The following is a 56,044-nucleotide window of genomic DNA, read 5'->3' as shown; positions in this document are numbered from 1 at the left end:
GGGACGCGGGTCCGGACGGCCCCGATGCCGTCCCGGAGGTCCCCGAGCAGCCCGCGGCCCCGGCGAGCAGCCCGCCGGTCGACAGCAGCAGGTCCCGTCGGCCGAGTGGTCGTGACATGCGATGCCCCCTTCCCGTTCCGGGTCCGGTCGCGCTGCGGGACCCGTACGGATTTCGATGGTCAGGCATGAATGGCTTCATCATCTTCCATTCCCCGGGGCCCGGCTGCCAGCATCGGCGCACCGCCACCCCGTTGAGGGAGAAATCAGATGAAACGTCACCGCTCTCTGCGCTGTCTGGCAGCCCTGGCCGTGGTCGCCCTCGCGGCCACCGCCTGCGGCCGTTCCAACCAGGGCGACGCCCCGACCGGGAGTTCCTCCCGGGCAGCCGACTCCCGGTCGGCGGCCGAGCTGCTCCCCGACACGTACCGGCAGAAGGGGGTGCTGAGGGTGGCCACCGCGGTGGGGTACCCGCCGATGGAGATGTACGAGCCGGGAACCACCAAGCTCACCGGTGTCGATCCCGATCTGGCCAAGGCCGTCGCCGGCCGGCTGAAGCTCAAGGTGGAGCTCACCAACGCCGCGTTCGACGGGCTGATCCCGGGGCTGGAGTCCGGCCGCTTCGACCTGGTCATGTCGTCCATGACGGACAGCGCCCAGCGGCGGCAGGCGGTCGACTTCGTCGACTACTTCCGCACCGGCGGCGTCATCATGACGAAGAAGGGGAACCCGCAGGGCATCACGTCGCTCGCGGACCTGTGCGGAAAGAGCGTCGTCCTCGCCAAGGGCAGCTCCAACCTCCGCATCGGCGAGGAGCAGAACGCCAAGTGCGGCGAGAAGATGCGGATCTCGCAGAGCGAGGACGCACCGACGGGGCTGCTGCAGCTGGACAGCGGGCGCGCCGTCGCGACCATCGTCGACTACCCCGTCGCCAGGATGTTCACCGAGAAGAAGAGCGGCGCGTACGAGGTGCTGCCGAAGCAGTACGGCACCGCCCCGTGGGGCATCGCGGTCTCCAAGAGCCAGGCCGGACTGCGCGACGCGGTGCACAAGGCCCTGCAGGAGCTGATCGACAACGGTGAGTACCGCAAGATCCTCGACACCTGGGACGTCGGCGACAGCGCCGTCACCGAGGCAACGGTCAACGACAGGCAGTGAGAACGGACATGACGTACCAGAAAACGTCCGCGGCGCCCGTGGACGACGCGGCCGCGCCCGACGACGACCTCGCCCTCAGGCTGAGCCGCCGTCCCCGCCCGGCACGCTGGCTGGCGGTGCTGGCCGCCGCGCTGTTCGCGGTGTGGATCGCGTACACCATCATCGTCAATCCCCACCTGCACTGGGACATCGTCGCCGAGTACCAGTTCGACGCGGTGATCCTCCAGGGTCTGTGGGTGACGATCCAGCTCACCCTCGTCTCGATGGCCGTCGGCGTCGCCATCGGCGTGGTCGTCGCGGTGATGCAGCTCTCCGACAGCCCGGTGCTGCGGTTCACGGCCGGTGCGTACACCTGGTTCTTCCGGGGCACCCCGCTGCTGGTCCAGCTGATCTTCTGGTTCAACCTGGCCCTGCTGTTCCCGGTGATCAGTATCGGTGTGCCGTTCGACGGGCCGAAGCTGATCAGCTGGCAGTCGAACCAGGTCATCACCGGTTTCGTGGCGGCCCTGCTCGGACTCTCCATCAACGAGGGCGCCTACATGGCCGAGATCGTCCGGGCGGGCATCGGGAGCGTGGATCCCGGCCAGCGCGAGGCGGGTGCGTCCCTCGGGATGTCGAACCGTCAGATCCTGTTCCGGGTCGTCCTCCCGCAGGCGATGCGGGTCATCGTCCCGCCCTTCGGCAACCAGTTCATCTCCATGCTCAAGACGACCTCGCTGGTGTCGGTCATCGCCGGCTCCGACCTGATGACCGTCTCCCAGCACCTCTACCTCGCCAACTTCGAGGTGGTGGCGCTGCTGCTGGTGGCGTCCTTCTGGTACCTGGCCCTCACCACGCTCGCCAGCATCGGACAGCACGCGGTCGAACGCCGCTACAGCCCGGGGGCCGCCCCGCCACTGCGGCGCAGGATCCTGGCCGATCTGAGGCCCGGACGGAACGCCCGGAAGGGAGCGACGGCATGAGCGACGTGGTCCTCAAGGCTCGCAAGGTCCGCAAGCGGTTCGGTGACACCGAGGTGCTGAAGGGCATCGATCTCGACGTCCGCAGCGGTGAGGTGCTGTGCGTCATCGGCCCCTCCGGCTCCGGCAAGTCGACGCTGCTGCGCTGCTTCAACCATCTCGAAGGGATCGACGCGGGCCGGGTGTGGATGAACGGCGAGCTGATCGGTTACGAGCAGCACGGCGCGTCCGGCCGGGTCCTGCGCGAGATGCGGCCGCGCGACGTGCGGCGCCAGCGTGAGCGGATCGGGATGGTGTTCCAGCGGTTCCACCTGTTCCCGCACCGCACGGCGGTGCAGAACGTGATGGAGGGTCCGGTCGCCGTGAAGGGCCGTTCCCGCGCCGAGGCCGCGAAGCGGGCCCTGGAGCTGCTGGCCGAGGTCGGTCTCGCGGACCGCGCGGACCACTACCCGGCGCAGCTGTCGGGCGGTCAGCAGCAGCGCGTGGCGATCGCCCGCGCGCTGGCCATGGAGCCCGACCTGATGCTCTTCGACGAGCCGACCTCCGCCCTCGACCCCGAACTCGTCGGCGAGGTGCTGGGCGTCATGCGCGACCTGGCCCGCCGGGGCATGACCATGATCGTGGTCACGCACGAGATGGGCTTCGCCCGCGAGGTCGCCGACCGGGTCGTGTTCATGGACCAGGGCGCCGTCGTCGAGTCCGGGAGCCCGGACCTCCTGTTCACCGCCCCGCGCCACGCGCGCACGCGGGCCTTCCTGTCGACGGTGCTGTGATGGGCCGCCCCCTGGATCTGCTGCTGCGCGGCGGACTGCTCGTCGACGGCACCGGCGCGCCCGCCCGGGAGGCGGACATCGCGGTGGCGGACGGACGGATCACCGTGCTCCCGGCGGGCACGCCGGCCGCGGCGGCCGAGGTCCTGGACGTGTCCGGCCGGGCCGTCGCCCCCGGCTTCATCGACGTGCACACCCATTCCGACGCCCTGGCCGCGCCCCTCGGCGACGGTGTGCCGCCGCCGGCCGACGACCTGCGACTCGCGCCGCTGCTCCAGGGCGTCACCACGGAGATCTGCGGCAACTGCGGGACCAGCCTGTTCCCGTCGCTGCCGGAGCGGCTGCCCGAGCTGGCCGAACACCTCCGGGTGACGTTCGGGATCGGTCCGGTCCGGCCCGCGGTGGACTTCGACGCGTTCGCCGCCGGCCAGGACCCCGCGCTGCGGCACAACCACATCGCCTCGCTGGTGGGTCACGGCACGCTGCGCGCCGGGGTGATGGGCTTCGAGGACCGTCCGCCCCGGCCCGACGAGCTGGACGCCATGTGCGCACTGCTCGACCGGGCGCTGGGGCAGGGCGCGGCGGGCCTGTCCACCGGGCTGATCTACCCGCCCGGCACCTACGCCGCCACCGAGGAGATCGTCGCCCTGGCCCGGGTCGCCGCCCGCCACGGCAAGCCCTACGTCACCCATCTGCGCGACGAGATGTCGCAGGTGGAATCGGCGCTGGAGGAGGCGCTGGAGATCGCGGAGCGTTCCGGCGCCGCGCTCCAGGTCTCCCACCACAAGACCGCGGGCCGGCACGCCTGGGGTGCCACGCTGCGCACCCTGCCCCGGCTGGAGCGGGCCCGCGCCGAAGGGGTGGACGTGCTGTGCGACGTGTACCCGTACACCGCGGGCAGCACCGTGCTGCACGCGATGCTGCCGCCGTGGGCGAGCGAGGGCGGTGTCGGCGCACTGCTGGAACGGCTGCGCCGACAGGACGTCCGCGACCGGATCCGGGCGGACATCGCCACGGGCGTCGCGGGGTGGGAGAACACCGTGGGCAACGGCGGCTGGGACCTCATCGCGGTGGCCGCCGCGCGGTCCCGTCCGGACGCCGAGGGGCGCCGGGTCGCCGATCTCGCCGCCGAGCAGGGTGTCGACCCGGTCGACTACGTGTGCGACCTGCTGCTGGCGGAGCGGGGCGAGGTGACCATCATCAGCCACTCCATGCGCGAGGACGACGTCCGGCGGGTGCTGGCAGGTCCGCTGTCGATGATCGGCTCGGACGGCGTCCCCAAGCCCGGCCGCCCGCACCCCCGTTGGGCGGGGAGTTTCGCCCGTGTGCTCGGCCACTACGCCCGCGATCAGCGACTGCTGCCGCTGGAGCGGGCGGTGCACAAGATGTCGGGGCTGCCGGCCCGTCGGTTCGGGCTCACCGGTCGTGGTGTGGTCCGCGACGGCGCCGTGGCGGACCTGGTGGTGTTCGATCCGGGGACGGTGTGCGACCGTGCCACGTTCGAGCGTCCGCTGCTGGCGCCCGAGGGCATCGGTACCGTGGTGGTCGCCGGACGGGTCGCGGTCAGGGACGGCCGTCCGACCGCCGCGCGGGCGGGGGAAGTGGTGAGGGTCCGATGAGTCTGTCCCAGGTGACCGCGGCGGCACGGCGGTCGGCCGCGCTGCCGCTCACCCTGGCCGTCCGCGCCGTCGACGTCGACGGCGAGGGCGCGGTGGGGGTGGACGACGACGTGGTGCTGCCCGTCGCGTCCGCCTCGAAGCTGCTGCTGCTCGCCGAGGTGTCCCGCCGTCTGGACAGCGGGGAGCTGCCGCCCGGCCGGATCGTCGAGATCCTCGACGAGGACCGTGCGGACGGCACCGGACTGCTGCGACGGATGAGCAGGGACGGCTGGAGCGTGGAGGACCTGGCCTGGCTGACCGCGTCGGTCAGCGACAACACCGCGACCAACGCACTGCTGCGCGTGGTGGGACGGGATTCCACGGCCCGGTTGGCTCAGCGGCTCGGGCTGGGCCGTCTCGCGCTCCACGACAAGGTCCGCGACGTCCGGGGCCCGGGCGTGCCGCCCGTCTTCGCCACCGGTACCGCGAGGGATCTGGCGCGGCTGGTGACCCACGCGGCGCGCGGCACGATGGTCTCGCCCGCGGCCTCCGCGCGGCTGCTGGGGTGGATGCGCGCCAACACCGACCACGGGCTGGTCCCGGCCCTCGTGGACCACGACCCGTACGCGCCCGGTTTTCCGGAGCCGCTGCCCGGAGGGCTGCTGGTCGCGAACAAGACCGGCACCGACACCGGGGTCCGCGCGGACGCCGGTGTCGTCGTCGGGGCCCGGCGGCTCGCGTACGCGGTGGTGGCGCACTGGGACACGGCGCTGGGGCCGGGAGCCGAGCGGGCCGCGGTGCACGCCGTGCGGGACGTCGGCCGCACCCTCGCGGCCTGCGCCGGCCGCCCGGCCCCCTGACGGGGTGAGGGTGAGGGCGGTTCCGCCCCCGCCCTCGCCCCGCCAGGGCCTCACCGCCCGTCAGGACCACTGCATCTCCAGCAGCGACCTGACCTCCTCGGCCGCCGACCGCAGTTCCGCGAGGAAGATCCGCAGCAGCGGGTTGCGGTTGGTGGTCCGGGTGGCGACCCCGATCCGGCGGTGGAGCCGGGGGTGGTCCAGCCGGCAGACGTGGACGCCCGTGCTGTCCGCGAGGCCGAGGGCCGGGACGAGCGCGATGCCCATCCCGGCCCGGGTCAGGTTGACCGTGACCTGGTAGTGGTCGGTGCGGCAGCGGATCCGGGGGCGGAAGCCCTCGGTGGCGCACGCGCGTTCCAGCACCGGCTCGCCGGTACGGCCGCCGTGCGTCCCGATCCAGGTCTCCCCCTCCAGGGCGGCGAGCCGGACGGTGGTGCGGCGGCCGAAGCGGTGGCCCAGCGGGAGGACCACCAGCTGGGGTTCGTCGAAGAACATCTCGACGTCGACGCCCGCGTGGCGGCACCAGGGGTCCAGCGGGTGCTCGAAGACGACCGCCGCGTCGAGCCGGCCGGCCTCCAGATCGGGCACCGTCTCGTGCGGCTGTCCGAGGATCAGCTCCAGTTCCACCTGCGGCCGCTCGGCGGCGAAGGCGGACAGCGCCCTCGGCAGCAGTTCCAGGCCCGAGGAGGCGAAGAAGCCGACGCGCAGGACGCCGGCCTCGCCCTCGGAGTGCGCGCGCAGATCGTCCTGCGCGACGGCCATCAGATCGGCCACGGCCTGGGCGTGCTCGGCCAGTCGCGCTCCGGCGGCCGTCAGCCGCAGGCTCTGCGGCTGACGTTCCACCAAGGCGGTCCCGACCTCCTGTTCCAGCCGGGCGAGCTGGTGCGAGACCGCGGACGGGCTCAGGTGCAGGGCCCGGCCCGCGGCCACGATGGTGCCCGTGCGGGCTATCTCCAGCAGGACGAGCAGTCGGGCACTGTTCAGCATCGGGTCAGACTAGGCGATATCGGCGCGGAACGCTCCAGGGGGCCCGCGGGTTCGTCGACGTCCAGACGCAGCAGGTCCTCCTCGGTCTCGCGGCGCACCACGGTGCGGACCGCGCCGTCGCGGACGAAGACGACCGCCGGGCGCGGCAGCTTGTTGTAGTTGGACGCCATCGCGTATCCGTAGGCGCCGGTGACCGGTGTGGCCAGGATGTCCCCGACGGCCGTCCCGGCGGGCAGGGCGGCGTCGTCGACGATCACGTCGCCGCTCTCGCAGTGCTTGCCGACCAGGCGCGCGCGCCACGGCCGCGGCGCGTGCGGAGCGCGCGGCAGGAAGACCTCGTAACGGCTGCCGTACAGGGCGGGACGCAGGTTGTCGCTCATCCCGCCGTCGACCCCGACGTAGGTCCGTACGCCCTCGATCCGTTTGATGGTCCCGACCCGGTACAGGGTCAGCCCGGCGCGGGCGGCTATGGACCTTCCGGGCTCCACCGTGACCTCGCCGTGCCAGCCCGCCTCCCGGACGGCGCCGCGCACCGCGGCGGCCCAGTCGGCGAACGAGGGCACGGTCTGCCCGGCCTCGTAGGCGACGCCGAGGCCGCCGCCGACGGTCAGCCGGGGGGCGCGCGTCTCGACCGCGAACCGCGCCACGGCGGCGGCGCCGGCCGCGAGTTCGGCGGTGTCCAGCACCTGGGAGCCCACGTGCGCGTGGATGCCCTCCAGGATCATCGCCGGGGACCCGTCGGCACGCCGCACGGCGTGCGCGGCGGCCCCGTCCGCCAGACCGAAGCCGAACTTGGAGTCGTGGCCGCCGGTCCTGATCGCCTCGTGGGCACCGGCGGCGACGCCCGGGGCGACCCTCAGCTGGACGTGCGCGGGCGGCAGTCGTTCCTCGGCGTGCAGCCGCTCGATGCGGTCCATCTCGTCGAGGCTGTCGACCACGACGTGCCGCAGCCCGGCCGTCATCGCCGTGCGCAGTTCCGTCGCGCTCTTGTTGTTGCCGTGCAGCACGATCCGGTCGGCCGGTACGCCCGCGTGCAGGGCCACCCGCAGTTCACCGCCGGAGGCGACGTCGAGCAGCATCCCCTCCTCGTGGGCGAGACGGGCCATGGCCGTGCACAGAAACGCCTTGGAGGCGTAGGCGACGTTGTCCTGGCCGAAGGCGGCGACCGCCTCCCGGCAGCGCTGGCGCAGGTGCTCCTCGTCGTAGACGAACAGCGGGGTTCCGAAGCGCTCCGCGAGGTCGACGAGCGGGACGCCCCCGACGGCGAGTCCGCCGGAGCGGGCCTCGGCCGTGAGGGGCAACAGCCCCGTTTCGATGGCTGACGTCATGGTTCCTCCCCTGTGGGCCGGTTCCCGGCCATCCTCCGGCCTGCAGGAGGGGACACAAAAGCGCATTCTTCCGTGGCTGAGCCTCATGTTCTTCGATGCCGCGACCGCCGGTGGACCCGCGCCGCGGCAGCCGGGTCGCGGGCGCGGCGCTCACCGGCGCGGTGCGCCGTCCGACGGGTCCTGGTCGCCTGCGACGGTTCCGGTCCGCTTGAGAGGGCGGATTACCTGAGGGTGCGGATGATCGGGGCCGTCTCGACCGTGTCGACGCCCGGGAGCGCCCCGATGCGCTCGGCGAGGTGGTCGTAGAGGTGTTCGTCGTCCGGCGCAGGACGGCGGCGAGCGGATTGGTCCGTCCGGTCCGGTGGTCGCGGCCGCGTACGCCCCTTCGGGGTGGCGGGCCGCGCGGGGCGCACCGACAGCCGCAGCGCGGTGCCGTAGGGGCCGCCGGGCGAGCGGCACCGCTCGCGTCGGGGCGTCCGGCCGGCCGGACGCTCAGGCGACCAGGGGGCGGTCGTGCGGCGCCACGGGAGCCGGGAGCATCGTGGAGCCGCTCAGGTAGCGGTCCGTCGCCGCGGCGGCGGACCGGCCCTCCGCGATGGCCCAGACGACGAGGGACTGTCCGCGCCCCGCGTCACCCGCGATGAACACGCCTCGCGCCCGCGCCCGGCCCGCCCGCGCGTCCGGCTCCGACGGTGCGGCCGTCATGGCCTCGAAGGCGTCGGTGCGGGCGTAGTTCCCCCGGTCGTCCAGTACGAGTCCGAGCTGACGCACCAGCCCGCCGCCCCGTTCCGGGCCGTGGAAACCGAGGGCGAGCAGCACCAGGTCGGCGGGGATGACGTGTTCCGTGCCCGGCCTCGGCGTCCTGTCCGCGGGCCCCACCTCCACCAGGCGCAGCGCGCGCACATGGCCGGCCCCGTCGTCGTCGAAGCCCAGGGTGGCCGCGCAGAAGCGTCTCGGATCCGTGCCGTCCCGGTCCCGGGCCTCCTCGTGGGCGTGGGACACCCGGTAGATCCGGGGGCGCACGGGCCAGGGTTCGGTGTCCGGGCGTACGGGTCCGGGTTCGGGGTTGATGTCGAGCTGCACGACGGAAGCGGCGCCCTGGCGCAGAACCGTGCCGAGGCAGTCCGCCCCGGTGTCGCCACCGCCGACGATCACGACGTGTCTGCCCTCGGCGGTGAGGACCGCGAGGTCCCGGTCCCCCTCGGCGACCCGGTTGGCCAGCGTCAGGTACTCCATGGCCTGGTGGATGCCGCACAGCTCACGGCCCGGGACGGGCAGTTCCCTGCGCTCCGTGGCCCCGACGGCGATGACGACCGCGTCGTTGCCGTCCGCGAGGCCGCGGGCGTCGAGGCCGTCACCGACGCGCACGCCGGTACGGAACTCCGTGCCCTCCGCCCGCATCTGCTCGATGCGGCGGTCCAGATGGCACTTCTCCAGCTTGAAGGCGGGGATGCCGTACCGCAGCAGTCCTCCGAGGCGGTCGGCGCGTTCGTAGACGGTGACGGCGTGGCCGGCGCGGGTGAGCTGCTGCGCCGCCGCGAGCCCCGCAGGCCCGGAACCGACCACGGCGACGGACTTGCCGCTGAGGTGCCCCGGTGGGCGGGGCTCCGCGTAGCCGCGCGCCCAGCTCTCGTCGGCGATGGTCTGCTCGACGTTCTTGATCGTCACGGGGTCGGCGTCGATGGACAGCACGCAGGAGTCCTCGCACGGCGCCGGGCAGAGCCGCCCGGTGAACTCCGGGAAGTTGTTCGTTGCGTGCAGCCGCTCGGCCGCGGCCCACCAGTCCCCCTTCCTCGCGTAGGCGTTCCACTCGGGGATGAGGTTTCCCAGGGGGCAGCCGCTGTGGCAGAAGGGGATGCCGCAGTCCATGCAGCGCCCCGCCTGTTCGGACACGAGCGGCAGCCTGGTCCGCCCCGCGTGGACCTCGTCCCAGTCGCCCAGCCGTTCCTGGACGGGGCGGGCGGGAACGGGCCGGCGATCGGTCCTGAGAAAGCCGTGGGGGTCGGTCATGACTCCGCCTCCGTCGCCCACTCGCGGTGCACAGGCATCAGAGCCAGCGTACGCTCGCACGCCCTCGCGGCCATCCGGGTGAAGAGCCGCGGACGGGTTCTCGCCGGGCGCCGGGCCCCGGGGGACCTGTCAGGCCTCCCCGGCCCCTCGGGGTTCGGCGAGGCCGCCCGCGCGGGCGGCCTCGCCGAACCGGTGCGGCTCGGAGGCGACGGGCTGGCGGTGGATCGCGATGACGGCCGCGTCGTCGCCCAGCCGTCCTCCGCCATGGGCCAGCAGATCGCGTCGCAGATGGTGCAGGAGTGCCTCCGGGGAGCTCTCGGTCCACCGGGCGGCCCGCTCCGCGAACGGGTAGAACCGTCCGCCCCCGTCGCGTGCCTCGATGACGCCGTCGGTGTAGAGGAGCAGGGTCTCGCCGTCCTCGAAGGCGAACGAGTCCAGGGCGTAGGAGGACGGCCCCAGGCTGCCGACCCCCAGGGGCGGCGAGGGTCGCAGCCGGGGCACGGTGACGGAGTGCCCCGGGCCCAGCAGCAGGGGCGGGGGGTGCCCGCAGCTCGTCATCCGGCTGACGCCGCCCTCGTCGGGGATCTCCAGCAGCAGGGCGGTGACGAAGGGTTCGCCGATCTCGCCCTCCCGCTCGAAGTCGGCCTCGTAGCGGCAGACGCTCTGTTCGAGGGCCGCGGCGAGCTGGGGCAGGCCGGTGTGCCGGTGGGCGGCCTCGCGGAACGCCCCGAGCAGTACGGCGGCCTCGCCGATCGCGGCCAGGCCCTTGCCCCGCACGTCGCCGATCAGCAACCGGGTTCCGCCCTCGACACGGGTGACCGCGTACAGGTCCCCGCCGATCAGGGCCTCGTCCTCCGCGGGCAGGTACAGGGAGGCGACCCGCAACGGGCCGATGCGTTCCGGGAGCGGCCACATCAGCACCTGCTGCGCGGCCTCCGCCACCGACCGTACCTGGGCGAGCTGTCGGCCCCGGCGTTCGCGCAGCAGGCAGTAGAACACGATCAGCGCGGAGAGCACCGCGAGGGCGATGATCTGCACCAACGAGCTCTCGGTGGTCAGACTGCCGAGGCGCTGGACGATGAACGTCTGGGCGACCACGGCCAGCCCCCCGACCATTCCGGTCAGCACCGGGCCCGCGAAGGACGCGCAGAGCGCGGGCGCTATGACCAACAGCGGCCCGAGCTGTATGTTCCGCCCCGTCAGGATGTCCACGAGGGTGATCACGCCGATCAGGGCCAGGGGCAGCACCACCCACCCGTGGCCCGGCCGCCATGACGTGCGAAGAGCCCTGAAGCGTTCACCGATTCTCACGTCTTCCACAGTGCACCGCGACCGGTCGCCTCACGACTCGGCGGGGGCGCGCGCCGGCCCGGGCGCCGCGGACGGGCCGGCGCCCGGGCCGGCGCGTTAGGCTCGTTCTGCGGGCAGTCCCCCGCACGCGGTCCGACCGTGGAGGCGGCCATGAGCGAGAACGAGGAGTACCCGACTCCGTCGCAGGCCGAGGGCGAGCGGCTGGACGAGGATCTCAACCCGGCCGAGCAGCGGCATCCCGCCACGACACGCACCCAGCCGTCCCAGGCGGAGGGCGAGCGCCTGCCGGAGGACACCGAGAGCTGACCCGGCGCGGCCCCACAACGGCCGCCGCCGCAGGGCACGGGCCCGCGACCACCGCCCGTACGGGTGGCTTCGCCCGTGCGGGACGCTCGTTCCCCGGCCGCGGGCCCGTGCCCGCCGGGACCGGGCCGCCACCGGCGCGGATGCGCGTCGGTGGCGTCCGGCCGACGATCGAGGTCCGGGCAGCGGGTGGTCCGCGCCCCGCCCCAGGAGGTCGAGGTGCAGGCCGAAGCGCACGCCGGGACCCCGCTGCCGTTCGACACGTCCGTCCTCGCCGCCCTCTTCGACGGAGCAGCGGCCGGGATCGCCCTGGACGACACCGATCTGCGGTACGTGTTCGCCAAGGACTACCGGGACCGCCGGCTGCCGATGCGGCACGAGCCGCACGAGACCGCCGTCGACGTGTACCGGCTCCGGCAGGAGCGCGACGGCGGGGACCGCACGGTCGCGGGAGCGCCGACGGACCGATAGCCGCCCGCCTCCGCGCCGCCCGCACGACGGACGGCGCGGCGCGGAGGTGTGCCTCCCGCCCCGGTGGTACCACGGACCCGCGGGCCGCCCCGCACCCCCGAGCCCCGTACACCCGACCCGTCCGCACGCACGAGGAGAGCCCCTTGCCATCAGTCGAGCTGTCCGAGGCCGAACTCCGTCACCTGGAGCGGGCCGTGCATCTGGCCGCGGAGGCGCTGCGGGCCGGGGACGAGCCCTTCGGTTCCGTCCTGGTGAGCGGCGACGGCCGGGTCCTCGCCGAGGACCGCAACCGCGTGCACGGCCTCGGGGACAGCACCCGCCACCCCGAGTTCGAACTGGCCCGCTGGGCGGCCGCGCACCTCACGGCGCCGCAGCGGGCCGCGGCGACCGTCTTCACCTCGGGCGAGCACTGCCCCATGTGCGCCGCCGCCCACGGCTGGGTGGGCCTCGACCGCATCGTATACGCCCACTCCGCGGCCCAGCTGACGCAGTGGCTGGACGAGCTGGGCGTGCCGCCGTCCCCGGTGCGCGCCCTGCCGGTCCAGGAGGTGGTACCGGGCATCGAGGTCCAGGGGCCGGTGCCGGCCCTGGCCGATCGCCTGCGGGAGATGCACCGCGCCTCCTACCGGTCGAAGCACCGGGCGATGTGATCCCTGGCTCCTTCGGCACGAACCCGCCCGGTTCGGGTCCCGCCACGCCGGTGGCGGATCACGCCCCGGGACCCGGCCGGCGCTCCCGCCGGATGTCCGGCCCGCCGACGGGAAGCCGGGCCCGGGCACTCGCGATCAGCGCGCCGGGGTCCGGGCGCGCCTGCAGGGCGTTCAGGACGAGCCGCCACCACTGGTCGAGCCGGGACACGAACTCGTCCTCCCGCGGCGTCCCGTCGCCGCTGAGGCTGTACAGGCCGAAGAAGGCGCACACCAGGGCCGGGGCTGCGCCCGCCGGTTCGACACCCGCGGCGAGTTCGCCCCGTGACCGGGCGTCGGCGAGCAGCCGGGTGGCGGCCGCGGTCCAGGCGGCGAACGGGGTGGGAACGACGGCGTCGATGCTCCGCCGCTCCGCCCACAGCCGGGCACCCGCGCGCGCCACGACGTCCTGGCACAGGACCCTGGCGATCTCGAAGCTCAGGGCGACGAGCCGTTCGAGCGGCGGGACGTCCGGGGCCGTGTAGTACGCGGACAGCTGGGGCCACGCGGCGAACCGGTCGCGCACCACGGCGAGGGCGAGTTTCTCCTTGCTGGAGTAATGGAAGTAGACGGCGCCGCTGGTCCTTCCCGAACGGGCGCATATGTCGTTGACGCTCGTTCCCGCATAACCCCGTTCGACGAAGAGCTGCGCCGCGGATTCCAGCAGAGATCTCCGGGTCGTTCGCGCCCTGTCCTGCATACGTGCTCCACCTTCGATATTTCATTCGATACATAAGGCGCCAGGAGGTAGTGCGCCCGCGCATCGACGACCTCGCCGAACCGTACCGAGCGGAGATTTTATTATTCTTCGACCGCGTATACAGGAAGACGTCAAGGAAACCCGGAGACTTGCCCACGCTTTCGCACACGGCTCCGCCACGACTGTTCCCGGAAACGACCAGGTTTTTTCCACATCACCGGGCTTTCGGGCCGATGGGGTGGGCGATCGGCTCCGTACGGTCACCCTCGGGCCACTCCTCCGCGCACGCCCGGCGCGCGATCACCTCGCACCGAAACACTCGAAGTAGTGATTGCGCGCCGCTCGGACGCGAAATTAACGTAGTCGGCACGATGTTTTCGAGCCCGCCCCGAATCGACGGATGAAATCCGTCGCGGCGAGCTCCGCAGAGGCGAATCGACCGCCTTCTCCAACGGTCACCGAAGATCGCCCGAAATCCAGTTCCCCTCAGTCCAGCGCGCCTTCCCCCGGTCCGGGAGAACAGCGAACCGGAATCGGACCGCGGCCGGCGCACGCTCCGAGAACGGCAGAGAAATGGCAGCTCACCCCATTCCCCACTGGTCCCCCGCCGCGATCGTCTTCGATTGCGACGGCACACTCATGGACACCGAACGCCACTGGCAGGACGCCCGCAACAGAGTGTTCGCGGAGTTCGGCCTCAAGCCCCCGCCCGGCTTCGCCGAACGCGCCCAGGGCATCCACTACACCGAGTGCGGAAGCCTCATGGCCCGGGAGACCGGGAAACCCGAACTCACCCACGAGATGACCCATTCGCTCCTGAGGCACTTCATGACGCTGGTCGACGAGGACCCCGTCACCATGCCGGGCGCGGCCGCCCTGGTGGGGCTCACCGCTCGCCACATGCCGCTCGCGGTCGCCAGCAACTGCCCGCGGGAAATGGTGGAGTCGTGCCTGCGGCGGGCCGGACTGCTCGGCCACTTCGACCACGTCGTCGTGGCGGGCGGCTCCCTGCGGCCCAAACCCCGCCCCGATGTGTACGCCGAGGCGGCGCAACGGTGCGGCGTCCGGCCGCACGAAGCACTGGCGGTCGAGGACTCCCTCACCGGCATCGAGTCCGCCCGGAGGGCCGGACTGCGAGTGGTCGGCGTCGGGCCACGGCCCTCCGGCCAGGGGGCGGAACGGGCCGACCTGTGGGTCGACGCCCTGAACGATCCGGCACTGGTGGCCTGGGCCCACACCTGGATCGCCGACGCCGGGCCGCCCGTCATGTGAGGCACCGGGCCGCCGACGCGGCACCGGGCCCGAGGCGCACCGGCCCACGACGGCGGCACGGCCGCGGTGTGCCGGTGCGCGTTCCGGTCCCGTACCACTCGGCCCCGGGGCCCGGGCCGCGCGACGTCCGGGTCTCACCATGCAGTCATATTTGACATTAGCGTGCCTTATGGAAGATAAAGAAGATCCTTTGAGCTGAAGCTCACGCATCGTGATATCCGAGGCGTGACAGCCATGAACGTCTACGTGAATGAGTACCACCGTGCCGCACGCCGCCCCGTCCCCCGAACCGCCCGCCGACGCCGCCGCGGACTGGGAGGCATGGCGCGCCGAACGGCGCCGCTCCGTCACCTCGGCCACCGGGAACCTCGCCCTCGTCGAGACCCGCTGGGCTCCGGACGGCGAGCGCCCCGATCCGGACACGGCCCGCGCCGGGCAGCCGGACACCGTGACCGTCACCGCGCTCGAACGCACCGACGCCGTCACCGGCGCACCCGAGTACGGGCTGCGTTTCTGGGACGCGCGCTCCCCCGCGATCCGGCGCTTCGACCGCACCGACGTCTTCCCGTACGACCCGTCCTGGGTGCTGGAGGCGTCGTACACGCCGGTGCCGGGCGCCAGGAGGATCCCGTTCGAGCACATCCGGGACAACGGCGGCACCCGCGACCTCGTCGTACCGGGAGACATCGAACTCACCCTGGACGGACGCGACTACACCCTGAGCGCCTTCGACGACGACGGCACCCTGCTGCTCGTCTTCGGTGACCCGACCAACGGCGACACCACCTACGGCGCCGGACGCTTCCTCTTCGTCACCCGCACCGACGAGGGCCGCGTCCTCCTCGACTTCAACCGTGCCTTCGTGCCGCCCTGCGGCTTCTCCGATCAGTACAACTGTCCGATGCCGCCGCGGCAGAACCGTTTCCACCTGCCCGTGACGGCAGGAGAGAAGCGCCCCGTCTTCCGCGACGGCTTCCCCGCACAGCACTGATCGCCCCCGGCAACTCCGCCCCGCAGCACGAAAGCGTGTACTCCTCATGGACATCAAGAAGACCTCCCTGTACGGCGGGGCGACCGCCGCCGCCCTCGCCCTGACCCTCACGGCCTGCGGTGGCGGCGCCGGCGGCGCGTCCGGGGGCGGCAGCGGCAAGGACGCCACCATCGACATCGGTTCGCTCTACGAGCCGCAGAACCTCGACAACACCGGGGGCGGTGGCCAGGGCGTCACCGAGGCGCTCAACGGCAACGTCTACGAGGGGCTGTTCAGGCTCACCGACGACGGCAAGGTCGAAAAGCTCCTCGCCCAGGACCACGAGGTCTCCGCCGACGGCCTCACGTACACCTTCACCCTGCGCGACGGCGTGACGTTCCACAGCGGCAGGAAGCTCACCAGCCAGGACGTCAAGTACAGCCTGGAGAAGGCGATCGCGAAGGACTCGCAGTCCGCGCGCAAGAACAACCTCTCGGTCATCAAGTCCGTCGGCACGTTCGACGCGCGCACGGTCGTGGTCCAGCTGTCGAAGAAGTCGATCTCCTTCGTCTACAACCTCTCCTACGTCTGGATCATCAACTCCGAGGCGAAGGACCTCAGGACGAGCGAGGACGGCACCGGCCCGTACACGCTGGACAAGTGGACCCGCGGCTCCGCCCTCGCCCTGAACCGCTTCGCCGGCTACTGGGGCGACGCGGCGGCCAACAAGCGCGTCGTCTTCCACTATTACAAGGACGCCACGGCGCTGAACAACGCGCTGCTGACCAACGCGGTGGACATCGTCACGAGCGAGCAGTCGCCCGACGCCCTCGACCAGTTCAAGAACAACCCGAACTACAAGGTCAACGACGGGAATTCGACGACCAAGCTGCTGCTCGCCTTCAACGACAGGGCCAAGCCGTTCACCGACGTCAAGGTGCGGCAGGCCGTCTCCGCCGCGATCGACGACGAGAAGCTGCTGAAGTCCGTCTGGGGCGACTACGGCAAGCCGATCGGCTCCATGGTGCCGCCCACCGACCCCTGGTACGAGGACCTCACCGACGTCAACGCGTACGACACCGCGCGGGCCAAGAAGCTGCTCACCGAGGCCGGATACGCGAAGGGCTTCTCCTTCACGCTCGACACCCCCAACTACGACCCGCACCCGACCGCGGCGACGTTCATCAAGTCCGAACTCGCGAAGGTCGGCATCACCGTCGAGATCAACACGATCACGCCGGACGAGTGGTACACGAAGGTCTACAAGAACCACGACTTCACGGCCACGCTCCAGGAACACGTCAACGACCGCGACCTGGTCTGGTACGGCAACCCCGACTTCTACTGGGGCTACGACGACAAGCAGGTCACCCGGTGGGTGGAGGAGGCCGAGCAGGCGTCCAGCACCGCCGAGCAGACCGAACTCCTCAAGAAGGTCAACCGCAGGACCGCCGAGGACGCGGCCGGCGACTGGCTGTACCTGTACCCGCAGATCGTGGTGGCGGGCAGCAAGCTCTCCGGATACCCGGTCAACGGCCTGAACTCCCAGTTCTTCGCCTACGACATCAAGAAGGGCTGATGGGCCGCTACCTGCTGCGCCGTCTCGCCTTCCTGCTGGTCTCGCTGGCCCTGGCGAGCGTGGTCCTCTTCGTGCTGCTGCGGATGCTGCCGGGCGACCCCGCCAACGCGCTCACCGCCGTGGGCGCCGACGCGGAGCAGGTCGCCGCCGCCCGGCACGCCATCGGGTCCGACCGGCCGCTGCCCGAGCAGTTCACGCACTGGATCGGGCAGCTGGCGAGCGGCGACCTCGGCGCGTCGTTCGTCAGCTCGCTGCCCGTCGGTCCCGAGATCGGCTCCCGGCTGAACGTCACGGTCCCGCTGACGCTGGCCGCGTTCGTGCTGGCGGTACTCATCGCGGTGCCGGTCGGCTTCGTGGCCGCCCACCGCCGGCGGACCTGGTACGGCGCCCTGCTCAACGGGGTATCCCAACTGGGCATCGCCGTCCCGGTGTTCTGGCTCGGCATGATCCTCATCGCCGTCTTCGCGCTGAACGCCGGCTGGCTGCCGGCGGGCGGCTTCCCGCAGGAGGGCTGGTCGCAGCCGGCCGAGGCGGTCCGCTCGCTCACGCTGCCCGTCGTCACCATCGCGCTGGTCATGAGCGCCTCGCTGATCCGCTACGTCAGGTCGGCCGTGCTCGATGTGCTGGGCAGCGACTACCTGCGCACCGCACGGGCCATGGGCGCCTCGTTCGGGCAGGCGATGTGGCGGCACGGGCTGCGCAACGCCTCGGTCCCGGTGATCTCGATCCTCGGCATCGAGCTGGCGTCCACCCTGCTGGGCGCGGTGGTCGTGGAGTCCGTGTACGCGCTCCCCGGCCTCGGCTCCCTGCTCGCGACCGGCATCGCCCAGCACGACTACCCGGTGATCCAGGGCGTGCTGTTCGTCTCCACCCTCGCGGTGCTGGTCATCGGATTCGTGGCCGACCTCGTCCAGCGGATCATCGACCCCCGACTGCGCGGCAGGCTCTCCGGAGGTGCCCGATGACTTCCCCGGTCCCGACGACACACACGGACGCGGCCGGGCCCGCGGCCCCGGCGGGGACCGCCGGGGGCGAGCGTCGCGGGCGGCGCTCGTACACGCTGGTGACCGGCTGCGTCCTGGCCGGGCTGATCGCCGCCGTGGCGCTGGTCTCGCTGTTCTGGCTCCCGTACGCCGCAGACGACACGTCCGGCGGACGGCTCGCGAGCCCCGGTGCGGGGCATCCGCTCGGCACCGACAAGCTGGGCCGCGATCTGCTCACCCAGCTGATGACCGGTTCCCGCATCGCCTTCGAGGCCGGGCTGGGCTCGGTGCTCATCGCCGCCGCGCTCGGTGGCACGCTGGGCGTGCTGGCCGCGTTCGCGCAGGGCTGGCTCGACGACACGGTCTCCGCGTTCCTCGACATCCTGATCGCCTTCCCGACGCTGCTGCTGGCAATGCTCATCGTCGCCGCCCGCTCGGCCACCCTGGGGTCCGCCGTGCTGGCGATCGGCCTCGCACAGAGCGCGGTCGTGGCACGGCTGACGCGGATCCTGGTCAAGCGGGTGCTGGCACAGGACTACATCACGGCGGCGCGCACCTCGGGCACCTCGTGGCCGCGCATCGTGGCCGGGCACGTGCTGCCCAACATCTGGCCGACGCTCGTGGTGAACCTCGCCCTGCAGTTCGGGCTCGCGGTGCTGGCCGAGGCAGGGCTGTCGTACCTGGGCCTGGGCGCGCCGCCGCCCAACGCCTCGTGGGGCCGCATGCTCCAGGAGGCGCAGGCCACCTTCACCACGGCCCCGGCGGGCGCGCTGGCCCCGGGCATCCTGCTCGTGCTGCTCGTCATCGGCGTGAACCTCGTCGCCGACGGGCTGCGCGACACCCTCGATCCCGCGACCCGGGGGAGGCGCGCGTGACCATCCTCGACGTACACGACCTCACGATCCGCACGGCGCAGGGGCGGACCGTCGTCGACGGCCTCTCGCTGACCATGGGCCGGGGCGAACGCCTCGGTCTCATCGGGGAGTCGGGCTCCGGGAAGTCGCTGACCACCCTCGCCGTGCTCGGCCTGCTGCCGGACGGCATGACGGCCACCGGAAGCGTCGAGCTGGCCGGTACGCAGATCGTGGGCGCGAGCGAGAAACGGCTCGCGGGCGTGCGCGGCCGGGACGCCTCCGTCGTCTTCCAGGAGCCGCTCACCGCTCTCGACCCGCTGATGCGGGTCGGCCGGCAGATCGCCGAACCGCTCGGCAGACGGCGGGGGCTGAAGGGCGCCGGGCTGAGGCGGGCCGTCGTGGAGGCCCTGGAACAGGTGCGGCTGCCCGAGCCGGACCGGATCGCCCGCGCCTTCCCGCACGAGATCTCCGGCGGCCAGCGCCAGCGTGTCGCGCTCGCCATGGCGCTGGCCTGCGACCCGCAGCTGCTCATCGCGGACGAGCCGACCACCGCGCTCGACGTCACCGTGCAGTCCGACATGCTCGACCTGCTCGACACCCTGGTACGGGACCGGGGCATGGCGGTCCTCTTCGTCAGCCACGATCTCGCGGTCGTCTCGAAGGTCGCCGATCGCGTGCTGGTCCTCAAGGACGGCCGGGCCGTGGAGCAGGGCGACGTCCACGAGATCGTGCGCGCCCCGCGCGAGGAGTACACCAGGGCGCTGGTGGCGAGCGCCCGCCGGCTGGAATCGGCGCTGGACCTGAGGAGCACGCGATGACGCCCGTACTGGAGCTGGAGAAGGTCTCCTTCGGTTATCGGGGACACGACGCGCCCGTCGTCGACGACATCTCCCTCGCCGTCGGCTCCGGGCAGTCCCTCGCCCTCGTCGGGGAGTCGGGCGCGGGCAAGACCACGCTCCTGCGGCTGCTGCTCGGACTGGCCCGGCCGTCCTCGGGCGCCGTCCGGTTCGACGGCGAGGAGCTGAGGCCGCGCGACGGGGCGCAGATGCGACGGTTCCGGCGCGGTGTGCAGTGCGTCTTCCAGGACCCGTACTCGTCGCTGAACCCGCGTCGGCGCGTCGGCGCGATCGTGTCCGAGCCCCTGCGCTCCCTGGGCATCGACGGCCGGGCCACCGCCGCGCCCAAAGTCGCCGAGGCCCTGGAGCGGGTCGGTCTCCCGGCCGACGCGGCGGGGCGCTATCCGCACGAGTTCTCCGGCGGCCAGCGCCAGCGCATCGCGATCGCCCGCGCAACGGTGTGCGATCCGCGGGTGCTGCTCGCCGACGAGCCGGTCAGCGCGCTCGACGTCACCACGCGCGTCAAAGTCGTCGATCTGCTCAAGGAGCTGAAGGAGGAGCGCGGCCTGACGCTGGTCATGGTCTCGCACGACCTGTCGGTGGTCGCCTCGCTCTGCGAGCGCACCGCGGTCCTGGAGCGAGGCCGCCTGGTCGAGCGGGGCGACACCGCGCAGGTGCTGGGCGCCCCGGCGCACCCGTACACGCGCCGCCTCGTCGGGAGCGTGCCGCGGCTGCCTGCCTGACCGGGGGCTCAGTCCGTGTCGTTCGGGGGCGGGCCCGCGTCCTCGCTCAGGACGGCGGGCCACTCGCGGCGGCCCTCGTCGTGCCAGAGCGGTCGCCGGTCGACGCGCAGGCCGAGGATCTCCGGTCGCGCGTAGTGGCCGCGCGAGTCGACCCAGACCTTGACGGCGTCGATGTCGGCGAGGTCGATCGCGGCGGCGACGAGCTTCTCCTCCGGGCCGGTGTGCGGGCCCGCCAGGTACTGGTTGAAGGGATGGATCACGGCCGACCAGCCGCCGCCCTGGGTGATGTGCTTCTGCGGTCCGACGGTGTCCGCCATCCAGCGCAGGCACGTCTCGTCGACCGGGTTGCCCGCGGCGGCGACGAAGGACTGGGCGGTGAGCGCGTGCGTCTTCATCATGGCGTCGATCTGGATGTCGGCGACGGCCTCGAAGCCCGCCATGGTGGACAGACCGGGCCAGGCCGCCGCATGGATCTCCTGGCCCTGGACGACGAGGGCCTGCCGGGCCAGGTTCATGGTGTGCTCCCAGCAGACCAGACCTCCGATCCGGCCCAGGGCGCTGTCGAACACGCCGAGCGTCGAGCCGCCGCCCTGGGCCCACACCATCCGTTCGGCGTAGGTGGGCTGGAGCTTGCGGTGCACCCCGAGCAGGGTGCCGTCGGGGTCGATGAAGACCTGGCTGTTGAAACAGGTGCGGGTGCCCGCGAGCCGTTCGCTGACGCCGAGGACCGTACCGACCCCGGCGCGGCGGCAGGCGGACCGGACCCGGTCGATCCCCGGGCCGGGCACCTCGACGGACGCCTCGGCGTAGGCGGCGTTGGCGGCCTGCTGGTCCAGCGGGGCGTAGGCCTCGATCCAGTACGGGTAGCCCGGCACGAAGGTCTCGGGGAACACCAGCAGGTCGATGCCCTCCCGGCCGGCCCGTTCGACGAAGCCGACGACCTTGTCGAGGGTCGCCTCGGTGTCCATGAACACGGGCGCGGCGTGCACGGCGGCGACGGTTCGTTTCCTGGGAACGGGGGACGGCACAGGGCCCCTCCTCGAAGACGGTGACGCACCGCGGGACCGGCGATCCGGGCGACCGCCAAAACCTCCGGGGCGGCGCCCGGACGCGTCGGACCAGGGTGCGTGGGCGGGTCGGTCGGTGGCAGTGTGCCATCGTTCACCGCCGCGTGTGCCGGTACCGGCGCGACCGGCTCGTCAGCCGCCCCACCGCCAGTACTGTTCGGGGCGGGCCGGCCCGGCGCAGCCGGTGCGGACCAGCCGGGGATCGGGGCGGTCCCGGCTGTCCCAGCGGGCGGGCAGTTCACGGTCGTCCTGGTACAGGCAGCGGTGGTCTGCGGCGCTCTCGATCCGCCATGCCGCGCGCTTCCATGTCGTGCTCCGCCACGGCACCCGGGTCCATGTCTGGTTCGCGGCGCCGCCCCAGCAGGGTTCGAGCGCGGCTCCCGCGCCGACGGCCGTGAGGCAGGAGTGCGGCTCGCCCCACAGGCCGATGGTGCCGTCGCTCCGCATCCGCCAGCGCTGGGCCGGGGATCCGTCGCACGCGCGGACGCGGACCTCCCGGGACTTCGTCGGCGTGCCCGCCGCGTCGAGGCACCGGGCCGGGTCCGGACCGGCGGCGTACGTGGTCCGCCCGATGTCCCCGAGGACCTCGCCGGGCCCCGGAGACCGGTGCTCCTGAACGTACTGCCGACGGATCCACAGGTTCCAGTCCTCCTGGAGCGGACCGCGGTAGGGCGGCACCTGGGCGCACCGGCCGGTGGCGTGGCACCGGCGCTTGGCGACGTACCAGCGCACCACCCGCTCCTTCTCGGCTGCCTGCGCGGGCGTCAGGTCCACGTCCAGCGCCGACATCCGGTAGCCGAGGTACGAGGTGACGGGGATCCCGAGGGCGTAACCCGCTCTCCTGAAGTACCGGGCGGTGATGCCGTGGTCGCTGTGGTCGACGCCGCCGCCGAGACCGAACGCGAACGACGCGTTGTCGTGGTCCATGGTCAGGATCCGTTCCGCGCGGCCCGTCACGGCCAGGGCGCGGAGCGTGGCGACGAGCCGTTCCTCGGTGCAGGCCGGGCCGTCCGGGAACCCGCGGACGCTGTGCCTGCTCCCGTCGAAGAGCCTGAGCACGCTGTCGGGCTCCTCGCCGTGCGGAAGGCCGTCGTGGAGATCGAGGAAGGTGAGCCGGATCCCGGCGCCTGCCGGCCGGCCGGTCAGCAGGAACGAGCGGACGCGGAGGCCGCCGGTCCGTACGTCGGACCGCTTCCAGCCGTCGGCTGCCCCGGCCATGGACGCGTAGGCGGCCCGTACCCCGTACTCCCTGCGGTCCACGTACTCCAGCGCCTGCGTGCGGCCCTGGACGGCATCGTCCCCGGCAGTCAGGTACACGGTGTGGACCGGGCATCTCGCGCGGATCGTCCGCGCGATCTCCGGGTTCAGGAAGAACAGGTCGTCGTCGGGGTGCGCCACGCCCACCAGGGTGCGCCGGCACCGGAACGGCTCCGTCTGCGGCGCGGCCGCCGTGCCGGGGCCGGGGATCGGGGCGGGCGCGGCGGCGGGGCCCAGCAGGGCGCAGAGCACCGCGCCCGCCGCGAGCGTGCGGCGGGCGAGGCGGTGGCCGCCCCGGACGTCCCGGGTGTTCTCGCGCGCGTGGTGGTCCATCTGCGGATGATCACCGGGCGGCTGCCCGGAGCCAACCGACCCGCCGGGCGGCACACCCGGTCGGCGGGTCGGACGCGGTGCGCGGGGCCCGGCAATAGGGGCCGGGGCCCCGGCGGGGTGCCGTGGTCAGGGCCGGGCGGTGGGCTCGAACCAGGTGGGTTCGTCGGTCAGCGCCTGCTTGATCCTGAGCCGCGAGAACTCGTTCAGCGGCGGCAGCGCGTCCACCGGGTACCAGCCCACCTCCAGCGACTCGTCGTCGTTCACCCGTGCCTCGCCGCCCGTCGCCCGGCAGCGGAACGTGACGTCGAGGTACTGGCAGCGGTCCCCGTTGGCGTACTCGACCGGTTCGAGGGCCTGCGTGAGCACCACCCGCTCCGCCACGCAGTGCACGGCGGTCTCCTCGTACACCTCGCGCTCGGCCGTCGCCGCGGGCTGCTCGCCCGGCTCGCAGATGCCCCCGATCAGCGCCCACCGGCCGGTGTCCGAGCGCCGCCCGAGCAGCACTCTGCCCTCGTCGTCGAGGACCACGGCGGTCACCCCCGGCAGCAGGAGCAACTGGTGGCCCGCGGTGGCGCGGATCCGGCGGATGAAGTCAGGTGTACCCATGGCTCGACCCTAAGGGCTGTCCCGTGATCCGTGGTGGACCAGCGCGCGGCGTCGGATGTGGTGCATCGCAAGGCGGAGGAACATTCGCATACGTGTGGACGTATGCGGACGTTCCGACAACGCGACGAGGTGCCGCAGCTGTCGCCGCGCGCCCGCCAGGGATTACGGGACAGCCCTTACGGCCTCACCCGCGATGGAGAGCGGGCTCCCGACACCCTGCAACTCCGCCTCCCGCGTCGTCGTCGGTCACCGACGCCCCTTCCCCGAGCTCTCAACTGCTTTCGAGCAGGACAGACCCCATCCGCCTCCCTCCTCCGCCTTGGATGCGAAGCCGCACGACGCCGCTCGCCGATCCACTCCCTCTCGCGGGTGAGGCCGTTAGACGGTGTCGCGTCCCGCCCGGCGGAGCCGTACCGCACGGACGGCGGTCAGGCCGAGCCCCGCCGCGGCGATCAGCGCGAGCACTGCCTCCGGAAGTACGCCCAGGCGGGTGGCGGGCGTCTGCGAGGACCGCAGCGGCACCTCGTCGACGAGCGCGGCCGGGGTGAACAGCTTCGTCTGCTGGACGACGGTGCCGTCGGGCCGGATGATCGCGCTGACCCCGCTGGTGACGGGGACGACGACGGACCTGCTGTGCTCGACCGCCCGGACCCGGGACATGGCGAGCTGCTGGTAGGTCATCTCGCTGCGCCCGAAGGTGGCGTTGTTGCTGGGGACGGCGATCATCCGGGCGCCGTGGTCGACGGTGTCCCGCACCGCGTCGTCGAACGCGGCCTCGTAGCAGGTCACCAGCCCGACGGGGGTGCCGGACAGGTCGAAGACGCCGACCTTGCTCCCGGGGCCGAAGTCCCGCCGCACCCGGTCCACGTCGGAGCTGAAGAGGCGGGCGACGGAGCGCATCGGGATGTACTCGCCGAACGGCTGGATGTGGCGCTTGTCGTAGGTGGCGACGGGCCCCTTCCCCGGCTCCCACTGGATGAGGGTGTTGCGCAGTTTGCCCGTGTCGGGTGCGAGCACCGCACCGATCACGGTGGGCGCGCCGATCGCTTTCACCGCGTTGTCGATGACGAACCGGGCGTCCGCATTGAGGTACGGGTCGAGGTCGGAGGAGTTCTCCGGCCACAGCACGAAGTCGGGCCGGGGCGCCTTGCCCGCCTTCACGTCCCGGGCGAGCTGTTCGGTGCGGCGGGCGTGGTTGTCGAGGACGGCGCGGCGCTGGGCGTTGAAGTCGAGTCCGAGCCGGGGCACATTGCCCTGGATGGCGGCGACGGTGGCGGTGCCGTCCTCGGCCGAGTCGTCCACCAGCGGCCACGCGGCGAACGCGGCGGCGACGGGGGCGAGGACGCAGGCCGCCGTGGCGGCGACGGCGCCCCGGGGGACCTCGCGCGTCTTCCGGTACGCGAGGAAGCCCCGCAGCGCCTCGTGGAGGCCGAAGCCGCACAGCACCACGGCGAAGGACAGCAGCGGCGTGCCGCCCACCGCCGCGAGCGGCAGGAACACGCTGTCCGCCTGCCCGAAGGCGATCTTCCCCCAGGGGAAGCCGCCGAACGGCACCCGGGCCCGGATCCCCTCGTCAAGGGCCCAGACCGCGGCCGCCCACAGCGGCCAACACGCGAGACGGGACACGGCGGAGATCCCGGCGCAGCCCACGGCGATGAACAGCGCCTCGGCCGCGGCGAGCGCCAGCCACGGCACCGGGCCCACCTCCTCGCCCGTCCAGTGCAGCAACGGCAGCATGAACCCCAGCCCGGCGAGCAGACCGAGGCCGAACCCGGCGCGCGGCCGGCGCCCGTGGAGCACCCAGCCGAGCAGCGCGAAGCCCAGCAGGACCAGCCACCACAGGGGCCGCGGCGGGAAGCTCAGGTACAGCAGTACGCCCGAGACGACGGCCGCTGCGGACCGTACGAGGCCGGGGATCAGCCGTCCGCGCGGGGACGCGGGGGCGGGTGCGGGCTGCTGCGGGTCGTCGACCGACGTGATGGTGGCGCTCACCCGGCGGAGTCTACGGTCATCGGCTGTGCGCCCGTCAGTCCCGTCCGGCCGGCACCGGTTCCGGGGCGTCGTCTCCCGCGCCCCGCGCCCCGGGTCAGCCTCCGGTCGCCGCGCCCGTCCTCGGCAGGTGCAGGCGTTCGCGGATGAACCGCACGCCCGCCTCCGCGTCGTCGACGGTGATGGTGAACGTCCGGCCGTCGCCGAGCCGGAGCACCAGGCCCTCGCCCCTGCGGACCACCACGGCGGTGCCCTGCTCGGGGCGCCAGCGATAGCCCCAGCCGCCCCACTGCCGGGGGGTGACCCGGGGCGCGAACTCCGCGCCCACCACATGGGTCAGCAGGATCCGGCGGCGCGGCAGGCCCATGTGGCCGCAGCGCACCTCCAGGGCGTCGCCGTCGACCCTGACGGCCACGTTCACGAAGGCGAGGGTGCCGAAGAGCATGAGTAGTCCGACGGCCACGCAGCCGATCACGGACATCAGCAGCGGGGCGCGCCCGGTGGCCCAGTCGGAGGTGACGGCCAGCTGGACGCCGAGCGCCAGGCATGCGGCGCCCGCGGCGGCCAGCACCCACTGGACCCGGTTGGTGGCCCGGCCGACCCAGACGTCGGAGTCGGGCTCGGCCCCGGCGTTCCTCGGTTCTCGGGGGTGGTCCCTCATGTCAAGCAGCGTACTCAGGGGACCGCACGCCGGGGACGCCTCCGCTGGCCCGGATCCGGGTCAGCGGGCGGGGGTGACGGCCCCCAGCAGCCGCCCCTCGGCGTAGGCCAGAGCGGCCCGCGGCAGGTCGCCGGGGTGTCCTCCGAGGAGGACGGTGAGACCGCCGGCCGGTTGGGCCGACGGAGCGGGTGCGACCCCGATACGGCGCAGTGCCTGGGCGGCGACGGCACCGGCGGACCCGTGCAGCGCGACGGGGGGCAGGCCGCGCTCCCGCAGGGCGGCGCGGATGCGTTCGGCGACCAGTTCGTAGTGGGTGCAGCCGAGGACCACGGCGCGGGCGTCGCGCGGGGTGAGCGCGGCGGCCGCGGCGACGGCACGGTCGACGGCCGCCTCGTCCGCGTGTTCCACGGCATCGGCGAGCCCGGGGCACGGGATCTCGGTGACGTCGACGCGGTCCGCGAATTCCCGGATGAGTTCGCGCTGGTAGGAGCTGCCTGTGGTGGCGGGGGTGGCCCAGATCGCGACGGGGCCGCCGCTCGCGGCGGACGGCTTGATGGCGGGGACGGTGCCGATGACCGGCAGCCCGGGCTCCATCTCGGTGCGCAGGGCCGGCAGGGCGTGCACGGAGGCCGTGTTGCAGGCGACGATCAACGCGTCCGGCCGCTGGGCGGCGGCGGCGCGTGCCACGTCCAGCGCACGGGCGGTGAGGTCCTCGGGCGTACGCGGGCCCCAGGGCATGCCGCCGGGGTCGCAGGAGAGCACGAGATCGGCGTCGGGTCTCAGTCTGCGTACCGCCCCGGCTGCCGCGAGGAGGCCGATTCCCGAGTCCATGAGCGCGATCTTCACCCGGTCACCATAGTCGACCGCCCTTGCGATTCCTCCGCAGTGGGGCAGACTGCGGCGAATGAGTGCCGTTGCCTGGATCGCCATGGGTTCGCTGGCCGCGTGGGTGTGGTTGCTGCTGGGACAAGGGTTCTTCTGGCGCACCGATCAGCGGATGCCGGTCCGCCGGGCCCCGGAGCGCTGGCCGTCGGTGGCGATCGTCGTGCCCGCACGTGACGAAGCAGACATGTTACCCGTGAGTCTGCCGTCGTTGCTGACACAGGACTATCCGGGTGTCGCGGAGGTCTTCGTCGTCGACGACTGCAGCGAGGACGGGACCGGCGATGTCGCCCGCGCACTGTCCGTGCGGTACGGGGGGCTGCCGGTGACGGTGGCGTCGCCCGGCGAGCCGGAGCCGGGCTGGACCGGGAAGCTCTGGGCGGTGCGGCACGGGATGGCGCTGGCCCGGGCCCGGCGGCCGGAGTACCTGCTGCTGACGGACGCCGACATCGCGCACGAGCCGGACAGCCTGCGGGAGCTGGTCTCCGCCGCCGTGTCGGGCGGCTTCGACCTGGTCTCGCAGATGGCCCGGCTGCGGGTGTCGAGCGTCTGGGAGCGCCTGGTCGTGCCCGCCTTCGTGTACTTCTTCTCGCAGCTCTACCCGTTCCGGTGGGTGAACCGGGCGGGGGCGCGCACCGCGGCGGCGGCGGGCGGGTGCGTGCTGCTGCGGACCCGGGCCGCGGACCGGGCCCGGGTGCCGGAGTCGATCCGGCAGGCGGTGATCGACGACGTGTCGCTGGCGCGGGCGGTGCGGCGCGGCGGCGGGCGGATCTGGCTGGGGCTCGCCGAGCGGGTGGACAGCGTGCGTCCGTACCCGCGGCTGGTCGATCTGTGGCGGATGGTGTCGCGGAGCGCGTACACCCAGCTGCGGCACAGTCCGGCGCTGCTCCTGGGGACGGTGCTGGGGCTGGCGCTGGTGTACCTGGCGCCGCCGGTCGCGCTCGTCGCCGGGCTGCTGGGCGGCGACCCGGTGGCGGCGTGGGCGGGCGGCGCGGCGTGGGCGGTGATGGCGGGGACGTATCTGCCGATGCTGCGCTATTACCGGCAGTCGCCGTGGTCCGCACCGCTGCTGCCGTTCACCGCCCTGCTGTACCTGCTGATGACGGTCGACTCGGCGGTACGGCACCACCGGGGGCGGGGCGCGGCCTGGAAGGGGCGTACGTACGCCCGTCCCGAGGCCGCGCCGGACCGGTGAGCGGAGCCGGTCATGGGCCGATGGCGTCGGTCCCGTCCGGACGTCCGGGAGGTCATTTGCGGCCGGGCGTCCAGTTCATTCCCCACCCGTAGGCGTAGTCGACGGTGCGCTGCGGGCTGACTCCGCGCTGGGGCACGAGGTACCGGGCCTCGCGCTGCACGGTGAGGTCTCCCCCGTTGTTGGTGAGGAGGGCGAGGGCGCAGACGGTGGACGGGACGGTGCATTCGTCGAGGGAGAAGTCGATCGGGGCACCGTGCTGGGGCTGGAGGGTGACGGTCGCGTGGAGGTCGGCGAAGCTCCGGGCGCCCTCGTAGATGGTGACGAAGATCAGGACGCGGCGGAACCTGTCCTTCTGGTCGAGGTTGACGGTGAGGTTCTCGCCGGTGGCGACGGCGCCGGTGCGGTCGTCGCCGTCGAGGTGGATGTACGGGGGCTGCCGAAGCGCTCCGAACGCGTTCCCGAGCGCCTGCACGACTCCTTTGCGGCCGTCGGTGAGTTCGTACAGGGCGCACAGGTCGAGATCGAGATCCGCGTGGTGGGCGACCGCTCTGCCGAGTTTGCGTCCCCAGCCCGTGAACTGTTTGCGGACTTCCCAGTTGAGATTGACGCGGAGGAGTCCGGAAGTTCCGCCCTGTTTGGCGAGAGAGACCGACGGCGCCTGTTTGGTGAGTGCGACCTTCGTCAGCCGGACGGGGGCGGGAGCGGAAGGGGCCGGAGGCGTTGCCTGCGGGGCCGGGGGAACCGGCGGGATCGGGGGCACTCGGTCCACCCGCGTTGTATGTTGGGGTTGTTGAGGCGATTGGGGTTGGGGATACGCCTGGGGACGTTGGGGTTCATCGACGGAAATTCCGAAGTCCGTCGCCAGGCCCTGCAGACCGGTGGCGTAGCCCTGGCCGACCGCGCGGAATTTCCAGTTGCCCTGACGCCGGTACAGTTCGCCGAGGATGAACGCGGTCTCGACGGTGGCGTCCGTGCTGTCGAATCGGGCGATCTCCGATCCATCCGCCGCGTCCGTGATCCGTACGTACAGCCCCGTCACCCGGCCGAAGGTGCCGCCGTCGGCGGAGGCCGCCAGGACCACCCGCTCGATGGCCGGCTCGACGCGCGCCAGGTCGACGGCGAGGTTGTCCGTCGCCCCGTCACCGGTGGCCCTCCGGCCCTCGTGGCGTACGGCACCGGAGGCGTGGGCGGGCTGGTTGTAAAAGACGAAGTCGGCGTCGTCGCGCACCTTTCCCGATACGAGCAGGAGCGCCGATCCGTCCACGTCCGGCGTCCCTGGAGAGGCGCGCCATCCCAATTCGACCCGTACGGATCGGGCCGGCACCGGAACATTGGCGCCTTTTAGCATGGTCATGATCGCCCCCATCGCGAGTCCGGCTGACCGAAGGCCATTCTCCGCCAACCTAATGCCGCGTCGGCCACGGATCGCACATCGGTGCGCGAGGAGTGCCGGAGATCGGCGTTCATGCCCGGGAAGACGTCCGGCGATCAGCCGTTCACACACCAGAAACTGACGTCTTTACACGATCCCAACACACTTTGGTGCCCATTTTTCCCAAGTTCGCTCGAATTGGGGAACGAGGTTCCCCCACACCACGCAAAACAACCCTCTTGTCGGACTCCCCAACCACCTCGCCGTGGGCTTAACTTAGGTGGCATGACGTCCCCCCGCTCCACCTACGGCAGCGGCTACTACGCTGCGTCGTCGTTCCCCGACACTCCGATCTACGACTCCCTGGTCGCGGAGCGGGGTACCCCTCAGATCGCTCCGATCCGAGTGCCTGCCGCCTATGACACCGGCAGCAGCAATCTGCCGGCCCTCCCGGCGGCGCTGCCCGCTCTCCCGGCGGCACCCTCCCAGCCCGCGCCGCCGTACGGCTACCAGCAGCCGCCCCAGCAGGGGTACGCGCCGATGCAGCCCCCGCAGCTGCAGAACGCCCCGGCGCCGTACATCCCGCAGCAGCCGGGCGCGGCCCGCGGCGGGTACCCGGCGCCCTATCCGCCGCAGCAGCAGCGGCCCGCGCCCGCCACCGGGTACGAGGCGATGCGCCCGGCGTCACCGCGCCCCGCCGCGGCGCCCTCCCCGCACGAGGACCCGTACAACCGCCCCCATCCGGGCCGGGGGTACTGAGTCCGACCCGTATTGAGCGGGAGTCGCGCAAGGTCGCACCGAGGTCGTCGTCGAGCCATGGGGACTCGCCGACGGCCTCGTCGTTCCCGGGGCGGGCGGATCTCGTCGACGGCCCGCCCGACCGCACCCGACGTGCCGCCGCACCCGCTCCCCGGGAACCCGCGCGCACGGTCGGCGCGTTGACCGCGCGGAGGGTGACGTCGCTCTCCCTCACCGCTTCGGAACGCGAGGCGTGCCACATCGGGCCGCGACGGACACGGAAGGGGGTACGGAACCGTGCGAGCGGCCGCGGGAGTGTGGCGGTGGCGGCGCAATCCCCTGTGCCGCGCCACGGACCGGCGCGAGGCGTGGGTGGCCCTGGTCGCCCTGCTCCTCATGACGCTGTTGGCACCGGCCCTGGGCGGGGTGTGCGGGGTGCTCACGGACGAGAGCCTGCAGCGCTCGGCGCGCGCCGAACGGGCGGAGCGACGCGCCACGACGGCGGTCGTGCTCGGTCCGGCGTCTGCGTCGTCCCGCTTCGCCGCCGATCCCGAGGGGGCGTCGGAACGCACCGCGCGGACGCCGGTGGTGGTGCGCTGGCGGGCCCCCGACGGCACGGAACGACGCGGCACGGTGGCCGCGCCGCCCGGGAGGACCGCCCCCGGGACCGGGGTGAGGATCTGGACGGACCGTGCGGGCCGCGTCGTGGCGCGCCCCATGGACGTACCGACGGCCCGTGCGCACGCGGTGCTGGCCGGTCTCGGGGCGGCGATGCTCGCCGCCGGTCTGATCGAGTGCGTCCGTCGCCTGATCGTCCGGCACATGGTCCGCGCACGGCACGCCCTCATCGACCGCGCCTGGGCCGGGGCCGGTCCCGACTGGGGCAGGACCGGGACCGGCACCTGACCGGCGGGCCGCTCGGGTCAACTCCCGCCCGCCGCGCGCGCTACGGTGGACCGGCCCGCCCGCTTCCTCTGCGGGCGGACCCGTGGGCGCCGCTGCCCGAAGGCCGGTGACACGGGCATCACACACGCACGAGGTGGGGGCACAGCAGCGCCATGGCACAGGGCACGGTCCAGGTGACACACACCGGCACATCGCGGTGGCGGCGCCGCACAGGCGAATACCCCACCCTCACCGCGGCCCTGGAGGCCGCCGCGGACGGTGACGTCCTCACCGTCGCACCGGGCACCTACCGGGAGAACCTGGTCCTGCACCGCGCGGTGACGCTGCGCGGGCCCGAGGGCTCGGTCGGCTCGGTGCGGATCGCACCGGCCGACGGCGTCCCGCTGACGGTCCGCGCCTCCGCCGTCGTCACCGACGTGCACGTGGAGGGCCAGGACTCGACGGCCCCGGCACTGCTCGTCGAGGACGGGGCACCGGAACTCGCGGACCTGCGGATCGTCACGCGTTCGGCCGCCGGGATCGAGGTGCGCGGCGCGGGCCGGCCGACGGTGCGCCGCTGCACGGTCGACAACCCCGCGGGGGCCGGCATCGCCGTGCTGGACGGCGCGGGCGGGGTGTTCGAGCAGTGCGAGGTCGTCTCGGCCGGACAGTCCGGCGTCTCGGTGCGCGACGGCGCGCACCCGCGGCTGGAGCGCTGCCGGGTCCATCACGCCTCGGGCTCGGGACTGAGCGTCACCGGCGAGGGCAGCGGCCTGGAGGCCGTCGGCTGCGAGGTGTACGAGATCAAGGGCGGCGGAATACAGGTGTCGGCCCGTGCCACGGCCCATCTCACCGACTGCACGGTGCATCGCACCTCGGCGGACGGGGTCACGCTCGACACCGACGCCGTACTGACCCTGGCCGACTGCGACATCCACGACATCCCGGAGAACGCGGTGGATCTGAGGTCCCGTTCGGTCCTCACCCTCACCCGTTCGACCGTGCGCCGGTTCGGCCGCAACGGGCTCTCGGTCTGGGATCCGGGCACCCGTGTCGACGCCAACCAGTGCGAGATCCACGACAGCACGGGCGACTATCCCGCGGTCTGGGTCAGCGACGGGGCAACGGTGATACTGGACTCCTGCCGGGTCCACGACGTACCGGACGCCCTGTTCGTACTCGACCGCGGATCGCGCGCCGACGTCGTCGACAGCGACCTCTCCCAGATCCGCAACACCGCCGTTTCCGTGAGCGACGGGGCGACGGCCCAGCTCGACGACTGCCGCGTCCGCGAGGCGTCCACCGGCGCCTGGTTCCGCGACCACGGCAGCGGCGGCACGCTGAACAACTGCACCATCGACACGGTCCAGACCGGGGTGATCGTCACCAAGGGCGCCGACCCGGCGATCGAGCGGTGCACGGTCACCTCGCCCGCCGAGGCCGGTTTCTACGTCTCCGCCGAGGGCCGCGGCACCTTCCACGACTGCCGGGTCACCGGCAGCGAGGGCTATGGCTTCCATGTGATGGACGGCTGCCGCACGACGCTGACCCGGTGCCGCACCGAGCGGTGCGCCCGCGGCGGTTACGAGTTCGCCGAGGGCGGTGCCCACGGCGACGGCCAGGGGTCGGGGCCCGTCGTGGAGGACTGCACCAGCGACGAGAGCGCGCTGCGCTCCCCCGCCCCCGCGGCACCTGCCGTGCTGACCGCCACCCAGCCGGCCTCCCCCGGGCTGCTCGGGGCGGTCCCCGGTCCGCGTGCCGCGGATCCCGCGCCGGCCGAGGCGCCGCCCACCCGCCCGGTGCGCGACGCGGACGCCGTCCTCGGCGAACTGGACGCCCTGGTGGGTCTGGACAGCGTCAAGCAGGAGGTGCGCGCGCTCACCGACATGATCGAGGTCGGCCGTCGGCGCCGGGAGGCCGGTCTCAAGGCGGCGTCGGTGCGGCGCCACCTCGTCTTCACCGGCTCCCCCGGCACCGGCAAGACCACCGTGGCCCGGCTGTACGGCGAGATCCTCGCCTCGCTCGGGGTGCTGGAACAGGGACATCTGGTCGAGGTGTCCCGCGTCGATCTGGTCGGCGAGCACATCGGGTCGACCGCCATCCGTACCCAGGAGGCGTTCGACCGGGCTCGCGGCGGGGTGCTGTTCATCGACGAGGCGTACGCCCTGTCACCGGAGGACTCCGGCCGCGACTTCGGCCGGGAGGCGATCGACACGCTCGTGAAGCTGATGGAGGACCAGCGGGAAGCGGTGGTCGTGATCGTCGCCGGGTACACCCACGAGATGGAGCGGTTCCTGACCGTCAACCCCGGTGTGGCGTCGCGCTTCTCACGAACCATCACCTTCGGCGACTACGAGCCCGCCGAACTGCTCCGGATCGTCGAGCAGCAGGCCGAGGAGCACGAGTACAGCCTGGCCCCCGGGACCGGTGAGGCACTGCTGAAGTACTTCACCGAACTGCCCAAGGGCCCGGCGTTCGGCAACGGCCGCACCGCGCGGGGAACGTTCGAGTCGATGGTCGAGCGGCACGCGGGCCGGGTCGCCCAGCTCTCCGCGCCGAGCACGGACGACCTCAGCCTGCTCTACCCGGAGGATCTCCCGGAACTTCCCTGAGAACGCGGGGACTTCGAGGGCCCTTCCGCTGCCGCCTGACGGGGCAGGAGGGGGCCGAGGCGGTCGAGCAGCGCGGTCCGCTCCCCGGCGAAGGCCGGGTCGGCCTGGTAGTCGAAGTGCCCCAGGACGGGCTCGGGCAGTGGGTGTTCGGGCGTGCGCCCGTAGACCAGGGGGTCCTTCAGCGGCCCCCGGTCCACCGCGGGCCCCGGCGCCTCGTCGAGCCCGACCCTGCCGCCGATCGGGTCGGTGGCCCGCCAGAGGTTGCGCCAGCAGTTCACGGTGCGGTGCAGGCCGTGCAGCGGTCCGGGGCCGAAGTAGGCCGGGAACCAGCGCCCGTACAGGCGCTCGATCGGAGAGCCGTAGGTGAGCAGGGCGACCCGGCTGCGCGTCCGCGCGGGCAGTTGCCAGACCGCCGACGCGGCGAGGACGCTGCCCTGGGAATGGCCGGAGATGACGAGTCGGCCACCGGTGAGCCCGGTCCAGCCGGACATCCGCGACACCAGGTCCGGGACGGCGCGCTCGGCGTAGCAGGGCGGCGCGAAGGGGTGCGCGGCGCGCGGCCAGAAGGTCCCGACGTCCCAGAGAATGCCGATCGTGCGCCGCGCTGAGGCATCTCGGTAGGCCCGCCGCCCCCAGGTGACGAACAGTATGAACCCGAATCCGATGAGCCAGGAGCCGGTGGACTGGGCCGCCTCGGCCACTCCTTCGACGAACGGCCCGCTCCCCTTCAGCGCGACCCCGGGAACCTCTCCGCCGGCCCAGGCGCCCCAGACCGCCGCCGCGCCCAGCAGCAGCGTGGCGCCCGCGACCGGACCGACGATCGCAGGGGCGGAGTCGGTGAGGGACGCCGCGGCCCGGATCCGGGCGATCTGCCGCGTCCGGGCGGGGTCCGGCCGCTCCTTGCCGTACTCCCGGTCGATCACCGGTTCCAGGGCGCGCGCGGTGAGCCAGGTGCGGACCAGGAGCAGGAGGCCGGGGACGACCAGCAGCGCCAGCAGGACCGGGATGACCGCGGCCTGCCAGCTCAGCAGCACCGGCGGCCCCTCGATGACGGCACCGGCCGTGCCGGGGGTGCCGGAGCCGTCGAGCCAGTCGGCGACGCGCTGGGCGACCCCGCCGGTCATGACGCCGCCGAGCGCGCAGGCGAGCATGGCCACCACCGGCCCGCCCAGTCCGTGCAGGACGGTGCGGGGTTCGGGTGTCCTGCGGTGGAGGCCGAGGGCCACCCCGGCGAGCAGGAGCACGAGCAGCACCTGGACGAGGGTGATGACGCCGAAGGCGAGGTGGCCGGGCAGGGCGCCGGTGGAGACCCAGCCGGGGCGCGACCAGGCGGCGTACCCCCCGGCGAGGACGAGCAGGGCCAGGGCGGCACCCGGCAGACAGGTGACGAGAGCGCGGTCGAGCCGGTTGTCCAGGCGGCGTTCGCTGCGCCCGCGGCGGCAGACGACCCAGAGCACGACCAGGGCGCCCGTCACCAGGGCCGCCTCGATCAGGCGGCCGAAGACGCCGGGAACGGGGCCGGGCGCGGCATGGTCGTGGCGGGCGGCGGCGCCCGCCACGAACGCCGCGACGGTGAGGAAGCCCGCGGCGGTGTGGGCGGCGCGCAGCCGGGCGACGAGCCTGCGGCCGTACCAGAAGCCCGGCCTGCTGAGGGCGGGGCGGGCCTGTGCCACGGGCTCGGGGGCGCCCTCGCCGTCGCCGGCCCCGTCCTCGGCGTCGCCGCCCGGTCCGGAGCCGGTGAGCGGGCGCTGCGACTCGTACGCGCTCCACGTCCGGTTGGACAGGAACCACAGCAGTCCCACCAGGGCGGTGGGCACCAGCGCGGCGAGGGCCAGCCGCCGCCCCGGCTGGGACCACCAGCCGCCCTGCGCCGACGACAGGAAGCCGAGCCAGGAGCGCCGGTCCGAGCAGTCCGGGTCGCCCGCGCACTGCCAGGCCGTCAGATCCAGGGCGACCTCGCACACGGCCGCGGTCAGCAGGATCGTGAGGCTGAGCGCGACGAGTCGGACGAGAAGGCCGTACAGGCGCACCGCGCGGGTACGGGCGCGGGCTGTGGGGCGCATCCAGTGGGCGAGGTTGACGACCATGAACGGGAGCAGCAGCAGCCACAGCGCCCGGGAGCCGTTGCCGGAGGTGAGGTTGGACCAGCAGTATGCCTCTTCGATGGGCCGGTCGCGGTACCGCTCCGGGTGCTGTTCGGCGTCGGTGTCCCCGGGACGCCGGTAGACCGCCGCGGTCGCGTCGCCGGTGATCCGGACCACGCGGGGGTCGTCGAGCATCTCCTGGGGGGTGGCGCCGCCCACGCCATGGACCAGCAGCTCCAGCGCTGGCCCCGGCGACGGGGCCTGGGTGGCAGGTGGCACTGAGGTGACTCGCTCTCTCGCTCGTGGGGGGAGTCCCGATGGACAGTCACCAGGATCGTGGCGCAACGGCGGTATCCACGCCGCTCTCACGGAATCTCCCCACCGCGTCGGCCGGCGACACCGCGTGGCAGGATGATCCCGTTTCCAGAGGACTGGCGGTCGGCGGGAAGGAACGGACCGGCGTTGAGCGAGAATCAGAACCTGCTCGCGGAGCAGCGGCGTGCCCTGATCCTCGACGAGGTGCGCAGGCGGGGCGGGGTCCGGGTGAACGAGCTGACCCGCAGACTGAACGTCTCGGACATGACCGTGCGCCGGGATCTGGACGCACTGGCCCGCCGGGGTGTGATCGAGAAGGTGCACGGCGGCGCCGTTCCGGTGGTCGAGGCCAGTACGCACGAGCCCGGTTTCGAGGCCAAGTCGGTCCTGGAGCCGACCGCCAAGGAGGACATCGCGCGGGTGGCGGCAACGATGGTGGTGCCGGGCAGCGCCGTCGCGCTCTCCGGCGGCACGACGACGTACGCGCTCGCCCGGCGGCTGGTGGACGTACCGGATCTGACGGTGGTGACCAACTCGGTGCGGGTGGCGGACGTGTTCCACTCCGCGCAGCGTGCCGACGCGGCGGGCGGGGCGCGCCCCGGGGCCGCCACGGTGGTGCTCACGGGCGGGGTGCGGACCCCGTCCGACTCTCTGGTCGGTCCGGTCGCCGATCAGGCGATCGCCTCGCTCCACTTCGACGTGCTGTTCCTCGGGGTGCACGGGATCTCGGTGGAGGCCGGTCTCTCGACGCCGAATCTGGCGGAGGCCGAGACCAACCGCCGTTTCGTCCAGTCCGCGCGGCGGGTGGTGGTGGTCGCGGACCACACCAAGTGGGGCACGGTGGGCCTGAGTTCGTTCGCCGCACTGGACCAGGTGGACACGTTCGTGACGGACGCGGGGCTGTCGACGGCGGCCCGCGAGGAGATCGCGGAGCATCTGCCGGGCCTGCTGGTGGCGGAGCCGGCCCCGGACGACGCCTGAGGTCCCGCTGCCGCTCCGGCGGCCACCCGGACCGCGTGCGGCACGTGCGGTCGGGCCGAGGTGCCGGGCGGTGTCGCTGCGGGTGGCCGGTACGGGTGGCCCGTGCCGCCGTTCGGAGTCGTTCGCCGGGCCGCGCGCTCCGGTCCGGTGGAGACTCGGGCGGGTGAACGAATCCTCGGACGGTACGCGGCCGCGCTGTCTGGTGACGGGTGCCACCGGCTACATCGGCGGGCGTCTGGTGCCCGCGCTGCTCGACGCCGGTCACCGGGTGCGTGCGGCGGTGCGGGATCCCCGGAGGCTGCGCGACCATCCGTGGGCGGACCGGGTCGAGGTGGTGACGGCCGATGTCCGGGACGCCGGTTCCGTGCGGGCCGCGATGCGGGACGTGGACGTGGCGTACTACCTGGTGCACGCGCTCGGCTCCGGGCCGGGCTTCGAGGAGCGGGACCGCGAGGCGGCCCGGATCTTCGGCGAGCAGGCGCGGGCCGCGGGGGTCGGGCGGATCGTGTATCTGGGCGGACTCACCCCGGACGGGGTGCCCGAACGGGAGCTGTCCCCGCATCTGCGGTCGCGTGCCGAGGTGGGGCGTGTGCTGCTCGCTTCCGGGGTGCCGACGGCCGTGCTGCGGGCGGCGGTCGTCATCGGGTCGGGCTCGGCCTCCTTCGAGATCCTGCGCCATCTCACCGAGCGGCTGCCGGTGATGGTCACGCCGAGCTGGGTGCGCACGTCGATCCAGCCGGTCGCGGTACGGGACGTGATCCGGTGGCTCGTCGGCTGCGCCGGGCTGCCCGCCGAGGTGAACCGCGCCTTCGACATCGGGGGCCCGGACGTCATGACGTACCGGGACATGATGCGCCGGTACGCGGAGGTCGCCGGGCTGCCGCACCGGCTCATCCTGCCCGTCCCGGTGCTCACCCCGGGGCTCTCCGGACTCTGGATCGGACTGGTCACCCCGGTGCCGCCGTCGATCGCCCGGCCGCTGGCGGAGTCGCTGCGGCACGAGGTGGTCTGCCACGAACACGACATCGCCCGGTACGTGCCCGATCCGCCGGGCGGTGCCCTCGGCTTCGACGAGGCGCTGCGGCTGGCGCTCCAGCGGATCAAGGAGGCGCGGGTGGACACCCGGTGGTCCTCGGCTTCGGTGTCCGGTGCGCCCAGTGATCCATTGCCCACGGATCCGGACTGGTCGGGCGGCACGCTCTACCGCGACGAACGGGAGCTGACGGTGCCGGTGGCGCCGGACGCGCTCTGGCGGGTGATCGAGGGCGTCGGCGGCGAGAACGGCTGGTACTCGTTCCCGCTCGCCTGGGCCGTGCGGGGATGGCTCGACCGGATCGTCGGCGGTGTCGGGCTGCGGCGTGGGCGGCGGGACCGGCAGCGGCTGCGGGTGGGCGACTCGCTGGACTTCTGGCGGGTGGAGGAGATCGTTCCCGGTGAGCTGCTGCGACTGCGCGCCGAGATGCGGCTGCCCGGTCCGGCGTGGCTCGACCTGTCGGTGGCCCGTGACGAGCGGGGGCGGACGGTCTACCGGCAGCGCGCGCTGTTCCATCCGCGCGGGCTGCTCGGCCATGCCTACTGGTGGAGCGTATGGCCGTTCCACGCGGTGGTGTTCGGCGGCATGGCCCGTAACATCACCGCCGCCGCACGGTCGGAGCCGTCGCGCTCGACGGGCTGACGGCCTTGCAGGCAAAGACATCTGACGAAGGGTCAGTTATGTTGTGCGCGGTCCCGTACGCCCCTGCCGACCGCACGGAGGTGCACCCGTGTCCCGCCGACTCCGTTCCGTGGGAATCGACTTCGTCGATTCCGCTCCTCTGCGCCTGGTGTTCGCCGCCGGGATGTCCGCACCTCCCGAGAGGGTCTACCGCGCCCTCGCCGACGAGGTGGCGGACTGGCCGCGCTGGTTCACCTCGGTCACGGCGGCGCGGCCCATCGGCGAGGGGGCGGGCCGCGAGGTCCGGCTCAGGGGCGGCGCGGTCCTGCGTGAGACGGTCCTCGTGGCAGATCCCGGCGAGCGGTACGCCTACCGGGTCGACGCGGCCAACGCCCCCGGGATCCGGGCCCTGGTGGAGGAGTGGCTGCTCACGCCGGAAGGGGCCGGGACGCGGGTGCGGTGGACGTTCGCCGCGGACGGTTCCGGGCCCTTCCGGTTCGCCCTGCGACTGGGCCGCTCCGGGATGGGCCGGGCGTTCCGGGACGCGGTGCGCACGCTCGACGGGCGGCTGGCCGCGCCGTCGGCGTGAGACGGGCCGGGGGTCCGGCGCGGGACGGGACCGGCACCGCGCCGGGTCCGGGCCGTGCGGACCGGCCCGTTCGCCCCGGCTACCCGGACCAGCCGCCCCCGTTCAGGAAGGAGTCGATGGTCGCCGCGTACGGGGCGATGTCCAGGCCCTGCCCGGCGAGCCAGTCGTCGGAGTAGTACTTGTCGAGGTAGCGGTCGCCGGGGTCGCAGATGAGCGTGACGACGCTGCCCGTGGTGCCCTCCTCCACCATTTCGGCGACCAGCTTGAACGCGCTCCACAGTCCGGTGCCGGTGGAACCGCCCGCCTTGCGGCCGATGGCCGTCTCCAGGGCGCGTACGGCGGCGACGCTGGCCGCGTCCGGCACCTTCATCATGCGGTCGATCGCCCCGGGCACGAAGCTCGGTTCCATCCGGGGCCGGCCGATGCCCTCGATCCGGGAACCGCAGTCACTGGTGGCCAGGGGGTCGTTCCGGGTCCAGCCGTCGAAGAAACAGGAGTTCTCCGGGTCGGGCACGCAGATCCGGGTGTCGTACTGCATGTAGTGCACATAGCGCGCGATGGTCGCCGAGGTGCCGCCCGTCCCGGCCGTGGCGACGATCCAGGTCGGCTCCGGGTAGCGCTCCAGCCTGAGCTGCTGGTAGACCGACTCGGCGATGTTGTTGTTGCCGCGCCAGTCGGTGGCCCGTTCGGCGTAGGTGAACTGGTCCATGTAGTGGCCGCCGGTGTCGGCGGCGAGCGTGGCGGACTCCTCGTACATCGTGCGGGAGTCGTCGACGAAGTGGCACCGGCCGCCGTGGAATTCGATCAGCCGGCACTTCTCGGGGCTGGTGGTGCGGGGCATCACGGCGATGAACGGCACACCGATCAGCTTGGCGAAGTACGCCTCCGAGACGGCCGTGGATCCGCTGGACGCCTCGATCACCGGTTTTCCCGGCCGGATCCAGCCGTTGCAGAGTCCGTAGAGGAAGAGCGAGCGCGCCAGCCGGTGCTTGAGGCTGCCGGTGGGGTGCGTCGACTCGTCCTTGAGGTAGAGGTCGATGCCCCACGCCTCGGGCAGCGGGAAGCGCAGCAGATGGGTGTCGGCGGAGCGGTTGGCGTCCGCCTGGACCTTGCGTACGGCTTCCTTGAGCCAGGCCCGGTACCCGGGGTCGGAGCGGTCGACGTCGGCGGTCGCCGCGACCGGGTCGTGTCCTTGCTGAACCGTGCTCATGGGCGCGCTCCTCCTCGTGTCACCGGAACTCCACGCCGCCCACGATATTCCCCTCACCTGCACAAACGTTTCCTTTGATGGGCCATAGCCTTGGCTTGGCCCCGGCGCGCGGTACGGGCGCGCCCGTGCGCCGGAACGCGACCTGGCGCGACGGTCCCGGCTTGTGCAGACTGCCCATCAGAGCCATACGAAGGGGGCGAAGCAGCCATGCAGGAAACGGAGTTCAGTGCGACGGGGGTTCGGATCGAACGGTGGGCCCGGTCGCTCACCAGGGCCGGACAGGTGGTCGTGAAGGACGGCAGGGTGGCCCTGCTGACCAGCTACGGACGGGAGATCGACAGCGCGCCGGTGCGGACGGTGAGCGCGGGCCGGCCGTGGTTCGCCGGGGCCGGGGCTACCGTGGCGCGCCTCAACGGGACGCGCTACCGGCTGACGATGGGGCAGCGCGGTCACGGGCCGGACCGGACGGGTCCCGCCCGCAGGTTCCTGGAGACGCTGCGCAGCGCGGGCGGCCGGACGGTCTGAGCGGACGGCACCGCCGGCACCTCGCGAGTTGCGAAGCCGTGTCCCCTGGGCGACATTGGTCACACGTCACTCGTGGTTCACCGGCGGTGACGCTGTGACCCTCTCCGCCGGCAGGGATCGGCAGGCCGTCTGCTGGATCCGTTCCTCCGTCTTCTTCCGGACCTATTTCGGGGAGTCGCAGCCGTGATCAGCGAGCCAAGCAGGCACTGCACGGTGGAGCTCCAGGCCCTGCCGTCGCGGATCGGTCAGGTCCGCAGAATCATTTCGGCCCAGCTCCGCTACTGGCATCTCGATCCCTTGATCGACCATGCGGCACTCGGCGTCACCGAACTGCTGACCAATGTCCATCGGCACGCCCAGCCGGACAAGGCGTGCACCGTCGAGGTCGAACTGTTACTCGAACGACTGACGGTGTCCGTCCACGACCACGACCCGCGGCTGCCGACGGTGCGCGAGGCCGGAACGTTCAGCACGTCGGGGCGTGGTCTCGCCCTGATCGCCGCCGTCAGCGAGAGCTGGGGAGCCTGTCCGAGGGGCGGGGCGGGCAAGGTCGTCTGGTTCACGCTCACGGCGCCTCCCCGGTTCGCCGTACGGCCGTCGCACCCGGTGTACGGGGCGACCACGGACGGGCCGTTCGAGCCGGACGCCGCCGCGTATCCGGCGGGCCGCAGCCCGTCCGTCGCCAGGTCGATGGTGGTCGGATAGCGGACCCGCGGTCGGACCTCAGCGCCGGGCCCACGCCAGCACACTCAGACCGAACATCAGGACACCCAGGGGAAGGTGGACCGACGGGACGCGGGCGACGCGGTGGACCGACGGGACGCGGGCGACGCCCGACACGACCTGGACCGAGGCGAGCACGAGGAATCCTGAGGCGTGCAGGACGGGCCGGGGCGAGCTGCCGCCCGGCTTCCACGCCGGCACCGCCGCTCGTCGGTCCCCTCGACCCGGCTGCCGTGATGACCGCCGACGGCGGCGGCGTGGTCGGCACCGTCCTGCGCCCGGTCGAGGGCGGCGCGCGCATCGCCCGGTACATGGCCGCCATCGCCGACAAGGCTCCGGGGCTCGAGCTCCTGGAGCGGTCGGTCAACGGTGTGCCGGGCCTGGTGGCCCAGCGTGCCGGCGTCGTCGTGACCGTGGCCTCGTTCGAGGTCTCCGACGGGCGCGTCAGCCGGATCTGGGCGGTCCGCAACCCGGAGAAGCTGCGGCCGTGGGCGCGAAAGGGGTGAGGGCCGTCCCGTAATCCCTGACGGGCGGGGTCGCCCCGCACAAGGGATCCTCCCGGGTCGTGGCGAGGATCCTCGTGGCCGCCCCGGGACGGACACTCGCCCGGGCGACGCCCGCCGACCGGGCCCGGCCGGGGTGCCGAGGGGCGGGTAGGGCGCGGAAGCCGCCGTCTCAGGGCCGCCCGTGCACGACCGACGACCAGGTCCGGCCGGGCCACCGCCGCCCCGCGCCGCCCCTCGGCACGGGGCGGGCAGTCGCGCCCCGGCTCAGGCGAGCGCGGCCAGCGGGTCGTCGAGCACCGGCTGCCAGGCCAGTTCCGCCGCACCCACCAGGCTGTTGTGGTCGAGCGTGCACGGCAGGATCGGCACACTGCCGCTGCGCCCCCACAGACTGCGGTCGGCCACCACCGCGCGCAGCCGTTCGGGGTCCGCGTCGAGCAGGGCGCGGTGCAGTCCGCCGAGGATGATGCGGTCCGGGTCGAGGATATTGACCAGTCCGGCGAGCCCGAGGCCGAGCCGGTCGATCAGCTCCTCGGCGGCGCCCCGCACCACCGGATCGTCGTACTCCGTGCGCAGCAGGTCCCCTGCCTGCTTGAGCAGCGACTCCTCCGGGCCCGGTTCGCGGCGCGCCGCGAGCAGGAAGGCCAGCGGATCGGTCTCGACGTCCAGACAGCCGCGGCCCCCGCAGTGGCACGGGCGGCCGTCGGGGTTCACCGTGAGGTGCCCGACCTCCAGCGCGAGCCCCGAACTCCCGGTGTGCAGACGGCCGTCGAGGACCAGCGCGCCGCCCACGCCGCGGTGACCGGTGGCCACGCAGAGCAGGTGCCGCGCGCCGCACCCGGCGCCGTGGCGGTGTTCGGCGAGCGCGGCGAGGTTCACGTCGTTCCCGGCGAAGGCGGGGCCCGGGATGCCCGCCGCCGCCACGTGGGCGGCGAAGATCTCGCGCACCGGAACCCCCGCGGGCCAGGCGATGTGCAGGGGGTTGAGCGCGGCCCCTTCGGGTTCGGCGACCGCGGACGGCACCGCGATTCCCGCGCCGACGCAGCTGCGTCCGCTGTCCCGCAGCAGGCGGGCGCAGTCGCCGACGACCTCTCCGATGACCTGCGCCGGGTCGGCCGTGACGGTCACGCATCCCGGGGCGGTGGCGACGATCCGCCCGCCCAGGCCGACGAGCGCCGCCCGATACCCGTCCGCGTGCACCTGCGCGGCGACCGCGACCGGACCCGACTCGCGTACGGACAACCGGTGCGAGGGGCGGCCCTGGGAACCGGCGGCGGAGCCCGGCCGGGAGTCGACCTGGATCAGGCCGAGCGCCTCCAGCTCCGAGGCGACCGCACCGGCCGTCGCCCGGGTGACCCCGAGTTCGGAGGTGAGGACGGCGCGGGTGGGCGCGCGCCCGGTGTGGACCAGTTCCAGCGCGGGCCCGAGCACACTGCGGCCCCTCTCCAGCTTCGTCCGGGCGGTGGTCACCTTTCCGTTCATGGGGGCGAGTCTCCCATGATCCGGGCGTGCCGCCGACGCCCCGGCGTCGCACCCACGGCCCGGACGGCCGCGCCCCGTCGAGCGCCTTGCACGCGTTGCCCAGGCGCCTCCAACCTGCGTTTGTGCCGCAACTAAACAAATTGTGGGCGGCCCTGCCGGGAGTCCCGGGCGGACACACCGCAACGTCTTCGACGGCCCGCCTCCGTACCGCGCTGACCGTGTTCTTCGCCCTCGACGGCCTGGTGCTGCTGGTCTTCGGGGCCGCGTACGGCGGGATGAAGTAGCGGTGAGCCGGGCCGGGGAGTCTCCGGCCCCTCGGGGGTGGCCGCCGCGTCGACGCTGGGCTACGGCGGGATGCTGCTCGAGCCGCCCACGATCGGCTTCCTGGCCGACTGGTTCTCCCTCCCGACGGCCCTCACCACGGTGGCCCTGCTGCCCTCGGCAGCCGCCGTCCTCGGATACGCGGCACGGGGCACCGCCCGCACATGAGGCATCGGCCGCACCCCCGGACGGCCACGCGCCGCAGGCCGGATCCGGGGACTTCCGGGCCGGCTCCGGGGACTTCCGGGCCCCGGTCGGCTGCGGGCGCGGGTCGGCGCCGAGCTGTGCCGCTGGCACAATCGGCATCATGGACATCACGAGGCATGTCAAGTCCCTGGCCGACGAAGGACAGTTGCTGGTGACCGCCGCCCATGAGGCGGGCACCTCGGCGCCGGTGCCCACCTGCCCGGACTGGCGGATACGCGATCTGATCCGACACACCGGCATGGTGCACCGCTGGGCGACCGGATTCGTCGTCGAGGGCCACCCCTCGTACCACCCGAACGGCGGGGAACCCGATCTCGACGGACCCCCGCTCCTCGACTGGTTCCGCGAGGGCCACGCCCTCCTGGTCGACGCCTTGAAGGCTGCCCCGGCCGGGCTGGAATGCTGGACCTTCATGCCCGCGCCGTCGCCACGGGCCTTCTGGGCCCGGCGCCAGGCGCACGAGACGACGATCCACCGGGTGGACGCGGAGTCGGCACGCGGCGGGCGCCTGTCGACGGTGACGGCCGAGCACGCGATGGACGGCATCGACGAACTGCTGCACGGCTTCCATTCACGCGGACGGAGCAAGGTGCGCTCGGCGACACCGTGTTCCCTGCGGCTGCATGCCACGGACACCGACGCTGCCTGGACCGTACGGCTGTCGTCCGAACCGCCGCGGACCGTACGCGACGAGGAGACGGCCGAACCGGTGCCGGTGGACTGCCAGTTGAGCGGTACGGCCGAGGAGCTCTACCTGACGCTGTGGAACCGGCTGCCGCTCACGACGCTCACCGTGGCGGGCGACCCCGGGCCGGCCCGGATCTGGCGCGAGAACTCCGCGGTCACCTGGTCCTGACGGCGGACCGGCGACACGGTGGCCCGCGCCCGGCTCAGACGAGCCAGCCGGGGCGCACGAGCCCCGACTCGTAGGCGAGAACGACGAGTTGGGCCCGGTCGCGGGCGCCGAGCTTCACCATGGCGCGGCTGACGTGGGTCTTCGCGGTGAGCGGACTGACGACCAGCCGTCGGGCGGTCTCCTCGTTGGAGAGCCCCATGCCGACGAGGGCCATCACCTCCCGATTCCGTTCGGTCAGCCCGCCCGGCCCGGCCGCGGCCACGGGCCCCGTGGAGCGGGCAGCGAACTCGGCGATCGGCCGACGGGTGACCCCGGTCAGCGCCTCCTGCACGATCCGGAAGGCGGCGAGGCCGGTGGCGGGCGGCACGGCGGCGCGCGCCCCATCGGTCTCGACGGTGACGGCCAGTCCGGCGCTCGCCGCCTGGTCCACGAGTTCGGGCAGCCGGTCCAGCCCGGGGGCCGGGGCCCTGGGCGCGTTCCCGGGAGCGCGCAGGGCGTCCAGGATCTGGCGGACCTCCCCCAGCGCCTGCCTGCCGGCGGCCCTGATGGCGGCGAGCGCGGCCCGCGCCTGCTCGGGGTCGGAGTCCAGCAGCGCGAGACCGACGCTCGACTGGACGTTGATGACGGAGATGCTGTGGGCCAGCACGTCGTGGACCTCGCGGGCGGTCCGCAGCCGCTCCTCGTCGGCCCGGCGCCGCTGCGCCGCCTCCTTCTCGGCGCGCCGCTCCGCCCACTGCTCACGGCGTCCGCGGACGAACTCGGCGACCGCGACGATCGCCACCGCTCAGGCGGCAATGCCCAGTTCCTGCCCCCAGGAGGCGGCGTGGTCGTCGGCCGGCGGCAGCCACCGGTGGAGCGGGTGGGTCACCAGAACGTGGTCCAGCCACACCATGCCGAACGCTGTCCAGACCGCCCGCCCGTACGCGGACGATGCTCCGCCTTGCGATGCACCGCACCCGACGCCGCGGGCGCCGTCCTTCGAGCGGACGACGCTACTCTCGAAACACGCCCTGGCTAGTGCCGTGACCGGCAACGTTTGCCCCGTCGCGCCACCTGGCACGCGCGCTCGCGGCGTTGGCCAAAAGCCCACGTAGCCCTTCCCCAAGCTCTCGACTTCGTTCGAGCAGGGGAGGCCCCATCCGAGGGCTTCCGGCCGCCTTGCGATCGCACGCACCAGGCGCCGCTCCGTCCGGGCAAACATTGCCGGTCACGGCACTAGCGGTCCATCATCGACAGCGCCCGCTGGGCCAGCGGATGCGTCCGGACCAGTTCGGCCAGCGACGTCGTCCCCCGAGTCACCCCGGCGAACGCGTTCCAGGCCGGGCGGAACCCCGTCAGCACCGCGTGCAGCACACCCGGGCGCCGTTCGAACAACTTCAGCATGCGGCGGCCGACGCCCATCTCGACGCCGAGCCCCGCCTTGATGGCGAAGGCGTAGTTGAGCGCCTGACGCCGGGCATCCACCGCGTCGTGCGACTCCGCGATCCGGACCGCCCACTCACCGGCGAGCCGCCCCGACCGCAGCGCGAAGGAGATACCCTCACGGGTCCACGGTTCCAGCAGTCCAGCCGCGTCGCCGCACACCAGCACCCGTCCGCGTGACAGCGGCGAGTCGTCGCTGCGGCAGCGTGTCAGATGCCCCGAGGAGATCTTCGGCTCGAACCCGGCGAGCCCCAGCCGGGCGATGAAGTCCTCCAGGTACCGCTTGGTGCCCGCTCCGTCGCCGCGCGCCGAGATGACACCGACGGTGAGGGTGTCGCCCTTGGGGAACACCCAGCCGTAACTGCCGGGCATCGGGCCCCAGTCGATCAGCACCCGCCCCGCCCAGTCCTCCGCGACCGTCGGCGGGACCGGGATCTCCGCCTCCAGGCCGAGGTCCACCTGATCCAGCTTCACCCCGACGTGGGCTCCTATCCGTCCGGCGCTGCCGTCGGCGCCGACGACCGCGCGGGCCAGGACGGTCTCGCCACCGGCCAGCACCACGGCGACCGTGCGCCGGTCCGGCACCGCGGCACCGTGCTGCTCGACCCTCGTCACGGTGGCTCCGGTACGGAGTTCGGCACCCGCCTTCTGGGCCTCCTCGACCAACCCCGCGTCGAACTCCGGGCGGTTGATGAGACCGAAGAGCATCCGCTTGGAGCGGCGGGTACGCGCCAGCCTGCCGTTGAGCGAGAACGTCACCGCGTGGACCCGGTCGCGCAGCGGCAGCTCGAATCCGGGCGGCAGCGAGTCCCGCGAGAACCCGATGATTCCGCCGCCGCACGTCTTGTAGCGCGGCAGCTCGGCCCTCTCGAGGAGCAGTACCCGTCGGCCAGCGACCGCTGCCGCGTACGCCGCGGAGGCTCCGGCCGGTCCACCACCGACTACGACCACGTCCCACACGGTCGACTCTTCGCGCTCCTGCACGGCGTCTGCGTTCTCGCTGCTCACGATGTGCTTCTGCTCCCGATCCCACCAATGGCCCATGCTGCTCACGGCATCCTACGGCGCGCCCGCCCGGGCACCCCCTGTGGGAGGATCGACCGTGCGTTCGCCCCGCACGCGCACCGCACCACCGGTACGCGTGCGCCCGGCTTCATACCCATAACGTCGCACCCACGAGGAGCGTGCCCATGACCGCCCGTCCGATCTCCGAGACCATCGCCTCGCTGATGCCCCGCGCCAGGGCAGAGCTGACCGAGCTGGTGGCCTTCCAGTCGGTGGCGGATCCCGCGCAGTTCCCGAGGAGCGAGTGCGAGGCCGCCGCCAACTGGGTCGCGGACACGCTCCACGCCGAGGGCTTCCAGGACGTCGCCCTGCTCGACACCCCCGACGGAACGCAGTCGGTGTACGGCTTCCTGCCGGGTCCGGCCGGCGCCCCGACCGTGCTGCTCTACGCGCACTACGACGTACAGCCGCCGCTCGACGAGTCCGCCTGGCTCTCGCCGCCGTTCGAGCTGACCGAGCGGGACGGCCGCTGGTACGGCCGGGGCGCGGCCGACTGCAAGGGCGGCTTCATCATGCACCTGCTCGCGCTGCGCGCCCTGAAGGCCGACGGGGGTGTCCCGGTCTCGGTCAAGGTGATCGCGGAGGGCTCCGAGGAACAGGGCACCGGCGGACTGGAGCGGTACGCGGAGGCACACCCCGAGCTGCTCGCCGCGGACACGATCGTCATCGGCGACACCGGCAACTTCCGCGTCGGCCTGCCGACGGTCACCGCGACGCTGCGCGGCATGACCATGTTGCGGGTCACCCTCGACACCCTCGAAGGGAATCTGCACTCCGGTCAGTTCGGCGGCGCCGCCCCGGACGCGCTGGCCGCGATGATCCAGCTGCTGGCGTCGCTGCGCGCCGAGGACGGCAGCACCACCGTCGACGGGCTCACCGCGGACACCGAGTGGGACGGGCTCCAGTACCCGGAGGCCGAGTTCCGCGCGGACGCGAAGGTGCTCGACGGCGTCGAGCTGATCGGCACGGGTACGGTCGCCGACCGGATCTGGGCCCGGCCCGCCGTGACCGTCATCGGTATCGACTGCCCGCCGGTGGTCGGCGCCACCCCCTCGCTCCAGGCGAGCGCACGGGCCCAGATCAGCCTGCGGGTGCCGCCGGGCCAGGACGCCGCCGAGGCGACGGAGCTGCTGACCGCGCACCTCGTGGCGCACGCCCCGTGGGGAGCCAGGGTGTCGGTGGAGCAGGTCGGGCAGGGCCAGCCGTTCCGCGCGGACACCTCCAGCCCCGCGTACACCTCGATGGCACGGGCGATGGAGGCCGCGTACCCCGGCGAGACGATGCAGACGTCCGGGATGGGCGGCTCGATCCCGCTCTGCAACACCCTCGCCGCGCTCTACCCGGAGGCCGAGATCCTGCTGATCGGCCTGAGCGAGCCGGAGGCTCAGATCCACGCCGTGAACGAGAGCGTGTCGCCCGAGGAACTGGAGCGCTTGTCGGTCACCGAGGCCCTGTTCCTGCGCAACTACGCGGAGTCCAAGCGGGCCTGACGAGGCATCGGAAGAAGGCGTCCCCGCGGGTTCCCGGCGGCTGCCGGGTCCGCGGGGCGAGTCGGCGGCCCTTTCCCTCACGCCCCGCCGTGCCCGCTGCCGACGGAGTCGGCCGGGGCGCACTGCCGCGGCGTCGGCCGTACGCGCCCTCGGGACCGCCGGCCCGGTGCTCCGTTCGCCTCCGACACCGCCCGGGCCCGGCGGCCCCCGACCGTCGTCGACGCCGACACGGGGCCGCTCCGGAGCCCGCCTCAGCCGACCGGGATCCCGGCCTCCAGGTTGAGCACGGTCTTCCGTTCCCGGGCGCGCAGCGCCCAGCGCAGCCTCTCGTAGCGGGTGGGAGGGAGCAGGGTGGCGGCCTCCTCCTCGGTGACGAACCGCCAGCCGCGCAGCTCCGAGTCCGGCAGCAGCAGTCGCTGGACGTCCGCGCCGGGGAGCAGCCCGCCGTCGAAGAGCATCCGGAGACCTCCGTATCCGGGCGGGTGGGGCGCCTCCCAGTCGACGACCAGGAGCTTGGGCACCCGGTCGAGGTGGATCCCTATCTCCTCGGCCACCTCACGGATCCCCGCCTGTGCCGGCGCCTCGCCCTGCTCGACCACTCCGCCGGGGAACTCCCAGCCCGGCTTGTACGTCGGGTCCACGAGCAGGACCCGGTCGTGCTCGTCGAAGAGCAGCACCCCGGCCGCGACGGTCTCCCCGGCCGGGGCGGGGGTCTGCACGATCTCGCAGGCGGTGGCCGCTCCCGTGCGCACCGCCTCGGCTATGCGCTCGGCCGTCTCGTAGGGGGTGAGCGCGCTGGTGTCGATCGTGTGGGCGTCACGGGTGAGCCAGCCGAGCGCCGCCCGGTAGGGGCCGATGTGCTCGTAGGCCCATTGCTGGACCCGTTCGCTGTGCCCGGGGTCGTCGGGGGACTCCACCCGGCCTGCGATCCGTTTACGCAGGATCGTTTCCTCTTGCGAGAGCAGCACATGGCGCACCGGTATGCGCCGGGAGGCGAGCCCGCCGAAGATCTCGTCGCGGTGTTCCTGCCGCAGCAGCGTCATCGGCACCACCAGCACGCCGGGCACCTCGGCCAGCAGAGCCGCGGCGGTGTCCACCACCAACCGCCGCCAGATCGGCAGGTCCTGGAAGTCCGTCACCTCGGCGAGCCTCTTCTGGGGCAGCAGGTACCGCAACCCCGCGCCGATCAGCTCGGGGTCGTAGAAGGTGCTGTTCGGGATCAGATCGACCAGCTCGCGCGCGGCGCTCGTCTTCCCCGCACCGAACGCGCCGTTGATCCAGACGATCACGGTTCCCCCTCTTTCGTAGCCCCCTGTGGCTTGCCCGCAACACCCTGCCGCGAAAACCCGGCTGTGGCGATGCTGTTACCCGAAAGGAACCGTCGGATGCCCCAGGACGCGGCCCTTGTTGGCGACCGGCCCGCACACCGCCAGGACCGGCCCGGCCTGCCGTACATGACGTCCGTCAAAACACTTCCGGAGCAGGGGATCCGGGGTCCGGGCGGGTCCCTCCGCCGGGCCGTGCCCACTGGGCGCCGGGCCTTCGGTTCCGCCGTCCGCCCGCCGGAACGAGGACGGCATTCACGCCATTGCCACAAACCCATCACCAACGGAACACACTACTCCGGCGCCTGTTCCCGGGCCGATGCGTCCACGCACCCATGAACCGCGCAAGGAGGGACAGATGCCTCGGAACCACCGCCGGCCGCCCCGGGGGCAGCCGCCGCTGCCGTCCGGCGGCCTCGCACCCCGGGCCCCGCCCGTCCCCGCCGGCCGCCCGAAGTCGGACGCGCGAGCGGTCCTGATCCCCGCCGCCGCCCTGCTCCTCACCGGCGTGGGAATAGGCGGCGCGGCGGAGCCCGTCCGGGCGAGAAGGCGGACGCCGCGCCGCCTGCGACCGTGACTTCCACGCGACGGTGACCGCGACGCCGTCGCCCGTGAACACCGGGACCGCGCCCGCGAGTCCGGAGCCGGCGCCGACGGTCGCGGCGGCCGGGACGGTCCAGGTGACCGACGCCCCGGAGACCGAGGACGACGGCCCGACCGACACGTCCGACGGGTCCGGACGGGTGCGGTGCGCGTCGGGGCGGCCGGCGTCCGCTGCGCCGACCGCGCCGCCGCACGCACTGACGGCGCGGCGCGGCGCCGGTGAGCGCCGGGGGCCCCGGCCGCGGCCGTCACCTCGACCCGGACGGTGACGGCGTCGGCTGCGAGCGAACCCGGGCCGCCTCGGGCGGCTTCGGGGCGCTTCGACGACTGGTGGCCTTGGGCGACTTCGGCGCTTCGGGGGCCTGTGGCGCTCCGGCGGCGACGGACTCGGCGCGACGGTCGCCCGGCGCCCGCCCCGCTGGTGCCGCGGCCGGCAAGGTTTGCCCGGAAGGAGCGTCGACCGGTGCGTGCGGTCGCAAGGCGGCCAAAGGCCCTCGGATGGGGCCTCCCCTGCTCGAACGAGCCGAGAGCTCGGGGAAGGGCTACGTGGGTCTTTGGCCAACACCGCGAGCAATGAGGTCTCCCCTGCTCGAACGAAGCCGAGAGCTCGGGGAAGTGCCGGGCGGCGCGACGGGGCAAACGTTGCCGGGTGCGGCACTGCGTCCTGTGCGTGCGATCGCAGGGCGGAGGACCGTCCTCGTACCGGACGTACGCGGGTGATGCGACAACGCCGCGAGGTGCCGTGCCGGGCGTCGCGAGCCGGTAAACCTTCCCGCACAGCACTAGCCACGCCGGGCCGCGACGGCCGCGGCCCCGACCAGTCCCGCGTCGGCGCCCATCACCGCGGGAACCACCGTGAGCCTCCGCGCGAAGGAGAGCGTGGCGTACCGGTCGAGGGCCCGGCGCAGGGGTGCGAGGAGGATGTCGCCCGCTCCGGCCACTCCCCCGCCGATCACCGCGATGTCGATCTCGACGAGCACCGCAGTGGCGGCGATGCCTGCCGCCAGCGCCTGCGCCGCCCGATCGTACGAGGCCAGGGCGATCCGGTCCCCCGTGCGCGCGGCGGCGGCCACGGCCGCGGCCGAGACGTCGCCGTCCGGCCCGGGCCGCCAGCCGTTCTCCAACGCCCGGCGAGCGATGTTCGGCCCGCTGGCGATGCGCTCGACACAGCCGTACGAGCCGCAGGGGCACGGGTCGCCGTCCAGCTCCACGCTGACATGACCGATGTGCCCGGCATTGCCCGTGGGGCCGGGGTGCAGTCGCCCGCCGAGGACGAGCCCCCCTCCGACACCGGTGGACACCACCATGCACAGGGCGTTGTCATGACCGCGCGCCGCGCCCAGCCAGTGCTCCGCCGCCGTCATCGCGACCCCGTCGCCGACGAGTTCGACCGGCAGTCCGCCGACCGCCTCGCCGACGCGTTCCACCAGCGGGAAGTCGCGCCAGCCGGGGACGTTGACGGGGCTCACCGTACCGGCGGAGGCGTCCACCGGCCCCGCGCTGCCGATGCCGACGGCCGTCACCCGCCCCCACATCGGCGCCCCGGACAGCTCGGCCAGGACCTCCGCCACCGCGCCCATGACCGCCTCGGCCCCCTCTCGTGCGGGTGTCGGCCGCTGCGCCCGCGCGAGGAGCCTGCCGCCGCCGTCCACCAGCGCGGCGGCGGTCTTGGTGCCGCCGATGTCCAGCGCGGCGACGAGGTCGGATTGCATCGGTGCGGCTCCGTGTGCTCGGGAGAGGGCGGGACGTGCGGGGTTCGGTTCGGACGCGGTCCGGCCCCGGTGATCGTCCGGCCAGTCTCCATTCACTTGACAACGTTGTCCAGGCCCTATGCTCGGCGGCACAGCATCCGGCCCGCGCCGCGGCGCCGCTCACGGCTCCGGCCGGACCGCACACACCCGACGACAGGACAGCGCACCGTGACCGAGACCGCCCGTCACCCCGAGCCCCGCTACGGCAACCGGCCGACCATGAAGGACGTGGCCGCGCGCGCCGGGGTCGGGCTCAAGACGGTCTCCCGCGTGGTCAACGGCGAGCCGGGAGTGACGCCGGACACCGAGCGCCGGGTACAGGAGGCCATCGAGGCACTCGGCTTCCGCCGCAACGACAGCGCGCGCGTACTGCGCAAGGGCCGTACCGCCTCCATCGGGCTGGTCCTCGAAGACCTCGCCGACCCGTTCTACGGGCCGCTGAGCCGCGCGGTCGAGGAGGTCGCCCGGGCGCACGGCGCCCTGCTCATCAACGGGTCGAGCGCCGAGGACCCCGAGCGCGAGCAGGAGTTGGTGCTCGCGCTGTGCGCACGCCGGGTGGACGGCCTGATCGTGATCCCGGCCGGGGACGACCACCGCTATCTGGAACCGGAGATGAAGGCGGGTGTCGCCACCGTCTTCGTGGACCGGCCGGCCGGCCGCATCGACGCCGACACGGTCCTTTCCGACAACTTCGGCGGCGCCCGGGAGGGCGTCGCCCATCTCATCGCGCACGGCCACCGCCGGATCGGTTTCATCGGCGACCAGCCGCGCATCCACACCGCCACGGAACGACTGCGCGGCTATCACGCGGCCATGGCGGACGCCGGGACGGCGGTCGACGACTCCTGGGTGTCCCTCGGGTCCACCGACCCGGGACGGGTCCGGGCCTCCGTGGAGAGGATGGTGTCCGGCCCCGATCCCGTCACCGCGCTGTTCGCGGGCAACAACCGCGTGACGGTGACGGCGGTACGCGTCCTCGCGGAGCGGGAACGCCCGATCGCTCTCGTCGGCTTCGACGACATCGAACTGGCCGATCTGCTCGGCATCACCGTCATCTCGCAGGACGCCGCCGCCGTCGGCCGCACCGCCGCCGAACACCTCTTCCAACGCCTCGACGGCGCGGACCACTCCCCCGGGCGCGTCGAACTGCCCACCACACTCGTCCCGCGCGGCTCGGGCGAACTGCCGCCCGCCTGAGCCGCGCGGCGCGTCCGAGGCGCCGCCCGTCAGGGCGCGGTCACCGTGAGCCCGGCGCGGCGCGGCGCGGCGAACGCGTCCAGGTCCGCGCGTGTCAGCCCGGTCAGCCGGGCGACCTCGGCGGCGTCCAGGGCGCCGCAGTCGATGCCGCGCAGGAGGTATCCGCCGAGCGCCTTGGCGGTGGCGGGTTCGTCCATCACGTCGCCGCCGGTCCTGGCGGCGTACGCGGCGAGCCGCGCGGCGGCCTGCTCCAGGCCCTCGCGGTAGAAGGTGTACACGGCCGCGTACCGGGTCGGCAGGTGCCCCGGGTGCATGTCCCAGCCCTGGTAGTAGGCGCGGGTCAGGGCGCGGCGGGTGAGACCGTGGTGGAGCCGCCATGCCGCGTGGACCCGGTGGGTGGGACCGACGGGGAGGACGTTGGTGGAGCCGTCGCAGACCCGTACGCCGGTACCGGCGGCGGCGACCTGCATGACGGCCTTGGCGTGGTCGGCGGCCGGATGGTCGCTCGCCTGGTACGCGGCGCTGACGCCGACACAGGCGCTGTAGTCGAAGGTGCCGTAGTGCAGTCCGGTGGCCCGGCCCCGCGCGGCGTCGATCATGCGGGCGACGGCGGCGGTGCCGTCGGCGGCCAGGATGGACTGGCTGGTCTCGATCTGGATCTCGAAGCCGATCCGCCCGGCCGGCAGTCCGTGCGTCTGCTCGAACGCTTCGAGGAGCCGAACGAAGGCGGCGACCTGCTCGGGGTAGGTCACCTTGGGGAGGGTGAGGACCAGCCCGTCGGGGAGCCCGCCCGCCCGCATCAGACCGGTGAGGAAGATGTCCGTGGTCCGGATGCCCCGGTCGCGTACGGCGGCCTCCATGCACTTCATGCGGATGCCCATGTACGGCGCGGCCGCGCCGTTCGCGTACGCCTCCGCGACCAGTCGCGCGGCGCGGGCCGCGGTCTCGTCCTCCTCGGCGTCGGGGCGCAAGCCGTAACCGTCCTCGAAGTCGATGCGCAGGTCCTCGACGGGTTCGCGCTCCAGCTTGGCGCGGACCCGGTCGTGGACCGGGGCTGCGAGTTCGTCCGGGATGCCGAGGACCGCGGCGAACGACGCCGCGTCGGGCGCGTGCTCGTCGAGTGCCTTCAGCGCCTGGTCGCCCCAGGAGCGGATGGTGCCGGAGGTGAACGTGTCACCGGGGACGTAGACCGTGTGAACCGGCTGGCGGGTGCCGGGATCTCCCGGGTAGCGGCGGGCGAGTTCGGCGTCGACGGCGGTGAGGGAGGCGTCGATCTCCTCGCCGACCGTACCGGCGAGGCTCGTCGCCACCTGCTCCTGCTGACCCATTGCACACCCTCCACCATCAGACGGTTTCCGCGTCACGGAATCAATAATCCGGATAGTGAAGCTATAAGGCCGTCGATTCGGCGTCAATGGTGATCGGAAAGCGGTCCGGGGCCGTGTGGTGGGAAGTCACCACACGGCCCCGGACCGGGACAACGGCAGAAGAGCCCGCGCTGTCAGCCCTTGCGGGCCCTGATCTCGTCGGTGAGCTGGGGCACGACCTGGAACAGGTCACCGACCACGCCGTAGTCGACGAGATCGAAGATCGGCGCCTCGGCGTCCTTGTTGATCGCGACGATCGTCTTCGAGGTCTGCATACCCGCCCGGTGCTGGATCGCCCCGGAGATCCCCAACGCGATGTACAACTGCGGCGAGACCGACTTGCCCGTCTGCCCGACCTGCGCGGAATGCGGATACCAGCCCGCGTCCACCGCCGCACGCGACGCA

General features: G+C 73.1%; 49 protein-coding genes and 4 pseudogenes (1 of these 53 cut by a window edge). 30 read left to right on the top strand and 23 right to left on the bottom strand.

Features of this window, described 5'->3' with window-relative positions; genetic code table 11:
• Positions 1–118: the 5' portion of a hypothetical protein gene (locus tag ACFYXM_RS27220; RefSeq protein WP_389293174.1), read on the bottom strand. The gene continues 830 nt to the left of window position 1, outside the view; the window shows 118 of its 948 coding nt (coding positions 1–118); its start codon is at positions 116–118; its stop codon lies off the left edge, out of view.
• 149 nt (positions 119–267) lie between these two features.
• On the opposite strand from ACFYXM_RS27220, the gene ACFYXM_RS27215 reads away from it, so the two are divergent.
• Genes ACFYXM_RS27215 through ACFYXM_RS27195 form a run of 5 tightly spaced genes read left to right on the top strand, consistent with a single transcriptional unit; the run spans position 268 to position 5,342 of the window.
• Positions 268–1,155: an ABC transporter substrate-binding protein gene (locus ACFYXM_RS27215; protein ID WP_389293172.1), complete on the top strand. Its 888-nt coding sequence runs from the start codon at positions 268–270 to the stop codon at positions 1,153–1,155.
• 8 nt (positions 1,156–1,163) lie between these two features.
• Entirely contained in the window at positions 1,164–2,117 is a 954-nt protein-coding gene (locus tag ACFYXM_RS27210) for an amino acid ABC transporter permease (protein ID WP_389293170.1), read from the top strand.
• Positions 2,114–2,887 carry an amino acid ABC transporter ATP-binding protein gene (locus ACFYXM_RS27205; protein WP_389293169.1) on the top strand — a complete coding sequence of 258 codons (774 nt, stop codon included), beginning with the start codon at positions 2,114–2,116 and terminating at the stop codon, positions 2,885–2,887. Before ACFYXM_RS27210 ends, ACFYXM_RS27205 begins: the two co-directional genes overlap by 4 nt.
• Positions 2,887–4,503, top strand: coding sequence for an amidohydrolase family protein (locus ACFYXM_RS27200; protein ID WP_389293167.1), 1,617 nt, complete (start codon positions 2,887–2,889; stop codon positions 4,501–4,503). The genes ACFYXM_RS27205 and ACFYXM_RS27200 overlap by 1 nt, the downstream gene beginning before the upstream one ends.
• Positions 4,500–5,342: a serine hydrolase gene (locus tag ACFYXM_RS27195; RefSeq protein ID WP_389293165.1), complete on the top strand. Its 843-nt coding sequence runs from the start codon at positions 4,500–4,502 to the stop codon at positions 5,340–5,342. Before ACFYXM_RS27200 ends, ACFYXM_RS27195 begins: the two co-directional genes overlap by 4 nt.
• Before the next feature lie 60 nt (positions 5,343–5,402).
• Here ACFYXM_RS27195 and ACFYXM_RS27190 read toward each other — a convergent pair whose 3' ends face one another.
• From ACFYXM_RS27190 to ACFYXM_RS27175, 4 genes are all read right to left on the bottom strand, one after another.
• Positions 5,403–6,326 carry a LysR family transcriptional regulator gene (locus tag ACFYXM_RS27190; protein WP_389293163.1) on the bottom strand — a complete coding sequence of 308 codons (924 nt, stop codon included), beginning with the start codon at positions 6,324–6,326 and terminating at the stop codon, positions 5,403–5,405.
• The gene (gene lysA / locus ACFYXM_RS27185; protein WP_389293162.1) at positions 6,320–7,654 is read right to left on the bottom strand and encodes a diaminopimelate decarboxylase; all 1,335 of its coding nucleotides are present in this window, start codon (positions 7,652–7,654) and stop codon (positions 6,320–6,322) included. The genes ACFYXM_RS27190 and lysA overlap by 7 nt, the downstream gene beginning before the upstream one ends.
• A gap of 492 nt (positions 7,655–8,146) precedes the next feature.
• A complete protein-coding gene (locus ACFYXM_RS27180; RefSeq protein ID WP_389293160.1) occupies positions 8,147–9,664 on the bottom strand; it encodes a glutamate synthase subunit beta in 1,518 nt (505 codons plus the stop codon).
• A gap of 129 nt (positions 9,665–9,793) precedes the next feature.
• Positions 9,794–10,975, bottom strand: a complete 1,182-nt coding sequence (locus ACFYXM_RS27175; protein ID WP_389293159.1) for a PP2C family protein-serine/threonine phosphatase — start codon at positions 10,973–10,975, stop codon at positions 9,794–9,796.
• Positions 10,976–11,125: 150 nt separating this feature from the next.
• Here ACFYXM_RS27175 and ACFYXM_RS27170 point away from each other — a divergent pair, with 150 nt between their 5' ends.
• From ACFYXM_RS27170 to ACFYXM_RS27160, 3 genes are all read left to right on the top strand, one after another.
• On the top strand, positions 11,126–11,281 hold the full coding sequence (locus ACFYXM_RS27170; RefSeq protein ID WP_389293158.1) for a hypothetical protein: 156 nt from the start codon (positions 11,126–11,128) through the stop codon (positions 11,279–11,281).
• Positions 11,282–11,497: 216 nt separating this feature from the next.
• On the top strand, positions 11,498–11,749 hold the full coding sequence (locus tag ACFYXM_RS27165; protein WP_389293156.1) for a hypothetical protein: 252 nt from the start codon (positions 11,498–11,500) through the stop codon (positions 11,747–11,749).
• 143 nt (positions 11,750–11,892) lie between these two features.
• Positions 11,893–12,399 carry a nucleoside deaminase gene (locus ACFYXM_RS27160; protein WP_389293154.1) on the top strand — a complete coding sequence of 169 codons (507 nt, stop codon included), beginning with the start codon at positions 11,893–11,895 and terminating at the stop codon, positions 12,397–12,399.
• Between the two features lie 58 nt (positions 12,400–12,457).
• On the opposite strand, the gene ACFYXM_RS27155 is transcribed toward ACFYXM_RS27160, so the two are convergent.
• Positions 12,458–13,135 carry a ScbR family autoregulator-binding transcription factor gene (locus ACFYXM_RS27155; RefSeq protein ID WP_389293152.1) on the bottom strand — a complete coding sequence of 226 codons (678 nt, stop codon included), beginning with the start codon at positions 13,133–13,135 and terminating at the stop codon, positions 12,458–12,460.
• A 573-nt stretch (positions 13,136–13,708) separates the two neighbouring features.
• On the opposite strand from ACFYXM_RS27155, the gene ACFYXM_RS27150 reads away from it, so the two are divergent.
• The 7 genes from ACFYXM_RS27150 to ACFYXM_RS27120 all read left to right on the top strand — a co-directional run bounded on the left by ACFYXM_RS27150 (position 13,709) and on the right by ACFYXM_RS27120 (position 20,372).
• Entirely contained in the window at positions 13,709–14,407 is a 699-nt protein-coding gene (locus tag ACFYXM_RS27150; protein ID WP_389293150.1) for an HAD family hydrolase, read from the top strand.
• A gap of 250 nt (positions 14,408–14,657) precedes the next feature.
• Positions 14,658–15,398, top strand: coding sequence for a DUF1684 domain-containing protein (locus tag ACFYXM_RS27145; protein ID WP_389293149.1), 741 nt, complete (start codon positions 14,658–14,660; stop codon positions 15,396–15,398).
• A gap of 46 nt (positions 15,399–15,444) precedes the next feature.
• Positions 15,445–16,956: an ABC transporter substrate-binding protein gene (locus ACFYXM_RS27140; protein ID WP_389293148.1), complete on the top strand. Its 1,512-nt coding sequence runs from the start codon at positions 15,445–15,447 to the stop codon at positions 16,954–16,956.
• Positions 16,956–17,921: an ABC transporter permease gene (locus tag ACFYXM_RS27135; RefSeq protein ID WP_389293146.1), complete on the top strand. Its 966-nt coding sequence runs from the start codon at positions 16,956–16,958 to the stop codon at positions 17,919–17,921. Before ACFYXM_RS27140 ends, ACFYXM_RS27135 begins: the two co-directional genes overlap by 1 nt.
• A complete protein-coding gene (locus tag ACFYXM_RS27130; protein ID WP_389293144.1) occupies positions 17,918–18,814 on the top strand; it encodes an ABC transporter permease in 897 nt (298 codons plus the stop codon). Before ACFYXM_RS27135 ends, ACFYXM_RS27130 begins: the two co-directional genes overlap by 4 nt.
• On the top strand, positions 18,811–19,611 hold the full coding sequence (locus ACFYXM_RS27125; RefSeq protein ID WP_389293142.1) for an ATP-binding cassette domain-containing protein: 801 nt from the start codon (positions 18,811–18,813) through the stop codon (positions 19,609–19,611). Before ACFYXM_RS27130 ends, ACFYXM_RS27125 begins: the two co-directional genes overlap by 4 nt.
• Positions 19,608–20,372: an ABC transporter ATP-binding protein gene (locus tag ACFYXM_RS27120; protein WP_389293141.1), complete on the top strand. Its 765-nt coding sequence runs from the start codon at positions 19,608–19,610 to the stop codon at positions 20,370–20,372. The genes ACFYXM_RS27125 and ACFYXM_RS27120 overlap by 4 nt, the downstream gene beginning before the upstream one ends.
• 8 nt (positions 20,373–20,380) lie before the next feature.
• Here ACFYXM_RS27120 and ACFYXM_RS27115 read toward each other — a convergent pair whose 3' ends face one another.
• From ACFYXM_RS27115 to ACFYXM_RS27090, 6 genes are all read right to left on the bottom strand, one after another.
• On the bottom strand, positions 20,381–21,400 hold the full coding sequence (locus ACFYXM_RS27115) for a carbon-nitrogen hydrolase family protein (protein WP_389293139.1): 1,020 nt from the start codon (positions 21,398–21,400) through the stop codon (positions 20,381–20,383).
• Between the two features lie 171 nt (positions 21,401–21,571).
• Complete coding sequence (locus tag ACFYXM_RS27110; protein ID WP_389293138.1) at positions 21,572–23,029, bottom strand: ricin-type beta-trefoil lectin domain protein; 1,458 nt, start codon at positions 23,027–23,029, stop codon at positions 21,572–21,574.
• A 126-nt stretch (positions 23,030–23,155) separates the two neighbouring features.
• On the bottom strand, positions 23,156–23,635 hold the full coding sequence (locus ACFYXM_RS27105) for an NUDIX domain-containing protein (protein WP_389293136.1): 480 nt from the start codon (positions 23,633–23,635) through the stop codon (positions 23,156–23,158).
• Positions 23,636–24,013: 378 nt separating this feature from the next.
• Complete coding sequence (gene lnt, locus ACFYXM_RS27100; RefSeq protein WP_389293135.1) at positions 24,014–25,627, bottom strand: apolipoprotein N-acyltransferase; 1,614 nt, start codon at positions 25,625–25,627, stop codon at positions 24,014–24,016.
• Positions 25,628–25,721: 94 nt separating this feature from the next.
• A complete protein-coding gene (locus ACFYXM_RS27095) occupies positions 25,722–26,285 on the bottom strand; it encodes a hypothetical protein (RefSeq protein ID WP_389293133.1) in 564 nt (187 codons plus the stop codon).
• Positions 26,286–26,345: 60 nt separating this feature from the next.
• Positions 26,346–27,131 (bottom strand): glutamate racemase, encoded by a 786-nt coding sequence (locus tag ACFYXM_RS27090; protein ID WP_389293132.1) that lies wholly within the window; start codon positions 27,129–27,131, stop codon positions 26,346–26,348.
• Between the two features lie 58 nt (positions 27,132–27,189).
• Here ACFYXM_RS27090 and ACFYXM_RS27085 point away from each other — a divergent pair, with 58 nt between their 5' ends.
• Positions 27,190–28,362: a glycosyltransferase gene (locus ACFYXM_RS27085; protein ID WP_389293131.1), complete on the top strand. Its 1,173-nt coding sequence runs from the start codon at positions 27,190–27,192 to the stop codon at positions 28,360–28,362.
• A 52-nt stretch (positions 28,363–28,414) separates the two neighbouring features.
• Here ACFYXM_RS27085 and ACFYXM_RS27080 read toward each other — a convergent pair whose 3' ends face one another.
• Complete coding sequence (locus ACFYXM_RS27080; RefSeq protein WP_389293129.1) at positions 28,415–29,728, bottom strand: TerD family protein; 1,314 nt, start codon at positions 29,726–29,728, stop codon at positions 28,415–28,417.
• A gap of 291 nt (positions 29,729–30,019) precedes the next feature.
• On the opposite strand from ACFYXM_RS27080, the gene ACFYXM_RS27075 reads away from it, so the two are divergent.
• From ACFYXM_RS27075 to ACFYXM_RS27065, 3 genes are all read left to right on the top strand, one after another.
• Positions 30,020–30,493, top strand: a complete 474-nt coding sequence (locus ACFYXM_RS27075; RefSeq protein ID WP_389293127.1) for a DUF6643 family protein — start codon at positions 30,020–30,022, stop codon at positions 30,491–30,493.
• A gap of 276 nt (positions 30,494–30,769) precedes the next feature.
• On the top strand, positions 30,770–31,378 hold the full coding sequence (locus tag ACFYXM_RS27070) for a hypothetical protein (protein WP_389293125.1): 609 nt from the start codon (positions 30,770–30,772) through the stop codon (positions 31,376–31,378).
• 152 nt (positions 31,379–31,530) lie between these two features.
• Entirely contained in the window at positions 31,531–33,969 is a 2,439-nt protein-coding gene (locus tag ACFYXM_RS27065; protein WP_389293123.1) for a right-handed parallel beta-helix repeat-containing protein, read from the top strand.
• Here ACFYXM_RS27065 and ACFYXM_RS27060 read toward each other — a convergent pair.
• Positions 33,939–36,332 (bottom strand): hypothetical protein, encoded by a 2,394-nt coding sequence (locus tag ACFYXM_RS27060; protein WP_389293122.1) that lies wholly within the window; start codon positions 36,330–36,332, stop codon positions 33,939–33,941. The two genes, ACFYXM_RS27065 and ACFYXM_RS27060, sit on opposite strands and share 31 nt — an antisense overlap.
• Positions 36,333–36,515: 183 nt before the next feature.
• Here ACFYXM_RS27060 and ACFYXM_RS27055 point away from each other — a divergent pair, with 183 nt between their 5' ends.
• From ACFYXM_RS27055 to ACFYXM_RS27045, 3 genes are all read left to right on the top strand, one after another.
• Positions 36,516–37,349, top strand: coding sequence for a DeoR/GlpR family DNA-binding transcription regulator (locus ACFYXM_RS27055; protein ID WP_389293121.1), 834 nt, complete (start codon positions 36,516–36,518; stop codon positions 37,347–37,349).
• A 163-nt stretch (positions 37,350–37,512) separates the two neighbouring features.
• Entirely contained in the window at positions 37,513–39,024 is a 1,512-nt protein-coding gene (locus ACFYXM_RS27050) for an SDR family oxidoreductase (RefSeq protein ID WP_389293119.1), read from the top strand.
• A gap of 88 nt (positions 39,025–39,112) precedes the next feature.
• Positions 39,113–39,592 carry an SRPBCC family protein gene (locus tag ACFYXM_RS27045; RefSeq protein ID WP_389293118.1) on the top strand — a complete coding sequence of 160 codons (480 nt, stop codon included), beginning with the start codon at positions 39,113–39,115 and terminating at the stop codon, positions 39,590–39,592.
• 79 nt (positions 39,593–39,671) lie between these two features.
• On the opposite strand, the gene ACFYXM_RS27040 is transcribed toward ACFYXM_RS27045, so the two are convergent.
• On the bottom strand, positions 39,672–40,802 hold the full coding sequence (locus tag ACFYXM_RS27040) for a PLP-dependent cysteine synthase family protein (protein ID WP_073785778.1): 1,131 nt from the start codon (positions 40,800–40,802) through the stop codon (positions 39,672–39,674).
• Positions 40,803–41,009: 207 nt separating this feature from the next.
• Between ACFYXM_RS27040 and ACFYXM_RS27035 the strand changes: the two genes are divergently transcribed.
• Both ACFYXM_RS27035 and ACFYXM_RS27030 read left to right on the top strand, forming a co-directional pair.
• Positions 41,010–41,327 carry a hypothetical protein gene (locus ACFYXM_RS27035; RefSeq protein ID WP_389293116.1) on the top strand — a complete coding sequence of 106 codons (318 nt, stop codon included), beginning with the start codon at positions 41,010–41,012 and terminating at the stop codon, positions 41,325–41,327.
• A 183-nt stretch (positions 41,328–41,510) separates the two neighbouring features.
• Positions 41,511–42,032, top strand: a complete 522-nt coding sequence (locus ACFYXM_RS27030; protein WP_389293114.1) for an ATP-binding protein — start codon at positions 41,511–41,513, stop codon at positions 42,030–42,032.
• Positions 42,033–42,050: 18 nt separating this feature from the next.
• Here the strand turns inward: ACFYXM_RS27030 and ACFYXM_RS27025 are convergent.
• Positions 42,051–42,257 (bottom strand): annotated as a pseudogene (locus tag ACFYXM_RS27025) (hypothetical protein); the annotation flags it as partial.
• Between ACFYXM_RS27025 and ACFYXM_RS27020 the strand changes: the two are divergent.
• Positions 42,257–42,556: pseudogene (locus tag ACFYXM_RS27020) on the top strand (RNA polymerase subunit sigma-24); the annotation flags it as partial. The pseudogenes ACFYXM_RS27025 and ACFYXM_RS27020 sit on opposite strands and share 1 nt — an antisense overlap.
• 264 nt (positions 42,557–42,820) lie before the next feature.
• On the opposite strand, the gene ACFYXM_RS27015 reads toward ACFYXM_RS27020, so the two are convergent.
• Positions 42,821–44,035, bottom strand: a complete 1,215-nt coding sequence (locus ACFYXM_RS27015; RefSeq protein ID WP_389293112.1) for an ROK family protein — start codon at positions 44,033–44,035, stop codon at positions 42,821–42,823.
• 161 nt (positions 44,036–44,196) lie between these two features.
• On the opposite strand from ACFYXM_RS27015, the pseudogene ACFYXM_RS27010 reads away from it, so the two are divergent.
• Positions 44,197–44,524: pseudogene (locus ACFYXM_RS27010) on the top strand (MFS transporter); the annotation flags it as partial.
• 139 nt (positions 44,525–44,663) lie between these two features.
• Complete coding sequence (locus ACFYXM_RS27005; RefSeq protein ID WP_389293110.1) at positions 44,664–45,419, top strand: maleylpyruvate isomerase family mycothiol-dependent enzyme; 756 nt, start codon at positions 44,664–44,666, stop codon at positions 45,417–45,419.
• A 34-nt stretch (positions 45,420–45,453) separates the two neighbouring features.
• Here the strand turns inward: ACFYXM_RS27005 and ACFYXM_RS27000 are convergent.
• Together ACFYXM_RS27000 and ACFYXM_RS26995 are read right to left on the bottom strand one after the other, a co-directional pair.
• A pseudogene (locus ACFYXM_RS27000) lies at positions 45,454–46,620 on the bottom strand (hybrid sensor histidine kinase/response regulator transcription factor).
• A 14-nt stretch (positions 46,621–46,634) separates the two neighbouring features.
• The gene (locus tag ACFYXM_RS26995; RefSeq protein ID WP_199883416.1) at positions 46,635–47,849 is read right to left on the bottom strand and encodes a geranylgeranyl reductase family protein; all 1,215 of its coding nucleotides are present in this window, start codon (positions 47,847–47,849) and stop codon (positions 46,635–46,637) included.
• Positions 47,850–48,031: 182 nt separating this feature from the next.
• On the opposite strand from ACFYXM_RS26995, the gene ACFYXM_RS26990 reads away from it, so the two are divergent.
• Positions 48,032–49,396: a dipeptidase gene (locus ACFYXM_RS26990; protein WP_389293108.1), complete on the top strand. Its 1,365-nt coding sequence runs from the start codon at positions 48,032–48,034 to the stop codon at positions 49,394–49,396.
• Positions 49,397–49,647: 251 nt separating this feature from the next.
• Here ACFYXM_RS26990 and ACFYXM_RS26985 read toward each other — a convergent pair whose 3' ends face one another.
• Positions 49,648–50,685 carry an NUDIX domain-containing protein gene (locus ACFYXM_RS26985; RefSeq protein ID WP_389293106.1) on the bottom strand — a complete coding sequence of 346 codons (1,038 nt, stop codon included), beginning with the start codon at positions 50,683–50,685 and terminating at the stop codon, positions 49,648–49,650.
• An 858-nt stretch (positions 50,686–51,543) separates the two neighbouring features.
• Between ACFYXM_RS26985 and ACFYXM_RS26980 the strand changes: the two genes are divergently transcribed.
• The gene (locus ACFYXM_RS26980; protein WP_389293105.1) at positions 51,544–52,044 is read left to right on the top strand and encodes a hypothetical protein; all 501 of its coding nucleotides are present in this window, start codon (positions 51,544–51,546) and stop codon (positions 52,042–52,044) included.
• A 62-nt stretch (positions 52,045–52,106) separates the two neighbouring features.
• Here the strand turns inward: ACFYXM_RS26980 and ACFYXM_RS26975 are convergent, their stop codons facing one another.
• Positions 52,107–53,036 carry an ROK family protein gene (locus ACFYXM_RS26975; RefSeq protein ID WP_389293104.1) on the bottom strand — a complete coding sequence of 310 codons (930 nt, stop codon included), beginning with the start codon at positions 53,034–53,036 and terminating at the stop codon, positions 52,107–52,109.
• Positions 53,037–53,243: 207 nt separating this feature from the next.
• Between ACFYXM_RS26975 and ACFYXM_RS26970 the strand changes: the two genes are divergently transcribed.
• Positions 53,244–54,272, top strand: coding sequence for a LacI family DNA-binding transcriptional regulator (locus ACFYXM_RS26970; RefSeq protein ID WP_389293102.1), 1,029 nt, complete (start codon positions 53,244–53,246; stop codon positions 54,270–54,272).
• Between the two features lie 29 nt (positions 54,273–54,301).
• Here the strand turns inward: ACFYXM_RS26970 and ACFYXM_RS26965 are convergent, their stop codons facing one another.
• Positions 54,302–55,600, bottom strand: a complete 1,299-nt coding sequence (locus ACFYXM_RS26965; RefSeq protein WP_389293100.1) for a DUF6986 family protein — start codon at positions 55,598–55,600, stop codon at positions 54,302–54,304.
• Between the two features lie 173 nt (positions 55,601–55,773).
• Positions 55,774–56,044, bottom strand: a 271-nt coding sequence (locus ACFYXM_RS26960; RefSeq protein ID WP_389293099.1) for an electron transfer flavoprotein subunit alpha/FixB family protein, incomplete at its 5' end; no start/stop codon positions are given.

This window comes from Streptomyces sp. NPDC002476 (assembly GCF_042889785.1).
Classification (GTDB): domain Bacteria; phylum Actinomycetota; class Actinomycetes; order Streptomycetales; family Streptomycetaceae; genus Streptomyces.
Note: the sequence above shows the minus strand (reverse complement) of the source record. Positions and strands in the feature narration are given on the sequence as shown.

Bases quoted from the DNA above. Each gene is read 5' to 3' on its own strand.
- ACFYXM_RS27215 (WP_389293172.1), top strand. From the start codon at position 268: ATGAAACGTCACCGCTCTCTGCGCTGTCTGGCAGCCCTGGCCGTGGTC.
- ACFYXM_RS27210 (WP_389293170.1), top strand. From the start codon at position 1,164: ATGACGTACCAGAAAACGTCCGCGGCGCCCGTGGACGACGCGGCCGCG.
- ACFYXM_RS27205 (WP_389293169.1), top strand. From the start codon at position 2,114: ATGAGCGACGTGGTCCTCAAGGCTCGCAAGGTCCGCAAGCGGTTCGGT.
- ACFYXM_RS27200 (WP_389293167.1), top strand. From the start codon at position 2,887: ATGGGCCGCCCCCTGGATCTGCTGCTGCGCGGCGGACTGCTCGTCGAC.
- ACFYXM_RS27195 (WP_389293165.1), top strand. From the start codon at position 4,500: ATGAGTCTGTCCCAGGTGACCGCGGCGGCACGGCGGTCGGCCGCGCTG.
- ACFYXM_RS27190 (WP_389293163.1), bottom strand. From the start codon at position 6,326: ATGCTGAACAGTGCCCGACTGCTCGTCCTGCTGGAGATAGCCCGCACG.
- lysA (WP_389293162.1), bottom strand. From the start codon at position 7,654: ATGACGTCAGCCATCGAAACGGGGCTGTTGCCCCTCACGGCCGAGGCC.
- ACFYXM_RS27180 (WP_389293160.1), bottom strand. From the start codon at position 9,664: ATGACCGACCCCCACGGCTTTCTCAGGACCGATCGCCGGCCCGTTCCC.
- ACFYXM_RS27170 (WP_389293158.1), top strand. From the start codon at position 11,126: ATGAGCGAGAACGAGGAGTACCCGACTCCGTCGCAGGCCGAGGGCGAG.
- ACFYXM_RS27155 (WP_389293152.1), bottom strand. From the start codon at position 13,135: ATGCAGGACAGGGCGCGAACGACCCGGAGATCTCTGCTGGAATCCGCG.
- ACFYXM_RS27150 (WP_389293150.1), top strand. From the start codon at position 13,709: ATGGCAGCTCACCCCATTCCCCACTGGTCCCCCGCCGCGATCGTCTTC.
- ACFYXM_RS27145 (WP_389293149.1), top strand. From the start codon at position 14,658: ATGAGTACCACCGTGCCGCACGCCGCCCCGTCCCCCGAACCGCCCGCC.
- ACFYXM_RS27140 (WP_389293148.1), top strand. From the start codon at position 15,445: ATGGACATCAAGAAGACCTCCCTGTACGGCGGGGCGACCGCCGCCGCC.
- ACFYXM_RS27135 (WP_389293146.1), top strand. From the start codon at position 16,956: ATGGGCCGCTACCTGCTGCGCCGTCTCGCCTTCCTGCTGGTCTCGCTG.
- ACFYXM_RS27130 (WP_389293144.1), top strand. From the start codon at position 17,918: ATGACTTCCCCGGTCCCGACGACACACACGGACGCGGCCGGGCCCGCG.
- ACFYXM_RS27120 (WP_389293141.1), top strand. From the start codon at position 19,608: ATGACGCCCGTACTGGAGCTGGAGAAGGTCTCCTTCGGTTATCGGGGA.
- ACFYXM_RS27110 (WP_389293138.1), bottom strand. From the start codon at position 23,029: ATGGACCACCACGCGCGCGAGAACACCCGGGACGTCCGGGGCGGCCAC.
- ACFYXM_RS27105 (WP_389293136.1), bottom strand. From the start codon at position 23,635: ATGGGTACACCTGACTTCATCCGCCGGATCCGCGCCACCGCGGGCCAC.
- ACFYXM_RS27095 (WP_389293133.1), bottom strand. From the start codon at position 26,285: ATGAGGGACCACCCCCGAGAACCGAGGAACGCCGGGGCCGAGCCCGAC.
- ACFYXM_RS27085 (WP_389293131.1), top strand. From the start codon at position 27,190: ATGAGTGCCGTTGCCTGGATCGCCATGGGTTCGCTGGCCGCGTGGGTG.
- ACFYXM_RS27080 (WP_389293129.1), bottom strand. From the start codon at position 29,728: ATGGGGGCGATCATGACCATGCTAAAAGGCGCCAATGTTCCGGTGCCG.
- ACFYXM_RS27075 (WP_389293127.1), top strand. From the start codon at position 30,020: ATGACGTCCCCCCGCTCCACCTACGGCAGCGGCTACTACGCTGCGTCG.
- ACFYXM_RS27065 (WP_389293123.1), top strand. From the start codon at position 31,531: ATGGCACAGGGCACGGTCCAGGTGACACACACCGGCACATCGCGGTGG.
- ACFYXM_RS27040 (WP_073785778.1), bottom strand. From the start codon at position 40,802: ATGAGCACGGTTCAGCAAGGACACGACCCGGTCGCGGCGACCGCCGAC.
- ACFYXM_RS27035 (WP_389293116.1), top strand. From the start codon at position 41,010: ATGCAGGAAACGGAGTTCAGTGCGACGGGGGTTCGGATCGAACGGTGG.
- ACFYXM_RS27015 (WP_389293112.1), bottom strand. From the start codon at position 44,035: ATGAACGGAAAGGTGACCACCGCCCGGACGAAGCTGGAGAGGGGCCGC.
- ACFYXM_RS27005 (WP_389293110.1), top strand. From the start codon at position 44,664: ATGGACATCACGAGGCATGTCAAGTCCCTGGCCGACGAAGGACAGTTG.
- ACFYXM_RS26990 (WP_389293108.1), top strand. From the start codon at position 48,032: ATGACCGCCCGTCCGATCTCCGAGACCATCGCCTCGCTGATGCCCCGC.
- ACFYXM_RS26975 (WP_389293104.1), bottom strand. From the start codon at position 53,036: ATGCAATCCGACCTCGTCGCCGCGCTGGACATCGGCGGCACCAAGACC.
- ACFYXM_RS26965 (WP_389293100.1), bottom strand. From the start codon at position 55,600: ATGGGTCAGCAGGAGCAGGTGGCGACGAGCCTCGCCGGTACGGTCGGC.